The sequence below is a fragment of the Ruegeria sp. S263 genome, assembly GCF_056780525.1.
In genome coordinates this window covers 1,532,977-1,590,647 of record NZ_CM165558.1, presented here as the reverse complement: position 1 = coordinate 1,590,647, position 57,671 = coordinate 1,532,977, and the positions used below count along the sequence as shown (strand labels likewise).

General features: G+C 58.2%; 52 protein-coding genes (2 of these 52 only partly in view). 22 read left to right on the top strand and 30 right to left on the bottom strand.

The window, feature by feature from the left end; translation table 11 throughout:
- The 4 genes in view from ACT2B1_RS07945 to yajC are tightly spaced (at most 33 nt apart) and all read right to left on the bottom strand, a layout consistent with a single transcriptional unit that may run on beyond the window.
- Window positions 1-195: the 5' end (the start) of a sulfite exporter TauE/SafE family protein gene (locus tag ACT2B1_RS07945; RefSeq protein ID WP_171122136.1), read on the bottom strand. 552 nt of this gene lie to the left of the window's left edge; only the first 195 of its 747 coding nucleotides appear in the window; it begins with the start codon at window positions 193-195; the stop codon falls past the left edge of the window.
- A complete protein-coding gene (secF, locus tag ACT2B1_RS07940; RefSeq protein ID WP_171122135.1) occupies window positions 188-1,156 on the bottom strand; it encodes a protein translocase subunit SecF in 969 nt (322 codons plus the stop codon). The genes ACT2B1_RS07945 and secF overlap by 8 nt, the downstream gene beginning before the upstream one ends.
- Window positions 1,157-1,158: 2 nt before the next feature.
- Entirely contained in the window at window positions 1,159-2,820 is a 1,662-nt protein-coding gene (gene secD, locus ACT2B1_RS07935) for a protein translocase subunit SecD (protein WP_171122134.1), read from the bottom strand.
- Window positions 2,821-2,853: 33 nt separating this feature from the next.
- The gene (gene yajC, locus ACT2B1_RS07930; protein WP_155151194.1) at window positions 2,854-3,141 is read right to left on the bottom strand and encodes a preprotein translocase subunit YajC; all 288 of its coding nucleotides are present in this window, start codon (window positions 3,139-3,141) and stop codon (window positions 2,854-2,856) included.
- A 202-nt stretch (window positions 3,142-3,343) separates the two neighbouring features.
- Here yajC and ACT2B1_RS07925 point away from each other — a divergent pair, with 202 nt between their 5' ends.
- Window positions 3,344-5,005, top strand: a complete 1,662-nt coding sequence (locus ACT2B1_RS07925; RefSeq protein ID WP_171122133.1) for a mechanosensitive ion channel family protein — start codon at window positions 3,344-3,346, stop codon at window positions 5,003-5,005.
- A gap of 72 nt (window positions 5,006-5,077) precedes the next feature.
- Window positions 5,078-6,370, top strand: coding sequence for a serine--tRNA ligase (gene serS, locus ACT2B1_RS07920; RefSeq protein ID WP_171240571.1), 1,293 nt, complete (start codon window positions 5,078-5,080; stop codon window positions 6,368-6,370).
- Window positions 6,371-6,424: 54 nt separating this feature from the next.
- Here the strand turns inward: serS and ACT2B1_RS07915 are convergent, their stop codons facing one another.
- From ACT2B1_RS07915 to ACT2B1_RS07895, 5 genes are all read right to left on the bottom strand, one after another.
- Entirely contained in the window at window positions 6,425-7,003 is a 579-nt protein-coding gene (locus ACT2B1_RS07915) for a helix-hairpin-helix domain-containing protein (RefSeq protein WP_171240570.1), read from the bottom strand.
- 92 nt (window positions 7,004-7,095) lie between these two features.
- Entirely contained in the window at window positions 7,096-8,082 is a 987-nt protein-coding gene (locus ACT2B1_RS07910; RefSeq protein ID WP_171122130.1) for a fatty acid desaturase, read from the bottom strand.
- A gap of 165 nt (window positions 8,083-8,247) precedes the next feature.
- A complete protein-coding gene (gene der, locus ACT2B1_RS07905) occupies window positions 8,248-9,711 on the bottom strand; it encodes a ribosome biogenesis GTPase Der (RefSeq protein ID WP_481668906.1) in 1,464 nt (487 codons plus the stop codon).
- A 48-nt stretch (window positions 9,712-9,759) separates the two neighbouring features.
- Entirely contained in the window at window positions 9,760-11,082 is a 1,323-nt protein-coding gene (locus tag ACT2B1_RS07900) for a PQQ-like beta-propeller repeat protein (protein ID WP_481668905.1), read from the bottom strand.
- Between the two features lie 41 nt (window positions 11,083-11,123).
- Complete coding sequence (locus ACT2B1_RS07895) at window positions 11,124-11,795, bottom strand: hypothetical protein (protein WP_171240568.1); 672 nt, start codon at window positions 11,793-11,795, stop codon at window positions 11,124-11,126.
- A 225-nt stretch (window positions 11,796-12,020) separates the two neighbouring features.
- Between ACT2B1_RS07895 and ACT2B1_RS07890 the strand changes: the two genes are divergently transcribed.
- Both ACT2B1_RS07890 and ACT2B1_RS07885 read left to right on the top strand, forming a co-directional pair.
- A complete protein-coding gene (locus ACT2B1_RS07890; RefSeq protein ID WP_171240567.1) occupies window positions 12,021-13,253 on the top strand; it encodes an efflux RND transporter periplasmic adaptor subunit in 1,233 nt (410 codons plus the stop codon).
- On the top strand, window positions 13,250-17,038 hold the full coding sequence (locus tag ACT2B1_RS07885) for an efflux RND transporter permease subunit (protein WP_171240566.1): 3,789 nt from the start codon (window positions 13,250-13,252) through the stop codon (window positions 17,036-17,038). The genes ACT2B1_RS07890 and ACT2B1_RS07885 overlap by 4 nt, the downstream gene beginning before the upstream one ends.
- 57 nt (window positions 17,039-17,095) lie before the next feature.
- Here the strand turns inward: ACT2B1_RS07885 and ACT2B1_RS07880 are convergent, their stop codons facing one another.
- Entirely contained in the window at window positions 17,096-18,901 is a 1,806-nt protein-coding gene (locus tag ACT2B1_RS07880; RefSeq protein ID WP_481668904.1) for an ABCB family ABC transporter ATP-binding protein/permease, read from the bottom strand.
- A 78-nt stretch (window positions 18,902-18,979) separates the two neighbouring features.
- Window positions 18,980-20,368, bottom strand: a complete 1,389-nt coding sequence (locus ACT2B1_RS07875; protein ID WP_254449228.1) for a LysM peptidoglycan-binding domain-containing protein — start codon at window positions 20,366-20,368, stop codon at window positions 18,980-18,982.
- 123 nt (window positions 20,369-20,491) lie between these two features.
- Here ACT2B1_RS07875 and ACT2B1_RS07870 point away from each other — a divergent pair, with 123 nt between their 5' ends.
- Window positions 20,492-21,055, top strand: coding sequence for an LOG family protein (locus ACT2B1_RS07870; RefSeq protein ID WP_171122123.1), 564 nt, complete (start codon window positions 20,492-20,494; stop codon window positions 21,053-21,055).
- Between the two features lie 35 nt (window positions 21,056-21,090).
- Here the strand turns inward: ACT2B1_RS07870 and ACT2B1_RS07865 are convergent, their stop codons facing one another.
- The 3 genes from ACT2B1_RS07865 to ACT2B1_RS07855 form a co-directional block, all read right to left on the bottom strand.
- Window positions 21,091-21,543: a host attachment family protein gene (locus tag ACT2B1_RS07865; RefSeq protein WP_481668903.1), complete on the bottom strand. Its 453-nt coding sequence runs from the start codon at window positions 21,541-21,543 to the stop codon at window positions 21,091-21,093.
- 212 nt (window positions 21,544-21,755) lie between these two features.
- Window positions 21,756-22,637 (bottom strand): metallophosphoesterase, encoded by an 882-nt coding sequence (locus tag ACT2B1_RS07860; RefSeq protein WP_171240563.1) that lies wholly within the window; start codon window positions 22,635-22,637, stop codon window positions 21,756-21,758.
- 3 nt (window positions 22,638-22,640) lie between these two features.
- Window positions 22,641-23,240 (bottom strand): superoxide dismutase, encoded by a 600-nt coding sequence (locus ACT2B1_RS07855; RefSeq protein WP_171122120.1) that lies wholly within the window; start codon window positions 23,238-23,240, stop codon window positions 22,641-22,643.
- A gap of 99 nt (window positions 23,241-23,339) precedes the next feature.
- Between ACT2B1_RS07855 and ACT2B1_RS07850 the strand changes: the two genes are divergently transcribed.
- Window positions 23,340-24,107: an FkbM family methyltransferase gene (locus ACT2B1_RS07850; protein WP_481668902.1), complete on the top strand. Its 768-nt coding sequence runs from the start codon at window positions 23,340-23,342 to the stop codon at window positions 24,105-24,107.
- A 102-nt stretch (window positions 24,108-24,209) separates the two neighbouring features.
- Here ACT2B1_RS07850 and ACT2B1_RS07845 read toward each other — a convergent pair whose 3' ends face one another.
- The 4 genes from ACT2B1_RS07845 to ACT2B1_RS07830 all read right to left on the bottom strand — a co-directional run bounded on the left by ACT2B1_RS07845 (window position 24,210) and on the right by ACT2B1_RS07830 (window position 29,477).
- On the bottom strand, window positions 24,210-24,776 hold the full coding sequence (locus tag ACT2B1_RS07845; protein WP_481668901.1) for a sarcosine oxidase subunit gamma: 567 nt from the start codon (window positions 24,774-24,776) through the stop codon (window positions 24,210-24,212).
- Window positions 24,769-27,783, bottom strand: coding sequence for a sarcosine oxidase subunit alpha family protein (locus ACT2B1_RS07840; protein WP_481668900.1), 3,015 nt, complete (start codon window positions 27,781-27,783; stop codon window positions 24,769-24,771). Before ACT2B1_RS07840 ends, ACT2B1_RS07845 begins: the two co-directional genes overlap by 8 nt.
- A 43-nt stretch (window positions 27,784-27,826) precedes the next feature.
- Window positions 27,827-28,156: a sarcosine oxidase subunit delta gene (locus tag ACT2B1_RS07835; protein ID WP_171122116.1), complete on the bottom strand. Its 330-nt coding sequence runs from the start codon at window positions 28,154-28,156 to the stop codon at window positions 27,827-27,829.
- A 76-nt stretch (window positions 28,157-28,232) separates the two neighbouring features.
- Window positions 28,233-29,477 (bottom strand): sarcosine oxidase subunit beta family protein, encoded by a 1,245-nt coding sequence (locus tag ACT2B1_RS07830; RefSeq protein ID WP_171126488.1) that lies wholly within the window; start codon window positions 29,475-29,477, stop codon window positions 28,233-28,235.
- Between the two features lie 196 nt (window positions 29,478-29,673).
- Here ACT2B1_RS07830 and ccmI point away from each other — a divergent pair, with 196 nt between their 5' ends.
- From ccmI to ACT2B1_RS07815, 3 genes are read left to right on the top strand one after another with little or no spacing between them, the layout of a single operon-like run.
- Window positions 29,674-30,903 (top strand): c-type cytochrome biogenesis protein CcmI, encoded by a 1,230-nt coding sequence (gene ccmI / locus ACT2B1_RS07825; protein WP_481668899.1) that lies wholly within the window; start codon window positions 29,674-29,676, stop codon window positions 30,901-30,903.
- Window positions 30,900-31,364, top strand: coding sequence for a Holliday junction resolvase RuvX (gene ruvX, locus ACT2B1_RS07820; RefSeq protein ID WP_171122113.1), 465 nt, complete (start codon window positions 30,900-30,902; stop codon window positions 31,362-31,364). The genes ccmI and ruvX overlap by 4 nt, the downstream gene beginning before the upstream one ends.
- Window positions 31,365-31,379: 15 nt before the next feature.
- Window positions 31,380-31,613 carry a DUF1289 domain-containing protein gene (locus tag ACT2B1_RS07815; RefSeq protein ID WP_171126486.1) on the top strand — a complete coding sequence of 78 codons (234 nt, stop codon included), beginning with the start codon at window positions 31,380-31,382 and terminating at the stop codon, window positions 31,611-31,613.
- Between the two features lie 254 nt (window positions 31,614-31,867).
- Here the strand turns inward: ACT2B1_RS07815 and ACT2B1_RS07810 are convergent, their stop codons facing one another.
- From ACT2B1_RS07810 to ACT2B1_RS07790, 5 genes are all read right to left on the bottom strand, one after another.
- Window positions 31,868-32,596, bottom strand: coding sequence for a SpoIIAA family protein (locus tag ACT2B1_RS07810; protein ID WP_171122111.1), 729 nt, complete (start codon window positions 32,594-32,596; stop codon window positions 31,868-31,870).
- Window positions 32,597-32,630: 34 nt separating this feature from the next.
- Entirely contained in the window at window positions 32,631-33,413 is a 783-nt protein-coding gene (locus tag ACT2B1_RS07805) for a hypothetical protein (RefSeq protein WP_481668898.1), read from the bottom strand.
- Window positions 33,410-34,234 carry a sulfite exporter TauE/SafE family protein gene (locus ACT2B1_RS07800; protein ID WP_171122109.1) on the bottom strand — a complete coding sequence of 275 codons (825 nt, stop codon included), beginning with the start codon at window positions 34,232-34,234 and terminating at the stop codon, window positions 33,410-33,412. The genes ACT2B1_RS07805 and ACT2B1_RS07800 overlap by 4 nt, the downstream gene beginning before the upstream one ends.
- A gap of 31 nt (window positions 34,235-34,265) precedes the next feature.
- Complete coding sequence (gene dusA, locus ACT2B1_RS07795) at window positions 34,266-35,300, bottom strand: tRNA dihydrouridine(20/20a) synthase DusA (RefSeq protein ID WP_171240555.1); 1,035 nt, start codon at window positions 35,298-35,300, stop codon at window positions 34,266-34,268.
- Window positions 35,301-35,456: 156 nt separating this feature from the next.
- Entirely contained in the window at window positions 35,457-36,059 is a 603-nt protein-coding gene (locus ACT2B1_RS07790) for a TetR/AcrR family transcriptional regulator (protein WP_171240554.1), read from the bottom strand.
- Between the two features lie 141 nt (window positions 36,060-36,200).
- On the opposite strand from ACT2B1_RS07790, the gene ACT2B1_RS07785 reads away from it, so the two are divergent.
- The 7 genes from ACT2B1_RS07785 to ACT2B1_RS07755 all read left to right on the top strand — a co-directional run bounded on the left by ACT2B1_RS07785 (window position 36,201) and on the right by ACT2B1_RS07755 (window position 45,016).
- On the top strand, window positions 36,201-36,665 hold the full coding sequence (locus ACT2B1_RS07785) for a (2Fe-2S)-binding protein (RefSeq protein ID WP_171122106.1): 465 nt from the start codon (window positions 36,201-36,203) through the stop codon (window positions 36,663-36,665).
- Between the two features lie 3 nt (window positions 36,666-36,668).
- Window positions 36,669-38,855, top strand: coding sequence for a xanthine dehydrogenase family protein molybdopterin-binding subunit (locus ACT2B1_RS07780; protein WP_481668897.1), 2,187 nt, complete (start codon window positions 36,669-36,671; stop codon window positions 38,853-38,855).
- Window positions 38,856-38,965: 110 nt separating this feature from the next.
- Entirely contained in the window at window positions 38,966-40,285 is a 1,320-nt protein-coding gene (locus tag ACT2B1_RS07775) for a glutamine synthetase family protein (RefSeq protein ID WP_481669010.1), read from the top strand.
- Window positions 40,286-40,344: 59 nt separating this feature from the next.
- On the top strand, window positions 40,345-41,025 hold the full coding sequence (locus ACT2B1_RS07770) for a type 1 glutamine amidotransferase (RefSeq protein WP_171122104.1): 681 nt from the start codon (window positions 40,345-40,347) through the stop codon (window positions 41,023-41,025).
- Window positions 41,025-42,383 (top strand): glutamine synthetase family protein, encoded by a 1,359-nt coding sequence (locus tag ACT2B1_RS07765; protein WP_171122103.1) that lies wholly within the window; start codon window positions 41,025-41,027, stop codon window positions 42,381-42,383. The genes ACT2B1_RS07770 and ACT2B1_RS07765 overlap by 1 nt, the downstream gene beginning before the upstream one ends.
- Window positions 42,384-42,392: 9 nt before the next feature.
- Window positions 42,393-43,697 (top strand): NAD(P)/FAD-dependent oxidoreductase, encoded by a 1,305-nt coding sequence (locus ACT2B1_RS07760; protein WP_481668896.1) that lies wholly within the window; start codon window positions 42,393-42,395, stop codon window positions 43,695-43,697.
- 104 nt (window positions 43,698-43,801) lie between these two features.
- Complete coding sequence (locus tag ACT2B1_RS07755) at window positions 43,802-45,016, top strand: DegT/DnrJ/EryC1/StrS family aminotransferase (RefSeq protein ID WP_171122101.1); 1,215 nt, start codon at window positions 43,802-43,804, stop codon at window positions 45,014-45,016.
- 62 nt (window positions 45,017-45,078) lie between these two features.
- On the opposite strand, the gene phaR is transcribed toward ACT2B1_RS07755, so the two are convergent.
- The 3 genes from phaR to ACT2B1_RS07740 all read right to left on the bottom strand — a co-directional run bounded on the left by phaR (window position 45,079) and on the right by ACT2B1_RS07740 (window position 48,152).
- Window positions 45,079-45,633, bottom strand: a complete 555-nt coding sequence (phaR, locus tag ACT2B1_RS07750) for a polyhydroxyalkanoate synthesis repressor PhaR (RefSeq protein WP_171122100.1) — start codon at window positions 45,631-45,633, stop codon at window positions 45,079-45,081.
- Window positions 45,634-45,772: 139 nt separating this feature from the next.
- Window positions 45,773-46,219: a phasin family protein gene (locus tag ACT2B1_RS07745; RefSeq protein WP_171122099.1), complete on the bottom strand. Its 447-nt coding sequence runs from the start codon at window positions 46,217-46,219 to the stop codon at window positions 45,773-45,775.
- Between the two features lie 130 nt (window positions 46,220-46,349).
- Entirely contained in the window at window positions 46,350-48,152 is a 1,803-nt protein-coding gene (locus ACT2B1_RS07740) for a PHA/PHB synthase family protein (RefSeq protein WP_481668895.1), read from the bottom strand.
- A 110-nt stretch (window positions 48,153-48,262) separates the two neighbouring features.
- Here ACT2B1_RS07740 and phaZ point away from each other — a divergent pair, with 110 nt between their 5' ends.
- Complete coding sequence (gene phaZ, locus ACT2B1_RS07735) at window positions 48,263-49,534, top strand: polyhydroxyalkanoate depolymerase (RefSeq protein ID WP_171122097.1); 1,272 nt, start codon at window positions 48,263-48,265, stop codon at window positions 49,532-49,534.
- A 5-nt stretch (window positions 49,535-49,539) separates the two neighbouring features.
- Entirely contained in the window at window positions 49,540-50,124 is a 585-nt protein-coding gene (locus ACT2B1_RS07730) for a DUF6151 family protein (RefSeq protein WP_171240548.1), read from the top strand.
- Here the strand turns inward: ACT2B1_RS07730 and ACT2B1_RS07725 are convergent.
- The 4 genes from ACT2B1_RS07725 to ACT2B1_RS07710 form a co-directional block, all read right to left on the bottom strand.
- On the bottom strand, window positions 50,115-50,831 hold the full coding sequence (locus ACT2B1_RS07725; protein WP_171240547.1) for an alpha/beta fold hydrolase: 717 nt from the start codon (window positions 50,829-50,831) through the stop codon (window positions 50,115-50,117). The two genes, ACT2B1_RS07730 and ACT2B1_RS07725, sit on opposite strands and share 10 nt — an antisense overlap.
- 81 nt (window positions 50,832-50,912) lie before the next feature.
- Window positions 50,913-51,527: a hypothetical protein gene (locus tag ACT2B1_RS07720; RefSeq protein WP_481669009.1), complete on the bottom strand. Its 615-nt coding sequence runs from the start codon at window positions 51,525-51,527 to the stop codon at window positions 50,913-50,915.
- A 32-nt stretch (window positions 51,528-51,559) separates the two neighbouring features.
- Window positions 51,560-52,543, bottom strand: a complete 984-nt coding sequence (locus tag ACT2B1_RS07715) for an alpha/beta hydrolase (protein WP_481668894.1) — start codon at window positions 52,541-52,543, stop codon at window positions 51,560-51,562.
- Window positions 52,540-53,289, bottom strand: coding sequence for an alpha/beta hydrolase (locus ACT2B1_RS07710; RefSeq protein WP_171240545.1), 750 nt, complete (start codon window positions 53,287-53,289; stop codon window positions 52,540-52,542). The genes ACT2B1_RS07715 and ACT2B1_RS07710 overlap by 4 nt, the downstream gene beginning before the upstream one ends.
- A 253-nt stretch (window positions 53,290-53,542) precedes the next feature.
- Here ACT2B1_RS07710 and thrS point away from each other — a divergent pair, with 253 nt between their 5' ends.
- The 4 genes from thrS to ACT2B1_RS07690 form a co-directional block, all read left to right on the top strand.
- Window positions 53,543-55,501 carry a threonine--tRNA ligase gene (thrS, locus tag ACT2B1_RS07705; protein WP_481668893.1) on the top strand — a complete coding sequence of 653 codons (1,959 nt, stop codon included), beginning with the start codon at window positions 53,543-53,545 and terminating at the stop codon, window positions 55,499-55,501.
- A gap of 220 nt (window positions 55,502-55,721) precedes the next feature.
- Window positions 55,722-56,024, top strand: coding sequence for a BufA1 family periplasmic bufferin-type metallophore (locus ACT2B1_RS07700; protein WP_171122091.1), 303 nt, complete (start codon window positions 55,722-55,724; stop codon window positions 56,022-56,024).
- Between the two features lie 70 nt (window positions 56,025-56,094).
- Window positions 56,095-56,952: an MNIO family bufferin maturase gene (gene bufB / locus ACT2B1_RS07695; protein ID WP_481668892.1), complete on the top strand. Its 858-nt coding sequence runs from the start codon at window positions 56,095-56,097 to the stop codon at window positions 56,950-56,952.
- Window positions 56,949-57,671, top strand: the 5' portion of a protein-coding gene (locus tag ACT2B1_RS07690) for an HvfC/BufC N-terminal domain-containing protein (RefSeq protein ID WP_171122089.1). The gene runs 39 nt beyond the window's last position; the window shows 723 of its 762 coding nt (coding positions 1-723); it begins with the start codon at window positions 56,949-56,951; its stop codon lies off the right edge, out of view. The genes bufB and ACT2B1_RS07690 overlap by 4 nt, the downstream gene beginning before the upstream one ends.

Here is a 57,671-nt window from a genome sequence, read left to right as displayed (position 1 = left end):
ATTCGGCAGGGGTCCGAAGATATCCATAATGGTCAGGCCGATCAGCGCCCCAAACGGGCCAAGGTAGGGTGTTGCGATCGGTAAAAAGATCAGCGCGGTTCCAAAGCCGGAAAAGCCGCGAACTATACCGCCCAGAAAGGCCGCGAAAATAATGACGGCCAGCCCCGTCGGGGACTGGCCGAAAACATCAGGCATCTACGTTGGCAAACTGGTTGCCCGCCGTGTTCGACGGCTTGGACCAGTCGCGTTTGACCCCCAGCCACAGCAGGATGGTCGACGCCACGAAGACCGAGGAATACGTCCCCACGATCACACCCCAGATCATCGCAAAGACAAAGCCTCGGATGACGTCCCCGCCCAGTACGTACAGCGATATCAGCGCAAGCAGGGTTGTGACCGAGGTCATGACCGTCCGGCTGAGGGTTTCGTTGATCGAGATATTCAGAACCTCTTTCAGCTCTTTCTTTTTGTATTTGCGCAGATTTTCACGGACGCGGTCGAAGACAACCACGGTGTCGTTCAGCGAATAGCCTACGATGGTCAAAAGCGCCGCGATGATGGCCAGATCGAAGCGGATTTGTAGTTCCGAGAAGATACCGATTGTCAGGATCACATCGTGCACAAGTGCGGCGACTGCACCCAAAGCAAACTGCCATTCAAAGCGCAGCCAGATATAGACCAGCACGGCCCCGATCGCGAGGACAACGGCGATCACAGCAGTCTGAATCAACTCACCCGAAACTTTGGGGCCGACGGATTCGACGGATACGAAAACAATGTCCGGGGCCGCCCCTTTTAGCGCTGCTTCTACGGCCGTGACGGTTGCGGCCGAAACAGCCTCGGCATCGACTTGCGCCTGAATACGGATCATTGCGACGTTTTCGTCTTCACCGAAGGTCGGATCGAAAATCTCTGTGATAGTTACATCACCCAATTCCAGCGGCGCAATGGCATCGCGATAAGCGCCTACGTCGATTTCCTGCGCTGATTGGGTGCGGATCGTAGTGCCTCCTCGGAAGTCGATACCGAAGTTCAGCCCTTGCAACAGGAAAGACGTGAAGGCGATCACCATCATCAGCCCCGAGATGCCAAGCCAGATCTTCCAGCGACTGAAGAAATCGAACGAGGTGTTTTGCGGGACAAGTTTCAGTCTCATGATCAAACCTCGATCGTTTTCGGGCGGCGGCGTTCAAACCACATCACGATCATCAGGCGCGTCACGAAGATCGCGGTGAAGACCGAGGTGAGGATACCCAGACCCAGAGTGATGGCAAAGCCGCGCACCGGCCCGCTGCCCATGGCAAACAGGATCACGGCAGTGATGAAGGTGGTCACGTTTGCGTCCAGAATGGCTGACAGTGCCTTTTCATAGCCCAGTTCGATGGCGCGGGCGGGGCCTTTGGCGGATTTCAGTTCCTCGCGGATACGTTCAAAGATCAGCACGTTGGCGTCCACCGCCATACCGACCGTCAGTACGATACCCGCGATCCCCGGCAGGGTCAGCGTGGCCCCGATCATAGACAGAAGGCCAAACAGTAGTCCCACGTTCAGGATCAGCGCGATATTGGCAAAAACACCAAACAGACCATAGCTGAGCGCCATAAAGACCAGCACGGCGACGAATGCCACGATGGTTGCGACCTTACCGGCGTCGATGCTGTCTTGCCCCAGTTCCGGGCCGATGGTGCGTTCTTCCAGGAACTCCAACCCGGCTGGCAAAGCACCCGCACGCAACAGAACAGCCAAATTGGTGCTTTCTTCAACGGTGAAGTTACCGGTGATGATCCCCGATCCGCCCGGAATATGGCTTTGGATGACAGGGGCCGAGATGACCTCATCGTCCAGTACAATCGCAAAGGGCGCACCGATATTTTCCAGCGTATAGTCGCCGAATTTGCGGGCTCCGGACGTGTTGAACCGGAAGTTCACCGCAGGGCGACCGTTCTGGTCGAACGCAGGTTGCGCATCCACCAATTCTTCGCCCGTCACCACGGGCGCAGCGTCAAGCGTGTAATACACGCCATCTTCGTCGATGGACGGGACAACTTTCTCACCCACACCAGCAACCGCATCGGGGTTGGTGCCACGGCTGACAACCGGGTTAAACGTCAGTTGCGCGGTTGTGCCGATAATCTCTTTCAACTCACCCGCGCTGCCGATGCCCGGAACCTGAATCAAAATCCGGTCTGTGCCTTGACGCTGAATCGTCGGCTCTCGGGTGCCGACTTCGTCGATCCGGCGGCGAATGATCTCAAGCGACTGACGCACTGTGCGGTCGTCCGAGGCAAGCTGTTCAGCCTCGGACAATCGCACGATGATCGTGTCACCCTCGGCCCGCGCTTCGATATCCGTTGCGCCTACGCCGGTCAGCGTCTGCACCTGACGGGCCAGTCCGCGCACGACTTCCAGCGCGCGGGACATGCCTTCGGGCTGGCTGATGCGCACCCGAATCTCGTCCGGAGCCGAATCCTGCCGGCGAATAGTGCCAACTGTGCCCCGTTCATCACGCAATGCGTCGCGGATTTCCGGCCACATCGCATCCATGCGGGATTCGTAGACATCGCCAACCTGCACTTCGGCCAGCAGATGCGCGCCCCCACGAAGATCAAGGCCAAGATTGACCAGAGATGACGGCAACCAATTCGGCCATTGCCCCGCCTCGGCCTGCATCTCGGGGGTGTCGATGCCAAGCTCAATTGCGGCCTTGGCATCGTTGGATTGCTCGACGCGCGTGTAAAACGCATTCGGCAGGGCCATCAGCAGACCGATCACACAGACCGCCCAGATCAGAACCCGCTTCCAGGTATCAATTTGCAGCATTACCCTGCCTTTTCAACGAGATGTCGTGCGAAGTTACTTCGCTGGCTCGGTCTTGTTCAGAACCTGCGCAATGGTCGATTTGACCACACGGACCTTGACGCCTTCTGCGATCTCAACCTCGATCTCGTTGTCGCCTTCCTTGACCTTTGACACCTTGCCGATCAGGCCACCCTGGGTGACCACCTGATCGCCCCGGCGCACGGCTTCGACCATGGCCTGATGTTCCTTCATCTTCTTCTGCTGCGGACGGATCAGCAGGAAATACATGATCGCGAAGATCAGGATCAGCGGGAGAAACTGGGCGATTGCGCCACCTTCCATGGGATATTCCTTTTGGTTTGGTCTTGCGGAAGCGCTCCGCAAATTTGGCGAGAACCTATTCTTTGAACCGCCTGTTTGCAAGGAATGGTGGCGCAGGTTTTTTCAATGATTGGCTCATATTAATCACAGTGGCAGGCCGAAGTTGCGACTGCGTTCTAGGAACACCGGATTGGATAGATATAGTTGAGCCGTGGGAGGGCGAATGACGCAATTAATCCATACCCTTGGCCTGTTTCGCCAACTGCTGATTGCAGTCTTATTCTTCGCGTTGCTGGCACCCTTGGCATTTGCGCAGGAAACGGACACGCAAACCGAAATTGCCGAAGAACAATCTGATACGTTCAAAGCCCCCGTGATCGTGGATGGCGATACGCTGTTTTTTCTAAGGGGTTCAAGCGCCCTTCCCGCGCAAGAGCGAGCCGAAACCGTTCAGGACAACATCGTCAAAGCGGCCGAATCCTCCGACAGCCCGACCGTGACGATTGCCTACGAGGAAACGGATCTTGGCACCCGCATCCTTGTTGACGGTTTTGCGGTTTCAGTGGTCACCGTCGCCGATTCCGAACTGGAACAAATGGAGCTGGACGTTCTCAGCTTCCTCCATGGTGAAGCGATCGAAGATGCAATCGTGGCATACAGGGCCAATCGGACCGACCAGGCGCGAGTGTCCGGCGCAATCGAAGCCATCGCATGGACTGCCGGTTTTGCAGCATTCGTCGCCCTGATCCTTTGGATACATCGACGGATCAGACGCCGAACCGTAAAATTCGTGAAGCGTCATCTTAGAGATGTCGAGACCGCCACAGCTAAAAGCGTTCAGGCCGAAGCAATCGCAGCCTTAGTACGGTACGGGCTGAACTTCGTCCTGCTCGTGATTTTCTTCCTTGGGTTCTACTACTACCTGTCTTTCGTCCTGCTGGCCTTTGCCGAGACTCGGTATTTCGCCCAATTATTGTTGACGTACCTGACCGAGCCGGTTCTTCTGATCTTCAAGGGGATCATCAGCTATATCCCCAACCTGATCATGCTTGCGCTGATCTCGTGGGTGGCGATGTACATCATCAAGGGAATGCGCGTTTTCTTCGATGCCGTCGAGGCCGGCACATTCGACATGGGCGATTTCGAGCGTCACTGGGTCAACCCGACCTTCAACATCGCCCGCGTCGTCGTCATCCTGATCGCGCTTGTATTTGCCGTGCCTTACATCCCCGGTTCAGATTCTGCCGCCTTCCAAGGGTTGACTATTCTGGTCGGCGCGATGCTTTCGCTGGGTGCGAACTCGGTCGTATCAAACATGCTAGCCGGGCTGTTCGTGATCTATCGCCGGTCAACCTCAATCGGGGATCGGATTCAAATCGGCGATCACATCGGCGATGTCGTCCAGATCAAGCTGATGGAAACACATCTGAAGTCGATAAAGAACGAGCTGATCTCGATCCCCAACGCGCAGCTTATGAATTCGGATGTGGTGAACTTCTCCAAGAAAACCGACGGCAGCGGGTTGCTTTTGCACACCACCGTGGGAATCGGATACGAGGAACCGCCTGAAAAAGTTGAGGCCATGCTGATCGAAGCAGCAAGCCGCACCAAGGGGATCAAGGCCAAGCCGGAACCTTTTGTTTTATGGACGGCTTTGGCCGATTACGCGATCAACTATCAGATCAACGGATATTCGACGCGCGGCAGTATTATCCCAAAGATCCGCTCGGACCTGCATCGCAACATCGTCGCTGTGTTCAATGAGAACAACGTGCAGATCATGACGCCCTCTTACATGGCTGACCCGCCCGAACCGAAAATCCCGACCGAGGACTGGAACGGGCATCTGGCGCATGAAACCCACGAGGACACCGATAAGTCGTAACCGGTGCTACACCCCGCCTTTCAGATGGTGCATAAGCGGTTTCAGTGATTCACGCATTCAAGGACCTGAACCATGCACGACATCCGCGCCATTCGCGAAAACCCAGCCGCCTTCGACGCCGCACTTGCGCGCCGTGGGGACGCGCCGGTGTCGTCAGACCTGTTGCGGTTGGACGAAAGCCGCCGCGCCAAGATTTTGGCGGCTGAGACCGCGCAGGCCGAACAGAACAAGGCCAGCAAAGAAGTCGGCGCTGCCAAGGGTCGCGGTGATGAGGCCGAATTCGAGCGTTTGAGGGCTCTGGTCGCCGAAAAGAAGGCCGAAGTCGCCCGGATGCAGACCGAAGCTAAGGATCTGGACGCGCTGTTGACAGATCAATTGATCCGCATCGCCAACCTACCCGCCGAGGATGTGCCCGAAGGCGCAGATGAAAACGACAATGTCGAGGTGAACCGCTGGGGCACCCCGCGCGAACTGGACTTTGCCCCGAAAGAGCATTTTGAGGTTGAGGCCGTCCAAACCGGCATGGATTTCGAGACCGCTGCCAAACTGTCCGGCTCGCGCTTTGTATTGCTGTCGGGCGGCGTTGCACGCATCCACCGCGCGTTGGCGCAGTTCATGCTGGACACGCATATCAACGAAAACGAGTTGACCGAGGTCAACGGTCCCGTTCTGGTTCTGTCCGAGATGATGCAGGGCACTGGCCAGTTGCCGAAATTCGGCGAAGACAGCTATCAGACCCGTGAAGGTTGGTGGCTGATCCCGACCTCCGAAGTCTCGCTGACCAACATCGTGAACGACACGATGATCGAGGAAAGCTACCTGCCCCGCCGCTATACCGCGCATTCGCTGTGCTTCCGGTCCGAGGCAGGCAGCGCGGGCAAGGACACCCGCGGGATGTTGCGCCAGCACCAATTCGAGAAAGTTGAGATGGTCTCGGTCACGCACCCGGACAATTCCGACGATGAACAAAAGCGTATGTTGCGGTGCGCTGAAGGGATTCTTGAGAAACTGGGCGTCCCGTATCGCACTGTGATCCTGTGTACCGGCGATATGGGCTTCGGCGCACGCCGTACCTATGACATCGAAGCATGGCTGCCCGGTCAGGGCACGTATCGCGAGATCAGCTCGGTTTCGACCTGCGGCGATTTTCAGGCCCGCCGCATGAATGCGCGCTTCCGGCCCGAAGGTGGCGGCAAACCGGAATATGTCCACACGCTGAACGGCTCGGGCCTGGCGGTGGGGCGCTGCCTGATCGCGGTGCTGGAAAACGGCCAGAACTCCGATGGCACTGTCACCCTGCCCGAGGTGTTGGCCCCATATTTGGGCGGTAAGCTGACGCTGCAACTGGACGGCACTCTGGCATAAGAAAACCGACGCGCCACAGCCGCCGGTTTCTATTCGATCAAAGGCGAGGAAGGCTTACTTCTTCGCTTTTTTCTTGTCCTTCTTCTTATCGCTCTTTTTGGCGTCTTTCTTCTTGTCGCCCTTTTTCTTATCGTCTTTCTTCTTACCGTCCTTTTTGGACTTTTTATCCTTTTTCGCCTTGGCCTTTACCTTGTCCTTGGCTTTCGAGAACACAGCCTCCATTTCGGCGCGCTTCTTGGCAGCTTTCTCAGCCTTGGCTTTGGCCTTTGCCTTCTTCTTGGCTTTAGCCTCTGCCATCGCAGCCGCTGCTTTTTCTTCGGCTGCTTTACGGGCCGCTTCCTCGGCTCGCTTTTCTGCTGCGGCGGCGGCCACGGTTTTACGCGCGGCTGGCTTTCGGGCCGCAGGTTTTCGCGAAGGCGCACGGCGCGTCGCCGGCTTCGCAGCGGGTTTGGCTGCGATCGCCTGTTTCGCGGCGGCGATCAGCACTGGCGCACGTGCCGCACCTATTCGAGGGACTTTGACCAGAGCGTCGGGGGTTGCCTTGGCGATGGCTTCGGCAGTTTTGAAGCCATTGGCGGTCAGCAATTGGCCAAGCGCCTCACCTACACCATTTACGTCGGTCACTGCGGTCATTCTTTGTCCTTTCAGTTTCTCCCTGCACATACGTATATACGCTGGATATACGCATCCACAAGACAGGGTAACACGTAGATCCCGATCGGGCGTCAATTACTGTGGGCAAGCCCGGCAGACCGATCCTTTTTGGGAAACGGAACAAGGCGCTTTGCGTCCTCATCCCACAATTTCAGGTTCAGGGCCGCGACCGCCTCGGGGAATTTGATACGCCGCGGGGTGTATTCCGGTGGCAGGTTATAATGACATGCACGCAGTCGATACGACGGAATACGTGCGTTGAAGTGGTGAATATCGTGTAACGTGATGCAGGCCACGGCATTGTCAAACCACCAGCCGAAATCCAGCGCCGACGATCCTTGCAACGCTGCCAGCTTGGGGTCCAAATCCGGGCGGCGGTCCCAATAAGTGTCCTCGAAATTGTGTTGCAGGTAGACAAGGAACACACCCAACATCCCGCCCAAAAGGGAAAATACAAGCCAGACCAGAATACCGGTCATCCCTGCGATCAAATAAAGCAGCCCAAGGAACACAACAATTGACAGGTTGTGCAACAGGACACCCGTGACACCAAACCGGACTGTATTCTTGGGCCAGCGGTACCGGATGAAATAGGTAAACAGCGCGCCCACCGGGACAAGGATAAACGGGTTGCGGTAAAGGCGATAGAACAACCGCGCCTTCCAATCCGCCTCATTCCACTCGCGCACAGTCATCGTATGAATCTCGCCGGTCTCGCGATGTTCGAGGTTGCCGATGCCCGAATGATGAAGGTTATGGTTTTGCTTCATCACTTCAAACGGAGCAAATGTGAACGGAGACAGCCCATGCCCGGCCCATTCATTCTGTTGACGCGTTTCAAACAGGGAATGGTGCCCACAGTCATGTTGCAGAACGTAAAGACGCACAGCCGAGAACGCGAAGACGATTCCGGCGGGGACCATGATGTACCAGCGATCCACATAGATGATCGCCAAAGCCAGCGATGCAAAATACACCGCAAAAGTCCCGAAGTAACTTAGCGCGGCCAGACGATTATCTTGCACCGCATATTGCCTAGTGTATTCCCTCAAATCCATAACGTCCGCTCCCCACGATGGCCCGCTTCAATATGGGTTCGAAACTGTGTGCGGAAACTCCGCAAACAAGCAGCGCGTGCGAAAACAAATGCACGCACCTGAATGCTAGCGCGGGGAACTCGGGCTGTCACGCCCCTGAGCCAAAAATGCTGAAAATTGGCGCAGTTACGCGCGGCCCTTGAGATGCTTTGCCAGCGCGCCCGCGTTTTTCTTGCGGCGTCCCTTATAGGGGTTCTTGTCGCCCTGCCCACGCAACGTCAGGCGGATCGGAGTGCCCGGCATATCAAAATCCTCGCGCAGTCCGTTGACCAGATACCGGTTATAGCTTTCGGGCATCTTGTCAGGGTGCGAGCACATGACGACAAATCCAGGTGGGCGGGTTTTGGCCTGAGTCATATAACGCAGCTTGATGCGACGGCCTTGCGGTGCTGGAGGTGGATGTTGTTCCAGCATTACAGTCAGCCAGCGGTTTAGCGCAGCGGTCGGCACACGACGATTCCACACGTCATGGGCGCGCAGGATGGCGGCACGCAGACGTTCCAAACCCCTGCCCGTCTTGGCTGACACGGTAATCAACGGCGCGCCGCGCAGTTGCGGAAGAAGGCGTTCAAAGGATTCTTTGAGGTCGCGCAGCTTTTCTTGCTTGTCCTCTTCGATGTCCCATTTGTTCACGGCGACGACCACAGCACGCCCTTCGCGCTCTGCCAGATCCGCAATTCGCAGGTCTTGCTGTTCAAACGGAATAGCCGCATCCAGCAGGACCACCACGACCTCGGCAAACTTCACGGCACGCAGACCGTCCGAGACCGACAGTTTTTCCAGCTTTTCCTGCACCTTGGCCTTTTTGCGCATCCCGGCGGTGTCGAAAATGCGCATCGGGGTGCTGTTGCCATCTGGGTCGGCCCAGTCGATCCGAAGGCTGATCGCGTCGCGGGTGATCCCGGCCTCGGGGCCGGTCAGCAGGCGATCTTCACCCATGATCTTGTTGATCAGCGTGGATTTCCCGGCATTCGGACGGCCCACAACGGCGACCTGCAACGGCTTGTCAGCGGTGATGAGCGGCGTTTCGCCCTCGCCATCCTCATCCAATTCGATATCGGTTTCCGGCGCATCATCCTGCGCCTTTTCAGCCGCAGCGTCGGCCAGAGGCATCAATTGCGCATAAAGGTCTGTCATCCCCTCGCCATGCTCGCCGGACAAACGCACCGGTTCGCCAAGGCCAAGGTTATAGGCCTCAAGCACACCTGCATCCGCCGCACTGCCTTCTGCCTTGTTGGCCGCAAGGATAACGTGTTTGGAGCGCTTGCGCAGGATTTCGGCGAACATCTCATCCGTCGGCGTCAGCCCCACCCGCGCGTCGATCATGAACAGGCACACGTCGGCCATATCCACGGCGCCTTCTGTAAGGCGACGCATCCGGCCCTGCAGGCTATCGTCAGTCGCATCCTCAAGCCCAGCGGTGTCGATCACGGTGAACCGCAGATCGCCCAAGCGCCCTTCGCCTTCGCGCAGGTCACGCGTCACGCCGGGTTGGTCGTCGACCAAAGCAAGACGTTTACCCACAAGGCGGTTGAACAGGGTGGATTTGCCCACATTGGGGCGCCCCACAATGGCGAGGGTCAGCGACATGATACTCAACTTTCAAGACTCAGACGCGCCCTTTAGCGCATCTTTCGGTCAACGGAAAGCGTGTAGATCACCTTTGGTGGACACGACATAAAGCGTCTGCCCGGCAACAACCGGTGCCGTGGTCGCACCGCCGGGTACTTCGACGCGGTGCACAAGGGTGCCGTCAACCGGGCTGAAGAACCGAAGGTATCCATCATTGGATGCAATCACCAGACGCCCCCCAGCCATGATCGGCCCGTAATGCGCCACAATGGGGCCCCGGCGATTAGGCTTGTCCTTCACAAAGCCGGGCAAGTCCTGCGCCCAGACAACTTCACCCGTCGCAGCATCCAGACGAATAAGCTGACTGCGGTCACTGATTTGGAAAAGGCTGTTCCCGGCGGGCCAAACGGTATCGACCGCACCCTCATCCGCCGTCCATTTCCGCTCGCCCGAGCTTGCATCAAAGGCCACGGTCCGGCCCGAGTGGTTCCCAATAAAGATCGTATCACCAGACACCATCGGACCACCGGTCACGTCAATGATCTGAGCTGCGGCCCGACCCCGCCGTCCTCCGGCGACCGAGGCGTTCCACCGACGGATACCGCCCTTGCGGAAGGTTGCGGAAACATCACCAGACCCGAACGCGAAGACCGCGAATTCGGACGCGATCACAGGCGCAGGCGCGCCCAGCACATTGCCGACGCTTGGCGTGCCTTGAATCTGCCACGCGATGCGGCCGTCTTTGGTATCAATGGCCCAACCGGTTTCATCACCGGCCACAAGATACAACAGGCCACCATTCACCAGCGGAGCGCCGCTGCCAGTCGCATTCAGACGTTTTTGCCACCGGATTGCCCCTGATCTGGCATCCAGCGCGGTCAGCCGCCCAAATCCCGACGAGACATATAATACACCATCGGCATAAGCGATGCCGCCGCCAGTCGCGTCCGAGTCACCGTCCGAAGCAGGAATAAGATCCGTGCTCCAGACCCGCTGACCCTGGGGCGAAACGGCGGAAACCGTCGCCCCGGAATCGAGCGTGTAGATCAATCCACCGGCAACGACCGGTTCCGCCGTGATTCGCTGCTTGCGCGAGTCGCCTTTGCCGATCGATGCGGACCAGACCCGCTGTGGCGTGGCCCGAAGTTGAGCGTTCGTCGTGCGAAACGCTGCCGTTCCCGGGCTTTGCGGCCAACTTGCATTCGCCTTCTGAGTCGGCAGGCTGATTGGCTTAGACCCGCGCTTCTCGACGGTTTCCGTATCCGCCGCAGGACGGATGTCTTCGCGCGGACCGGGCAGGATGACTTCGGGTTCCTCACAAGCCGCGAGAACGGTCAGGGATACAGCCGCAACCGACAATCCAACTCGGGAAAGAAGATTTGTTACCATGGTTTTCCGAACTCGCCTGCCATTATTCGTTACGCTGCGGATCATCCCTGCCGGGCTACCAACGGTTCGGGTTCACCCCCAAGTGCCACGATCAACTGGGCTGCGCGCTGCTGAAGGTCAACGCCAATCTCGGCGTCCTGCCGTAGCGCCTGCAATCTTTCGATAGCGGCGTCGACATTGCCTTCGGATACGTCGATTAGGGCCAGTTGTTCTTCGGCCAGCAACCTAAGCGGAGCGCCGGGCGCAGCCAAAGCCTCAAACTGCTGACGCCGGTCTGCCGGGGGCAGGGTGTCGCTTTGCAGAAGCAACGCCTTGAAGGTTGCGATCGCGCGATAGATTTCCGGCAGATCGCCCTGAACCGCAATCGCATTCAGGCTGTTCACAGCCTCTTCCACCGAACCGGCCTCGAATTGGGACGCAGACAACAGCATATCTACTACCGCATCGCCACCCGGTGAAGCCGCCGCGACGCTTTCCAGGCTACCGGCCCGTTCAGCCGAGTCATTCTGAGCTAGCGCCGAAAGAATCGCATCGCCCAGTTCTTCGGCCTGCGACGTCGCGCGTGCTTTGCGGATTTCATTGAATGCGGCGCCGCCAACAATCAAGACAACCGCCAGCACACCAACCCATCCCCACCGGCGCAGCAGCAGAAACAGACGGTCACGGCGCACCTCTTCGGTCACCTCATCAATAAAACTGTCGACGTCGCTCATCCCTGCGCTCCGGGCTAATTCAATTACGTATGGCGCAATGTCATACCCCGGCGACCTTGCCAAGCCAAGGGTGCGATTTTGGGCATTTAAGGCGGGTTGAACACCGCTTGCGGAAAAAAACAAACCGAACTATTCAGTTCAGTGTGGAAAAGATACATAATGCGCCCCACATTTAAGATTAGGCGCCGTAGAAATCCGGGCGAAGAATTTGGGGAGAAATTCTGAATGCGTTTGATTTCAATCGTAAATGCTTTGCTGGTGGTCGTTGCACTATTCCTGCTTGTGTTTGAACGCGATACCCTATTTGCAATTGCTGGCCGGGCCGAAGCCGAGGCAAGCCCGTCATCTGCGGATGAATCCGAAGGCTCCGCATCCGAGAATCGGAATGCTATCGGCGTGGTGGCCGTTCGCTCGGTAGCGCGCGAGATTGACAGCGCCGTGTTGCTGCGCGGCCAAACAAAAGCCAACCGACAGGTCGAAGTTCTGGCCGAAACGACCTCGACGGTCATTTCGGAACCAAAGCGCAAAGGAACGTTCGTAGAATCGGGCGACCTGCTGTGTGAACTGGATCCCGGCACCCGCCCCGCCAGCCTTGCTGAGGCGATGGCAGGCAAGCTTGAGGCCGAGAGCCGCATCCCCGAAGCTGAAGCGCGTCTTGAAGAAGCACATGCCTTGGTCGCCGAAGCTCAGATCAACCTGACAGCTGCGCAGAAACTTTCGGAAACCGGGTTCGGCTCGGAAACGCGCAGGATATCCAGCCAGGCCGCAATGCGAAGCGCCGAAGCAGGCGTAAAGACAGCCGAAGCTGGTCTAGAGGCGACGCGCGCAGGGATTGAAGCGGCAACAGCCGAGGTCGCCGCCGCAGAACGCGAAATTGACCGCCAGACCATCGAGGCCCCGTTCAAGGGTCTGCTGGAAAGCGACACGGCTGAGTTGGGCAGCCTGATGCAGCCCGGATCGCTTTGCGCAACCGTCATTCAGCTTGATCCGATCAAACTGGTAGGTTTTGTCCCCGAGGCCGAAGTTAACCGCGTCATCGTAGGCTCCGAGGCCTCGGCGCAACTGGTCACAGGCCTGCAGGTTGCGGGCCGCGTGACATTCCTGAGCCGGTCCGCCGACGAAACAACCCGGACCTTCGAAGTTGAGATCACTGTTCCGAATCCCGAACTTGCCATTCGGGACGGGCAAACCGCAGACATCCGCATTTCTGCCGAAGGTGCCAAGGCGCATCTGCTGCCGCAATCTGCCCTTACGCTCAATAAAGAAGGTCAGGTTGGCGTTCGAAGCGTCGGGCAAGGCGACGTTGCCGATTTCTTCCCTGTCGAGCTATTGCGTGACACGTCGGAAGGCGTATGGGTCGGCGGCCTTCCTGAAACCGTGGACATAATCGTCGTCGGGCAGGAATTCGTGACAAGTGGCGTAAGCGTTAAGCCCACCTATCGGGACGCTGCAAAATGACCGGAATCGTCAGTTGGGCTGCTGGCCGGGCGCGAATGGTTCTGGCCTTTATCGCAATCTCGCTTGTTGTGGGCGGGTTTGCCTATGTCAATTTGCCCAAAGAGGGTGAGCCCGACATTGAAATCCCTGCCCTGTTTGTCTCGGTTCAATTCCCCGGCATTTCGGCTGAAGATTCCGAGAACCTGCTGGTCAAGCCGATGGAGACCGAGCTGGCCGATCTGGACGGCCTAAAGGAAATGACGTCTACGGCCTCGGAAGGTTATGCAGGGGTCGCGCTGGAATTCGATTTTGGCTGGGACAAAACCGCGATCATGGCCGACGTGCGCGACGCGATGAACAGCGCACAGGCTGAATTCCCCGAAGGCGCTGAGCAGTATTCACTGTTCGAGATCAACTTTTCGGAATTCCCGATCGTCATCGTCAACCTGACCGGGGCTGTGCCGGAACGCACAATGGCCCGCGTCGCCAAAGATTTGCAGGACGAGCTTGAATCGCTGGATTCGGTGCTTGAGGCAGGGATTGCAGGCAATCGTGACGAACTGCTTGAGGTTATCATCGACCCGCTCCGGCTCGAGGCGTACAACGTCACCGCAGCCGAGCTGATCAACGTCGTCCAAAACAACAACCAGCTTATCGCAGCGGGCGAAGTCGAGACTGAGCAAGGAACATTCTCGGTCAAGATCCCTTCGTCCTTCAAAACAGCACAAGACGTTTATGACCTGCCGGTCAAGGTCAATGGCGACCGGGTCGTCACGATGGGCGAGCTTGCGCAGATCAACTATACATTCGAAGATCGCGAAGGCACGGCACGTTTTAACGGCGAGCCCACAATTGCCCTGCAAGTGGTCAAGCGCAAAGGTTACAACCTGATCGACACGGTCGAGGCCGTCAAAACAACCATTGCCGCAGCGCAGGCCAAGTGGCCGCCCGAGATGCAGGCCGCCATCGAACTGGGCACGTCGAACGACCAAAGCCGCATCGTCGGTTCGATGGTCAGCCAGCTTGAGGGTTCGGTCCTGACAGCCATTGCGCTGGTGATGATCGTGGTTTTGGCGTCGCTGGGTACGCGCGCGGCGCTGCTGGTGGGCTTTGCCATTCCGACATCGTTCCTGCTGTGCTTTGCCTTCCTCGCCGTGATGGGCGTCAGTATTTCCAACATCGTGATGTTCGGCCTGATCCTGGCGGTGGGTATGCTAGTCGACGGGGCGATCGTTGTTGTGGAATACGCCGACAAGCGCATCAAGGAAGGTGTTGGCCCGATGCACGCCTATGTCGAGGCAGCGCAGCGGATGTTCTGGCCTATCGTGTCATCCACGGCGACTACGCTCTGCGCCTTTCTTCCCATGCTGTTCTGGCCCGGTGTTCCGGGTGAGTTCATGGGAATGCTGCCCGTCACGCTGATCTTTGTACTGTCTGCATCACTGATCGTGGCATTGATTTATCTTCCCGTAATGGGCGGTGTATCCGGGCGGCTGAGCCGTTTCTTCGACCATTCTTCTGAATGGTTGAAAGCCCGCACCCCGTGGTGGTTGCGCGTCGTGATGGTCCCCCCGTCGCTTTACATGATTTTCCTCGGGGCCATGCAGGTTCTGAACCCGGCCTATCTGCTGCCTGCGGGAGCGCCGGGTGGAATGCTCTTTGGTGCGCTTCTGTTTATCCTTGGCGCGTTTGCAGGGTCCGTGACCCTGAGCGCGGCCAAGATCGAGCGTACCCCGGATCAGCATGTGCACACGGTCCGCGAACACACACCTTTTGGCCACGTCATCAAGTTCCTCGTTGGCAATCCGATCATGCCGATCGTGTCTATCGTCGCCGTCGGATTTGCCGTTGTCACGGTCATGTCCATCTATGGCAGCAACAACCGCGGCGTAGAGTTTTTCGTCGAGAATGAGCCTGAGCAAGCAACGGCATATGTCAGGGCGCGCGGCAACATCTCTCTGGCGGAAAAAGACGAGATGGTGCTGGCGGCCGAAGAAATCATCAGCGCGCACCCTGCGGTCATCAATGTCTTTTCCTTCGCGGGCGAAGGTGGCCTAAGCCAGAATAATGGCGGCGCACAAGCGCCCGCTGACACAGTTGGTCGCGTTCAGTTTGAAATCATTCCATGGGAAGATCGGCCGAACGTGTCCGAACCCATCCTAGGTGGGCTGGTCGATCGGCAAACTGTTGCGCCAGACTATGACGGCGATTTCGTGCTGGATCAGCTAAACGCGGAACTTGCCGAGATTCCGGGCATCATTGTTGAGATTCTGCCGCTGTCCCAAGGTCCGGCCTCGGCCAAACCGGTGCATCTGCGCATCAAGGGCGATGGCTGGGAAGAGCTGACCGCGGCAACACTGGCCGCACGCGATGTGTTTGATAACACACCCGGCCTGATCAAGATCGAAGACACGCTTCCCCTGCCCGGCATTGATTGGCAGATTGACGTCGATGTGGCCAAGGCAGGTCGTTTTGGTGCCGATGTCGCCACGGTCGGTGCCATGGTTCAGTTGGTGACCCGTGGGCTTTTGCTGGGTGAAATGCGTCCGGAAAACGTGGATGAAGAAATTGAAATCCGCGTCCGCCTGCCCGACGAAGATCGCGTTCTTTCGACCCTCGATACCCTCAAGGTTCGAACGCCGGATGGCCTTGTACCCTTGTCGAACTTTGTCACCCGCAAGCCCGTTGCGAAACTGGCCCAGATCGACCGCGTGAATCAGCAGCGGTACTACGATGTCAAAGCCGACGTAGAACCCGGCCTGAGCAAGGTGACCATAGAAGCCTCTGATGGATCGCAAGAGCGTGTGGCCGTCGTCAGAGAGTTGACCGACGACGCAATTCCCGAAGGCACGACTGTCACCGGACCCAACGGATCCGAATACGAGGTCGTAAAGACAACTGGTGCTTTGGATGCCGAACAGATACGGTCGCAGATCACCTCGGGCGACGCGCGCATCGCGCCAATCAATCCCAATGAACGGATCGCCGTCCTGACAGAATGGCTTGAGACCGATCCGCTTGGCAGCGCAGTAAGCTGGGAATGGACCGGCGATCAGGAAGATCAGGAAGAATCCGGAGCGTTCCTCATGAACGCTTTTGCCGGTGCCTTGGGTCTGATGTTTGTCATACTGTTGGCGCAGTTCAACTCGTTCTACAATTCCGTTCTTGTCCTGTTGGCGGTTGTTCTTTCGACCACCGGGGTCCTGATCGGGATGCTGGTCATGCAACAGCCGTTTTCGATCATCATGACCGGAACGGGGATTGTGGCCCTCGCGGGAATTGTGGTGAACAACAATATTGTCCTGATTGACACCTATCAGGAATACAGCCGCTATATGCCGCGGATTGAGGCCATTGTGCGCACCGCCGAAGCCCGCATTCGCCCGGTTCTGCTGACCACCCTGACCACGATGGCAGGCCTGACACCGATGATGTTCGGCCTTTCGCTCGACTTCATCAACGGCGGCTATTCCATCAACAGCCCCACCGCCTTGTGGTGGAAACAGCTTGCAACGGCGGTGGTGTTCGGGCTTGGCATTGCGACCGTTCTTACCCTGATCGTGACGCCTTCTTTCCTGGCGCTGCGTGTGTGGGTTTCGACCTATACGATCTGGTTGGGCAAACTTCTGGCACGCGCAACGGCGGGTCGATCCAGTCAGGTCGCGCAGGATATGGCCATAGGAAAAGCGGCGCGTCAGGCGCAAGCCACCGAGGTAATCTGGACCGACGAACCATGGACGGCGGAACTCGAAACGGATCGCACACCGGATGCACCGCCGGGCTCTCCTCTCAAAGCAGCCGAATGAATCAGAAGGGGCCGGTCAAGAACCGGCCCCCTTTTCTTTACGCCCCGCACAAGAATACTACGCGGCTTCCAAGTCGTTTTGCTGCCGGTTCCACAATTGGGCATAGCGCCCGTTTTGCTCTAGCAACTCATCATGTGTGCCTTGTTCGATGATCTCACCACGTTCCAGAACGACGATACGATCCGCCTCGGCAATAGTGCTGAGCCGGTGGGCAATCGTAATGACGGTTCGCCCTTCACCCGCGCGCGCCAAGGCGTCCTTGATGTCCTTTTCAGTGTCTGTGTCCAGCGCCGATGTCGCCTCATCCAGCAAGAGGATCGGCGGGTTCTTGAGCAACGTCCGCGCGATCCCGACGCGTTGCTTTTCACCGCCTGACAGCTTCAAACCACGCTCACCAACCTTGGTGTCATAGCCTTCGGGTAAAGTAATGATGAAGTCATGGATCTGTGCCGCCTTGGCCGCCGCTTCCACGTCGTCTTGCGTGGCATTGTCACGTCCATAAGCAATATTATAGCCGATGGTGTCATTAAACAGCACGGTATCCTGCGGCACGACGCCTATGGCCGCGTGCAAACTGTTTTGGGACGCATCGCGCACATCCTGCCCATCAATCCTGAGCGTTCCGCCGGTTACGTCGTAGAACCGGAAAAGCAAGCGGCCAATGGTGGATTTGCCAGAACCCGTCGATCCGACAATCGCAACCGTTTGACCAGCCGGAACGGTCAGAGATACGCCTTTCAGGATTTCCCGATCCGCGTCGTAGCCAAAGCGGACATCCTCTAACGTCACCTCTCCACCTGAAACCACCAAATCCGGCGCGTCGGGTTTGTCCGTGACTTCGGCGGGTTGTTCCAGTAAGTCGAACATCTGGCCCATATCAACAAGGGCCTGACGGATTTCCCGGTAGACCGTACCCAGAAAGTTCAAAGGTACGGTAATCTGGATCATATAGGCGTTCACCATCACGAAATCACCAACGGTCAGGGTGCCATTTTGCACGCCGATTGCCGCCAGAACCATGACACCGATCAGGCCACAGGTGATCAAGAAAGACTGACCGAAATTCAGGAACGCCAGCGAATAAGCCGTCTTTAGCGCAGCGCCCGCATACGCCTTCATCGACACATCATAACGCTCCGCTTCGCGCGTTTCCGCATTGAAATACTTGACCGTTTCAAAGTTCAGAAGGCTGTCGATGGCGCGTTGATTGGCCTCGGTATCCTGATCGTTCATCTCGCGGCGCAGCTTCACGCGCCATTCGGTGACCGCAAAGGTAAACCAGATATACAGGGCGATCGTGACGGCCACGACCACAAGATACCAGACATCGAACAGCCACATCAGGATGATAGCCACCAGCAACAGCTCAAGAATCAGAGGACCAATCGAAAACAGCAGAAACCGCAATAGGAACTCAACGCCCTTTACACCCCGTTCGATAATACGGCTAAGGCCCCCGGTCCGGCGCGTGACGTGATATCGCATAGAAAGCTGGTGAATATGCCTGAACGTCTCAAGGGCCAAGGCGCGCAGCGCGCGCTGACCAACAGGTGCAAAGGCCGCGTCGCGAAGCTGTTGAAAGCCCACAGTCATCATCCGGGCCACGCCATAGGCAACGGTCAGACCAACGGCACCCAACGCCAGCGGTGGCACCCCCTCACCCGCCAGACCATCGACCGCGCCTTTATAGAGAATCGGCGTATAGACCGCGATGAGCTTTGCCAGCACCAGCATTCCCATTGCCAGTACAACACGCCGCTTTACCCAGGGTTCATCCTCGGGCCAAAGATAGGGCGCGACTTTGCGGATCGTGCGCAAACCGGATCGTTGCTCGTCGATCTCGGACATATCATCAGAATGCATAGGGGCTGCTCGTCTCATCACGTACCAATACTGCGGTCAGAGATAGACCCCCGACCCAAGAGGGCCAGAGGTACAGGTTTATTCCGGAATGGTGAAGACTTGCCCAGGATAGATCAGATCCGGATCGCGGATCGAGTCCCGGTTAGCGTCGAACAGGCGCACAAACAGTATGCCGTCACCGTACCGCTCGCGTGAAATGGCCCAAAGGGTGTCGCCTTCTTGAACGGTCACCGACCGGATGGTGGCCTGTGTCGATTGCTCTGCGGAACTGTCTGGCGCATCACTTGCGCGCAAAACTTCTAGCGGTTCGCGTTTGAACGGAGTCTCTAGGCGGCTGACGACGGTCCCGTCCGAGCCGACTTCATCCACCCGCAGGGTGTAGACACCGGGATCAACCCCCTCAAGCTCGCTGCGCCACTTTCCGTCATCCGCAGGCGGCAAATCCGCGACAAGGCGGTTGTTCAAATACAGTCGCACAACAGACCCGTCCGGTACGCGGCCTGTCAGTTCAACCTCGCCTTCGTCTGAATACCCGATCGTATCCAGCGCGACCTGTGCGGCCTCTCCTGCCTGAGACGCCGGAGGCTGCACCAGCTCCACACCATCTTCACCTGAACGTAAAACCGTAACCTGCTGGTTCTGAACAGCTTCAGGCGCAGCTTCAGCGGTTTGCGCGGTCTGCTCCGCCTGCGGCCCAGCGGTTTGTTCAGTCTGTGGCTCAGCGGTTTGCGCGGTCTGCTCTGTCTGCGGTTCGATGGAGGCTTCGGCTGTGTCGGTCGGCGCGGCTTCGTCGATTTCTGTGTTCGACTCTTGCGCAACGTCGGTCTGTGCCTCCCCACTCTCAGAGTTTTCCAGCGCCGGTGATTCGACTTGTGGTTCCGGCAATGCCGCGATGAGGTAGTCATCGGAGCGCAGTTGTTCTTCGCCCGCATCTGTTTCCAACGTCAGGCCACGCGCGGTGTTGGAAAACGGGATACTGACGAACTCTGCGAACTGTCCGCTGCCGTCCACCGTGAAACTGTGGACAGCCTCACCGTCCAGCAGAACGCGAATTACGGCACCCGGTTCGGCGTTTCCGGACAAGACCGCATTGCCGTCCGGCTCTACAAAAATCTGGTCCAGGGTTGGTGGCGTAGCTTCCGCCGCGACCTGCGGCTGCACTTCGCCATCCGTTGCTTCGGGTTCGGCTTGGTTCGCGGTCTGTTCAGTCGTTTGTGGCTGATCGACTGACGGCTCTGCCGGCTGCGACTCGGTCGACGTTACCTCGGCTTCTGTCGGGGTTTCCTCTTCGGCAGCTTCGTCCGGTGCTTGTGCCGCCACTTCAGTTTCTGTCGTGACTTCCTCTGGGGCAGCGTCAAAGACACCCGACCAATACGCACCACCTGCGCCGACAAGAACCAGAATACCGACAATCACAACCCAGGTGTTCGGGCCCGGGCTTTCGTTTTCCGACTTCGCGTCCATCATTTTCCTTTCACTCCGTCGCGCAAATGGTTTCAGAGCAACGCATTCTGCCAGACGGTTGAGCCAATCTATCAATCTCGCTATCAGGGGTCAAAACCCCAGATACAACCCCGGAGAAGCCCTCTTATGTCCCAGAAATCCGTCTGTGTGTATTGCGGGTCACGCAATGGTGTGAACTCAGCCTATTCCGACGCCGCCCGCACATTCGGCCAGCTTCTTGCGAATGAAGGCTGGAGGCTGGTGTACGGTGCCGGGGATGTAGGTTTGATGGGCGAGGTTGCGCGTGCCGCACAAGCCGCCGGAGGGGATACGTTCGGCGTCATCCCCGTTCACCTGCTACAGCGCGAAGTTGGCAAAACCGACCTGACGCGTTTCGTGGTCACCGAAACGATGCACGAACGCAAGAAAGTCATGATCATGAACGCGGACGCCGTCGTGGTTCTACCCGGTGGTCCGGGCTCGCTGGACGAACTGTTCGAGGCGCTGACATGGCGGCAGTTGGGCCTGCATGACAAGCCCATTCTGGTCATGAACGTGGATGGATACTGGAACGCCTTGCACGACTTGGTACAGCAGGTCATCGGTCAGGGTTTCGCAGACAGCTCTCTGGCCGATTTCATCACATGGGTCGATAGCCCACACGCGGCGATGTCTGCCTTGCGGCCACTCCTGTCCGAACCCGGTGCGTAAACGGGCGGCGTCACCGCCCGCTATGGGATTGGGTCTTAAACCGCCGATTTCAGACGGTTGGTCAAGACCTGTTCGACTTTGTGAAGTGGATGATTGGTAAGGGTCTTGTCGACTTCGGCGACGACCTTGCTCAGAACTTCGCTGTGAAGACGTCGACTCAGCAGGCCCAGCACGTGCGGGCTCGCAACCAGAACCAAACGCTTATACGCGCCCTTCAGCCCCTTGCGGTTCAGCAGGTTGGCCACATCCTGCACAAACAGGGACTTTGCATGGGTTTTCCACTTGGCCTCCTCGACTGCCGATTTTTGGTTCGGTCCGGTGTCAGGGCGGCGCCCTGCCCGATCAGTGGGACGGGCCACAGGCGCATCGTTTTCCTCAACCGAAACAACGACCAGATTGGGGTCGTCGGCGTCGGTGATATTCTCCATGAACAGCGCCTTTTCCCCGTCGGCAATGACAACCCAAGTTCCCTGTGAAAGTGCGACCATTGTGATCTCCTGCTATGGTTTTATGTGACCATCCCTCATCCGTCAGACACAGTTCTACAGTGACGCGCCCAAGGTTTTTTGCGCGTTTCCAGTCTGTTATCCATTTGATTGGCGGCTCTCTCCCTCCGCTCACCTTACGTAAGCACTGTTGCCGTCCATACAATCCCGTTCGCAGTCAAAAGCGAACCGAGCGGCAGGATTCCACCCATCGGTCAGGCGGACAGGTCTACGACCGTCATTTCAGGGGTCACGCCAAAACGGACTGGCAGGATCGAACATCCAATGCCTCCGGACACAACCAAATCGCGCTGACCTTCGCGAACATGACCATAGGCAAAACGGTTGCCAAACCGCGACGGTACCATGGGTGACCACCCGAACAGGCGCACTTGCCCGCCATGTGTGTGGCCCGACACTGTCAGCGCGACCCTGTCCGGGACGTTCGGGAAAATGTCAGGCTCATGGGCCATCAATACGACCGGAGCTTCATCGGTGACTTGGGTCAATGTCGCGGGTAGATTATCCAACCCCCGATATCGCCCCCGCCCTGTAACAATGGCGAGCTGATCCTCAACCCCGGCTAGCCAGCACCCTGCGCCGTCCAGTTTCACCGCGTCATTCGACAGAACCCGGATGCCATTCTCGCGCAAGGCCTCAGCATAGATATTCGGCCCACCCCCACGCCGTTGCGCAGCCAGATCATCCCACCAATCGTGGTTGCCCAAAACGGCAAAGACGCCGTGTTTTGCCTCAAGCCCGGCCAGCACAGGTGCCAGATCGGCAATCGGAACCGGTTGGGAAACCATCCTGTGCCCGGCCGTATAATCGCCCAACAGCAGAATCAGATCCGGTGCCAGCGCATTCGTGCGCTTAACAACCTGTTCGATGCGTTTCAGCCCGACATGGGGTTCCCCGACGTGTAAATCCGCCAAAACCGCAATCCGAAGCGGAGGCGCAGCCCAGTCATCACGCCGAACCCGCCAGCGCTTTACACGCAACCGAAGCGCGGGTTCGATGAAAAACCCATAGGCCGCAACAAAAAGACCTGCCAGCGTCACCGCCAGCAGGCCCTTGATAAACCCTCGACGGGTCAAGGATCACATCCGCGAAGCGACGTTTTCCCAATTCACCAGATTGTCGAGGAAGTTCGACAGGTAAGCCGGACGCTTGTTGCGGAAGTCGATGTAGTAGCTGTGCTCCCACACGTCGCAACCCAGCAGCGCGGTCTGACCAAAGCACAGCGGGTTCACACCGTTTTCGGTCTTGGTGACAGCCAGCGAGCCGTCCGCGTTCTTGACCAGCCATGCCCAGCCCGAGCCGAACTGACCGGCACCAGCGGCGCTGAATTGCGACTTGAATTCGTCAACCGAGCCGAAGCTTTCGGTCAGAGCCTTCTCCAGCTCGCCGGGCATTGCGTTGCTGCCGGGGCCCATCATCTCCCAGAACTGGTTGTGGTTCCACAATTGGCTGATGTTGTTGAAGATGCCGTTCTGGGCGACAGCGTTCGCGTCATAGGTGCCAACGATGATCTCTTCCAGCGTCTTGCCGTCCCACTCGGTCCCTGCGATCAGCTTGTTGCCGTTGTCGACATAGGCCTTGTGGTGCAGGTCGTGGTGATATTCCAATGTTTCCGCGGACATACCCTTGGCTGCCAGCGCGTCATGTGCATAAGGAAGATCAGGAAGTTCAAAAGCCATGTCGGCCCCCTGTTAAATGTAAGTTGCGGTTCCCAAGGTTAAATGCTTTGGCTACGCCGATAGGTCAAGGGCAGAGACAAGAAAACCCGGAGGTCCGCGATGCTGACGCAGGCGCGCAAGATGTTTTACCGCGCCCGCGGGTACTATGCGGGCAATCTGAACGGCGAGCGGTTCCGTCTGGACCCCTACCATTCGAAATTCTGGCGCAAGGCGTCCCAAGGCAATTGGGAGCCCGAGACCTTTGAGGTACTGGACAAATACCTGTCGCCCAACCGCGACTATCTGGATATCGGCGCATGGATTGGTCCCACTGTCCTCTATGCCGCACGCCGCGCCCGGCATGTCTGGTGTTTTGAACCCGACCCCGTCGCCTACCGTCATCTGGTCTGGAACCTGCATCTGAACGACATCCGAAACGTCTCGGCTTTCAGCATCGCCCTGTCGGATGGGTTCGGCGTGACGCGCATGGCGTCCGCCCATGGCGAGGCTGGCGATTCAACATCGTCCCTACTGCATGACGGCGGCCACGGAACAGATGCAATGACGATCGGCTGGGATCAATTCGCAACCGCCGTCGATCTGTCGGACGTTGCTTTGGTAAAAATGGATATCGAAGGTGCCGAATACCCGGTCCTGCCGTCTTTAACCCCGTGGTTACAGGCCACGAACCCCGCCCTGCTGCTGTCGACCCACGCGCCCTATCTCGACGCGGAAAACCGCGCACCCGCGATGAAACAACTGGCCGACACATTGGCCTTCTATGACCAGTGTCAGGATCCGTTCACCGGCGAAGCCGGGGCGTCGATCCTCACCGGAAACCGCGCCCTGAACCAGTTCCCCACTTTCCTGTTCAGCACAAAACCCTGACCAGAGATCCGCTCTTCATCTGGCTAAAAATATCCTGGGGGTGAGGCCGCAAGGCCGAGGGGGCAAAGCCCCCTCACCCAGCTCTCAAGACCGAAACCAGGTTCAGTAAACGCCCACCTCACTGCCCGGTTGGGCGGCAACTTTCAGCAGCTTGAAAACGTAATCTGCGGCCGAGCGAAAACAAACCACGCGGAAGGTTTCGGCGTCGTCCATCCAGAACGCCCCTGCCACCTGCGCAAGACGTGAACGGCGGATCTGACCGGGTTGGAAGGCCTCGGCTGACAACTCAACCGGGGCCAGTTTACCCAACACTTCGCGCGCATTTGCGCCCGAAATGCTGAACACCGCCCGCGCATCCGAGACATTCACCGCCAGCGAATGCTTGCTGCCCAGTGCTTTGGTCATCGCAGCCAGTTTTGTGTTCACCTGGGCATAAGGCACCAGCACCAGCAACTCATCCGGCGACATCCAGCAAACGCCAGTGTCCCCGTCGACGAACGCCTCGCGCTGGCCGGGTACTTTCTGTCCAGTGGCGTCCTTGACGGCCTTGACCAGCACCTTATCGGACAGATCGCCGCGCAGCGTTATCATCCCCTGGAGGCCGCATTCCGCGACCTTGGCGATGCCGTCATAGCTGGCGTGGTTCAATGCGCTGATGGGTTCAGACATTCTGCTTCTCCCCGTTTTTGTCGAAGAAGATCGGATCGACGATCTTGGCTTTATAGATTTTGCCGTCGGTTCCCGGAAACTCGACAATCTCGCCCATCCGGTCCGGGCCGAACTTGATCAGTCCCATCGCAATTCCTCGGTCCAGATTGGCCGAGTAATAGGTCGAGGTCACGCGTCCGATCATGTTGCGTTGACCGTTGGCATTGACGCCTTCGCCCACTGCGTAAGCACCGTCGGGAATGACAGAACCATCCACAGTCTCAAGCCCCACCAGTTTCCAACGCTCGGGATCGGCCATATGGGTCCGCGAATGGGCACGTTTTCCCAGATAGTCCTCTTTCTTTTTAGACAGCGCCCAGTGCAGCCCCAAATCTTGTGGAATAACGGTGCCGTCAGTTTCGTCCCCGATCATGATAAAGCCCTTCTCGGCGCGAAGGATGTGCAGACATTCGGTGCCATAAGGCATCACACCGAACTCTTTGCCTGCTTGCATCAACGCATCCCAGAACGCCTGCCCTTGGCTCGCAGGAACTGCGATCTCATAGGACAGCTCGCCCGAGAACGAGATGCGATAGGCACGGCAATCGAATTCGCCGATCTTCCCGTCACGCCACTCCATGAACGGCAGCGCCTCTTTGCTGAGGTCCATGCCGCCCAGCTTTTCCAACACCTTGCGGGCATTGGGGCCAACCACGGCGACCTGAGCGTATTGCTCGGTCACGTTGGCGACATAGACTTTCCAGTCCCACCATTCGGTCTGCAGCCATTCTTCCATGTGGCCATGGATACGCTCGGCCCCGCCGGTGGTGGTGTGGCACAGCCACGTGTCCTCGTCGATACGCGCGACAACACCGTCGTCGATTAAGAAGCCGTTCTCGGAACACATCAGGCCATAGCGGCATTTGCCGACCTTCAGCGTAGACATCATGTTGGTGTACATCATGTCCAGGAACTTGCCCGCGTCAGGACCTTTGACGATCAGCTTGCCCAGAGTCGAAGCATCCAGCAGGCCGAGGTTTTCACGGGTGTTCTTCACCTCGCGGTTCACGGCGTCATGCACAGATTCACCGGGACGGACATAGGCATAGGTCCGGCGCCAATGGCCGACCGGCTCCCAATCGGCACCGTTTTTGTCGTGCCAGTTGTGCATCGGGGTTTGGCGGATCGGCTGGAATACCTCACCGCGTCCCTCGCCACCGATCGACGCCAGAGAGATAGGCGTATAGGGTGGGCGGAACGTGGTGGTGCCGACCTTCGGAATTTCCGAATCCAGCGCATCAGCAAGGATCGCCAAGCCGTTGATGTTGCTCAACTTACCTTGGTCGGTCGCCATGCCCAGTGTGGTATAACGCTTGGTGTGTTCAACGCTTTCGTAACCTTCGCGCGCCGCCAGTTGAACGTCGGATACTTTGACGTCGTTCTGGAAATCCAGCCACGACTTCATCCGCAGCCCGATCTCGGCGTTGGCAGGCATCAGCCAGACGGCGGCCATCGGAGCTTCGGCCGTAGTCTCACCCACCGGTACCTTGGTGCGTTTCGCTGTGAAACCAGCCGCCTTGGCTGCTGCCTTGCCCGCCGCATCTGCGTCGGTCAGAACGTCGCCCAGCGCCAGCGGGCCGTTGGACGACCCCGCCGCCAGCACGAACCCTTCCCCATCGGCCCCTAGCGGGGGGCGCGACGGATCGGGGCGGAAATGCGCGTTAGCATCATCCCAGAACAGCTTGCCGCCGCAATGCGACCACATGTGCACGACCGGAGACCAGCCGCCCGACATGGCGACCGCGTCGCATTCAACCTCTTCGCGCGCGCCGCCGATGCCTTCCTGATTACAGATGGCAACTTTCTTGACACGCTTGCCGCCCTTGACCTTGGCAATCGCTTTGCCGGGGTCGACACGGATACCCAGTTCGCGCGCCTCATCCGCCAGCGGACCAGCCGTGTCGCGCGCATCGACCACGCGCAGCACGTCTACACCGGCCTTCTTCAAGGCGATGGCTGTGCGATAAGCGTCATCATTATTGGTGGCGACAATCACACGCTCACCCGGGGTCACGCCCCAGTTCACAACATAGTCGCGCATGGCCGAGGCCAACATGACACCCGGCACGTCGTTGCCCGCGAAGGACAGCGGACGCTCGATCGCGCCGGTGGCTGTCACGATCTGTTTCGCGCGGACGCGCCACAGGCGGTGGCGCGGACCTTGGGTGCCCGGCTTGTGGTCCGTCAGACGCTCATAGCCCAGCGCATACCCATGGTCGTAGACACCCGCACCCATGCAGCGGTTGCGCAGGATGACGTTGTCCATTGTTTCTAGTTCAGTAACCAATTGTTCCACGAACTTATCCACAGGCGCGCCATCAATGGTGCCGCCATCAACCGGAGCGCGGCCACCCCAATGGGCGGTCTGTTCAATCAGCAAGACCTTGGCTCCGGATTGAGCCGCGGCTTTGGCCGCCTGCAGACCGGCCACACCACCGCCGATCACTAGAACATCGGTGAAGTGATAGAAATGCTCATAGGTGTCCGCATCGCGGCTGTCCTTGTCGGGCGCTTTGCCCAATCCGGCAGACTGACGGATGAACGGCTCGTAGACGTGCTTCCAGAAGGGCTTGGGGTGGATGAACGTCTTGTAATAAAACCCGGCAGGCAAAAAGCGCGAAAGGTAGGTGTTGATCGACCCGATGTCGAACTCGAGGTTCGGCCAGTGGTTCTGCGACACGGATGTCAGACCGTTGAACAGCTCGGTCGTGGTGGCGCGCTGGTTCGGCTCGAACCGATTACCCTGCCCCAAACCGACCAGAGCGTTCGGTTCCTCGGCACCGCTGGCAACAACGCCGCGCGGACGGTGATATTTGAACGACCGGCCCATCATCATCTGATCATTTGCCAGCAGGGCCGAGGCAAGAGTATCGCCTTCATAGCCCTGCATCGAGGTGCCGTTGAAGGTGAATGTAACCTGTTTCGACCGGTCGATCAGCCGGCCTTGATTTGCGAGACGGGTGCTCATGTTGCGGACCTTTCGCAGGCGGAGTTATTGTTGGCTGGGCGGATCATTCGAACTCTCTCCAGGTCCAGCCGGGACGCTTGGCGGTGATGGCATCCTTGATCTCTTGCGGCGGTTCAGACACCTGCGCCGAATATGTGCCGAACACCTCAAGCGTGTTTGTGCAGCGCGCCGCGTGGAACCATTTGCCGCAGCCATTTGCATGGCGCCAGCGTTCCAAATGAACGCCCTTGGGGTTTTCACGCATGAACAGGTAGTCGTGGAAATCATCATCCGACGAGCCGGGGCCAAAGCGCTTTAGGTGCGCTTCGCCACCAGCCGCCAGTTCGGTTTCTTCGGCATCGACGCCGCAATAGGGGCAATTCAGGATCAGCATGTGTTCATCCTTTTGTCGGTCGGTCGGCACATGGGCCGACCTGTATTCTGTGTTGTGGTCACCTCGGACAATGCCCTTAGTGCGCCACCCCGGCGGCAACGCTTTCGTCGATAAAGCGGCCCTCTTTGAAACGATCCAGCGTGAAGGCTTCGGTCAGCGGCGAATGGCCCGTGGCCATCAGCTGAGCCATACCCCAGCCCGAGCCCGGAATGGCCTTGAAGCCGCCGGTGCCCCAGCCCGCGTTGATGAAGCAGCCTTGCAGAGGTGTCTTGGACAGGATTGGCGAGCGGTCGCCGGTCATGTCCACGATCCCGCCCCACTGGCGCAGCATCTTAAGGCGCGAGATCATCGGGAAAGTTTCGACCAACGCCCGCACGGTTTCCTCGATATGGTGGAACGAACCGCGCTGAGTGAAGTTATTATAGGCGTCGGTGCCGCCACCGATCACCATCTCACCCTTGTCGGATTGCGACATATAGCCGTGAACGGTGTTGGCCATCACGACCACATCCATGCAGGGTTTGATCGGCTCGGACACCAGCGCTTGCAGCGCCACGGCCTCAAGCGGCAGACGGAAACCGGCCATCTCAGCCAGTTGACCGGAATGTCCCGCGACCACGATGCCCAGCTTTTCACAGTCGATCGCACCCTTGGTGGTGTCGACGCCAATAACGCGACCGTTGTCCTGACGTACGCCAGTGACTTCGCATTGCTGGATGATGTCCATGCCCATGGCCGAACACGCGCGGGCATAGCCCCAGGCCACCGCATCGTGACGCGCGGTGCCACCGCGTTCCTGCCACAGACCGCCCAGAACCGGATAACGCGGGCCGTCCAGATTGATGATCGGGACCAACTGTTTGACGCGCTCAGGCCCAATCCACTCAGTTTTTACGCCTTGCAGAGCATTTGCGTGCGCCGTGCGTTGATAACCGCGAATTTCGTGCTGAGTCTGCGCCAGCATGATCACGCCGCGTGGGCTGAACATAACGTTATAGTTCAGGTCCTGACTCAGGTCCTCATACAAGCCGCGCGCCTTTTCATACAGCGCCGCCGAAGGATCTTGCAGATAGTTCGACCGGATAATGGTTGTGTTCCGGCCGGTATTGCCACCGCCCAGCCAGCCCTTTTCGATCACGGCTACATTCTGGATGCCGTAGTTCTTGCCCAGGTAATACGCGGTAGCCAGACCATGACCACCAGCGCCAACGATAATGACGTCGTATTTCTTCTTGGGCTCGGGCGAACGCCACGCGCGTTCCCATCCGGTGTGATAGCGCAACGCTTCGCGCGCCACAGCAAAGGCTGAATAGTGTTTCATAAGCGAATCCATCCGGTTCGGTGATTGGCCAAAGATATGCCGTGTAACTACAATAGTCCCCTGCCACGCAACGCCGTAATATCGCACTATTGCGACATAGCCCCAATTATTGCGACATGAAGTCGGTTCGCGGCCATTTGTCCCTTTTTTCTGGCGGTGCAGAGGTCTAAGTCAGAGCAGCCATCTTGGAGATACAATGACCTTCTGGGCCCTTATAATTCTGACAGCTTTGCTGATCACGTTGTTTCTTGGCTACTCGATGCTGCGTGGACAAAAAACGCGCGAGCCGGCCGCGGCATACGACCTGCGCGTTTATCGCGAACAGCTTGCCAGCGTTGATCGCGATCTTGCCAGAGGAGTAATCGCTCAGGCCGATGCCGAACGCGTCCGCACGGAAATTTCGCGACGCATTTTGGCAGCCGACGCACAGATGCAGAAACAAACGACGCAAAGCGGCGCACCCCGCTGGGCCACGGGTGTTGCGATTGTCGTGGTGGCAGCCGCGCTGGTTGGCGGCGGCGCGTGGATGTATCGACAGACAGGGGCCGCCGGTCTGCCAGACCAGCCCTTGGCGCAACGCATAGAAAGAGCCGAGGTTTTGCGCGCAGAACGTCCCCGCCAATCTGAGTTCGAAGCGGATTTGCCATCTGCACCCCGGCCACAGTTGGACGAAAGCTATGCCACCTTGTTGCAACAATTGCGCGACACCGTGGCGGAACGGCCCGATGACCTGCAGGGTCATGTTCTTTTGGCGCAGCACGAGTCGAATGCAGGTAACTTTTCTGCGGCCTACAAGGCGCAGGAGCGCGTCATTGAGCTGTCTGGTTCGACAGCGTCGGCAGACGCCTATTCACACCTGGCCGAAATGATGATTCTGGCCGCAAATGGATATGTCTCGCCCGAGGCGGAAGAGGCGCTGAGACAAGCCCTGTCCCGCGATCCCCGGCACGGCCCGGCGCAGTATTATTTGGGGCAAATGATGGCACAGCTAGGGCGTCCAGATATCGCTTACCGCATATGGGTGGACACCCTGCGGGATTCCCCAGCAGGGGCACCTTGGGCCGACGCCATTCGCGCGCAACTGGATGATCTCGCGTTTCGGGCAGGTGTCTTCAATCCTCCGGACATCCCTTCTGCTTCAACGCCTTCAGGCCCCAGTCAGGATGACATCGACGCCGCGGCAGAACTGTCCGCCGAAGAACGTCAGGAGATGATCCGCGGGATGATCAACCAATTGTCGGATCGACTGGCAACCGAGGGCGGCGCGCCCGAAGAATGGGCGCGATTGATCAATGCCCTCGGCGTAGTCGGAGATCGGGACCGCGCGGTAGCCATCTATGAAGAGTCTCTGTCCGTTTTCGCAGGTAACGAAGGCGCGCTGCAAACTCTTTCTGCTGCTGCTCAACGAGCCGGAATTTTGCAATGATCCACGACGCATTCGAAGACTTTGCTGCATCGCTGCCCCCCATGACCGCCCTGATGGGGCTTGATCTGGGGGAAAAGACCATCGGTGTCGCGGTGTCCGACCGAATGCGCGGTGTTGCCAGCCCGCTGGAAACCGTGCGGCGCAAGAAATTCACGCTGGATTCAGCCCGGCTTCTGGAACTCATCGCAGACCGCGAAATTGGTGGACTTTTGTTGGGGCTGCCCAAGAACATGGACGGTTCGGAAGGTCCGCGTTGCCAATCTACACGTGCATTTGCGCGAAACATGGCGCGTTTGACGGATATTCCCATCGGGTTCTGGGACGAACGCCTCAGCACAGTTGCAGCAGAAAAAGCACTGTTAGAGGCGGATACGACACGAAAACGTCGCGGACAGGTTATTGATCACGTCGCTGCTGGTTATATCTTGCAAGGAGCGCTGGACAGGCTGCGCTTTCTTTAGGATCGGAATACGCCAATGACGAACATGGTTTGGAAAAGGAATGAGGTCGAAAGCCCTTGTATCCAGATCTGCGTCGTGCACCCGACCGAGCGTATCTGTACCGGATGCTACCGCACCATCGACGAAATCTCGCGCTGGTCCAAAATGGACAGCTCGGAACGCGCCGAGATCATGGAGGCCCTGCCCTCCCGCAAGCCTCAACTTGCCAAACGCCGCGGCGGTCGCTCGGCCCGATTAAACAAATCCTGAAACTGCCCGCTTGGTCTGGCTGAGCCTGCGCTGCCGCGGGTCGGTCTGAACTTCGAGGGGGTAAAGTCCAGCGACGTATGTCGAGTGTGTGGCAACCCGAGGCAGCGCTCTTCAGCTTTGGTGTTTTCCCGCAGTGGTATCACGGCAAAACACCAGCAACATAGGCCGTTGTTGACTCATCAATCAACAAAAATAAGGACACAATACGTCTTACTGAACGTCAAAAGGCATCGCGGTTTGAACTGGTTGCCCCGTTACCCAGCCGACAGCCAGGATTTGGCGTTTTGATACTCTTCCGACGGGAAAAACTGCGTCCTTGCCCCCAGAATATGACTGGCGACTCTTTGCGCCAGATGCTGCCAGGCTTTGTCGCCAACAATAGCGGCCCGGTCGAGCATACCAACGTGCCCGCGCGCAAGACGGAAATGTGCCGCTAACGCGGTTAATCCCTGCCACCCGTCAAATTCCCGCAGGTCGATCAGCAAACGGAAACCGTCTTTGGCGCTGAGCAAACCGTCCAGGTTCGCCTCGGCCTTCTGATATTCCTCTGGATCCAGCTTGCCCAACAGACTGATCTGCACGCAGGGACCGCCCAAATCGGTCACGTGGATCGAGCCGAGCGACTCGCGCATCCAACGTCTGGCAGATTCGATCTCGGAAAGCTCGAACACCTGCATCGGGCACGGCATGATCGGGGCAGCAAACCGAACGCTCGTCTGCACCCAACCCTGATCGGCCACTACCGCAATACGGTCAAACCCGCGCCAATGGCTTAGTCCCAGCTTGGTGTCCGACCAGGCGGCTCCGATGTCGTATCCCTTGAATTCCGGCTGAACCACGGCCATCAGACGAACCGTGTCATGCTCGGCCAAGGCTGCTTCGATAGCTGGAATAAGCGTGTCATTGTAATCGCTGCTGGTGACTTCGCCCGACAATTCAACTTCGATCAAGGCACCATCTGAATTCGTATGGATCGTCATCATCGAAAAACCTCCTAACCTGAACAATGGCCGGAGGTTACGGGGATTCTATCCAAGCGGCTACACCATCGGTGAATTCGGGGCGAAAATAGGCGATCATCCGTCCATCCGGGCCTGCCGAAGCACTGTCAGGCCATGGCGCCACGCCGTGCAGACAGTGACGGTGCAGCAGATAAGCCTCGCCCGGCTTGGCAGGCAGTTCGATACGGGGGCACATCTCGAACACCTCGCGGCGGGCGGCCTGATAGATGTCAGTGATATCGACTTCGTGCATTGTTTCTTTTGGCGTGTCTTGCAACGCCTTGGCGAACGCGGGCCCCAGAATTCTATGGCTGCCTTCCCACAGAACCATGGGCGACGCGTTATCACTGACCTCGGTCAGGGGAATGCCAAGAATCCAGGCATGTGGCTCATCCACACGCCGCCGACGATCGGGGCCCGTTGGACGCAACCCATCCACATGGGCGGCATCGCGATTCAACCTGTACCGACCAGCCGCGTCGCTTTCACCGCGCCGTGGGCGCGGGTAGCCGGGATAAATGACCGAAACCTGTCCCTTGTGCAGTGGCAAGTCGCCGTAATGTTCACGGGTGAAATCCATGGCAGTCCCGGACAGATCCCCGGACTGATCGACCCTGCCCTTTTCGTCATTTTCCAGCGCATCCACACCGATGAACCACGTGCCTTCACAATCCAGCCACTCGGCATGGGCGGGGTCCGAAATCGCACCGCGCGCAGCGAGAAGGGCATGCGTCGCCCAATCCGCAAGGGCTGGATCAAAGGGGAATTTCACCCAACCCGATTGCCAAAAATCACTCACAGCCCCAGTGCTTTGCGCAGCATATTCAGGGCGACAAGTGTCAGGAACACAGCGAATACCCGTTTCAGAGGTTTCGGGTCCATCGCGTGCGCCAGTTTCACCCCCCAAGGAGCCGTGATCATCGTCATAGCGACTACAATCGCAAAGGCCACAAGATTGACCGCACCGATCGTCAGCGGGGGCCGATGCTCGGGCGCGATATCAAGAAACAGAAACCCAAGAACAGACGGAACCGCGATGATCACACCAAACCCGGCTGCCGTTGCCACGGCTCGGTGAATGGGCGTGTTGAACAGGCTCATCAGCGGAACGCCAAAACTGCCCCCACCGATCCCCATCAATACAGACAGAAACCCAACGCTGGGCGACAGAACGGCCCGGCGGACACCTTTGGGCATGGCATCGCCCAAACGCCACTCAGACTTACCCAACCCCAGATAGGCGCCAATGACCATCCCAAGAACACCGAACAAAGCCTGAAGCGCTTCGGTCCGCAGCGCGGACGCCACCATCACGCCAATAACGGCACCCACGGCGATCCCCGGCCCCCAGCCGCGCAGGATATCCCAGTCCACGGCACCTTTCTTGTTATGTGCCAGAACCGAGCGGATCGAGGTCACGATGATCGTCGCCAACGAGGTCGCCAGACACAATTGCATCAACTGCGGCCCACCATACCCGAGCGTTTGAAAAGCATAGAAAAAGGCCGGAACCAGAACGATGCCGCCCCCCACGCCAAGCAATCCGGCCAGCACACCGGCCAGCGCCCCGATCACAAGCAAAAGGCCCAACATCTGGGCCAGCAACATCGTCTCGGGCATTCTTCCCCCATACCGGCCTAATCGCCGTATCCTAGTTCACCACCGCCTCGGCCAAAGGCGCAACGCGCTCGAGCGCCTGCAACATAACCTCGGACCCAGCCCCCTCATGCACCGCGCCTTCGGACAAAGTTCGCCGCCAAGCCCGTGCGCCGGGACGCCCGGCGAACAGGCCCAGCATATGACGCGTGATTTGGTGCAAACGGCCACCTTCGGCAAGGTGCCGTTCAACATAGGGCACCATTTTTTGAACGACATCAACCGGATCAGCCACTTGGCCCGACCCAAAGATTAGATGATCTGCCCCGGCCAGAATCTCGGTAGGCTGGTGATACGCCGCCCGCCCGATCATAACCCCATCCAGCCCAGCATCCAGATGGGCCTGCGCTTGCTCCAGCGTGGCAATCCCACCGTTGATCGAGATGTGAAGCGCGTTGAAATCCGCCTTCATTCGGTGGACGAGATCATAGTCCAGCGGTGGAATATCCCTGTTTTCCTTAGGGCTAAGCCCCTGCAACCACGCCTTTCGCGCGTGGATCGTCACGCGTTTGCACCCTGCATCACGGATGGCGGTCAGAAATTCGGGCAGTACCTCTTCCGGGTTTTGTTCGTCGACCCCGATCCGACACTTGACGGTAACTTCGACATCAACCACTTCTTGCATCGCGGCCACGCATTCCGCAACGCGAGCCGGATCTTTCATCAGCACGGCACCGAACGTGCCGGACTGCACCCGATCCGAGGGGCAGCCGCAATTCAGGTTGATTTCATCATACCCGGCCTCAGCGCCCAAACGTGCGGCCTGTGCCAGTTCCTGAGGGTCAGACCCACCGAGTTGCAGCGCAACGGGATGCTCTTGTGGGTTGTAGTCCAATAAATGCAACGCCCCACCACGCACCAACGCGGGGGCGGTGACCATCTCTGTGTACAACAAGGTCTGGGAACTGAGCATCCGATGCAGGTAACGGCAATGCCGATCGGTCCAGTCCATCATCGGCGCAACCGACAGTCGCGCCGCGCGCCAAATCTCAGCTTGCGATGGCTTTTGGGTCTTTTTTACGTCCGACATCTTTCCCGACTTTCGTCACGAACCTGAACAAGACGATCCGTTTCCAAGATTGCCGTCTACCACTGTTTCGGGATCAAACGCCACACGGAATGACAACAGCCGGGTAAATGCTTAGCACACTCTCCGGCGGGGCCGCCGGTTGAGACATCGAAACTGTCAAACCCCGTAACGGCTAAGGATCATGTCAACGCTGCTGTTGATGGTGGCCTCCATCTCGTCCTTGTTCAGAACGTCACCGGAAAAAATAATCGGCCAAAACGCCTTGGCTTTGATGAGGCCGATAAACTCCTGCCCTGCGGCCTGAGGATCCTCGATCCGCAATTGCCCGTCATCTGCGGCGTCTTTCAGCATGGCGGCGAAAATCGCGGTCTTGTCCAGCTTGCCCTGTGCCGCGGCCGCCAAATCAGGGTTGCGCAAGGTTTCGCTGATCACCATCCGCGACATGGCCATGACCTCGGGCAACATCAGAATGCGCCCTTCGGCCCATGCCAGCTCAGTCAATTGCTCTCGGATATCGCGGCCTTTCTGATAGCGAACATCCTGCACTCCGGCGAACCTGTTGGATAGCTCTAACACGATGGAGCGAAACAGGTTTTCCTTGCTTTCGAAGTACTTGTACAACGTGCGCTTAGAGACTTCGGCCCGCAGGGAAATACGATCCATGCTGGCCGCCGCAAATCCCTTGTCCTGAAACTCGGAAACCGCTGCTTCGATGATCTGAGCATGTTTGGCCGCATTCGGCGCGCTGACGTCATTCATATTTCATAGCTATAGTCCCATTGACAGATCGAGGTCAAACTCTACGTAAACTGGTGGGTTTACAGAGTAGAATTTGTCGCATACGGTAAACCCGCCAGTTTACCGACTCGGGTAACCAGCCCAACATGGAGAATCCCCCTCATGTCATTGACCTTGAAATTGAACGGCCAGACCCACACGGTCGACGCCGAACCCGGCACGCCCCTTCTGTGGGTGATCCGGGATGAGCTTAAGCTGACCGGAACCAAATTCGGCTGCGGCGTTGCGTCGTGCGGCGCCTGCACCGTGCATCTGAATGGCGAGCCTGTGCGTTCTTGCCAGACATATATCGAAGACGTCGAAGATGCCGAGATCACCACGATTGAAGCCGTGGGCGACGACAAGATCGGCGCGGCCGTCCAGCAGGCCTGGGTCGAACTGGATGTGGTCCAGTGTGGCTATTGCCAGTCAGGTCAGGTGATGTCCGCAGTCGGGCTGCTGTCCGAGAACTCCAAGCCGTCGGTCGAAGAGATCGACGAATACATGTCCGGCAACGCCTGCCGTTGCGCCACCTATCAACGTATCCGCGCCGGAATCCAGCGCGCGTCCGAGATTCTGGAGGCCTGATCAATGACCATCAACACCTCACGCCGTGGATTTCTGAAAGGCGCCGCTGCGGCCGGTGCCGTGCTGCTGGTCGGCGCACGCCCCGATGGCGCGCTGGCGGCAGCCTCGTCCGAAACCACGCAGTTTAACCCGTTCGTAAAGATCGACGCCGATGGCACTGTAACCGCCATCGTCAAACACTTTGAAAAGGGTCAGGGCCCGGCCACCGGCCTGCCGACGCTGATCGCCGAGGAAATCGGCTTGACCATGGATCAGATCGAATACGAATTCGCGCCCTCTGATCCCAACGTCTATAACAACCTGCTGTTCGGTCCGTTCCAGGGCACAGGCGGATCGACCGCGATGGCGAATTCCTGGCTGCAATACCGTCAGGCCGGTGCCGCCGCGCGCGAGATGCTGATCAATGCCGCCGCCCAAAGTTGGGGCGTGGACGCATCGGGCATCGCCATCGAGGAAGGCATTGTAAAGGCCGGTGACAAATCCGCACCGATTGCAGAGTTCGTTGCTGCGGCGTCGCAGCTTGAGGCCCCTGCCGAGCCGCGCCTTAAAGATCCGTCCGAATTCCGCCTGATTGGCAACGAATCCGTGCGCCGTAAGGACTCGGCCATCAAGGGCAATGGTCAGGCCATGTATGCGATGGATGTGCATCTGCCCAACCAGATGGTCGCGATGATTAAGCGCCCCGAATCCAAGGGCGGTATCGCCAAAGGCTTTGACGACAACGCGTCAAAAGAGGTCAAAGGCTATATCAATGCCGCCATCTTGCCCAATCAAGCGGGTGTTGCGGTCTATGCCGAAGACACATGGGCTGCCATTCAAGCGCGCGACGCGCTTGAGGTCGAATGGGACATGTCAGGCGGTGAGACCCGCGACTCGGATCAGATCAAGGCCGAGATCATGGCCGCACTGGATTCTGAGCCCACGTACAACGTGAACAAGGCAGACGTGGCGGCGGTTTCGGCGGCCATCGACGGGGCGGATAAGGTGGTCGAAAAGACCTTCTACTTCCCGCTGCTGGCCCACGCCCCGATGGAGCCGTTGAACTGCACTATTGAACAAACCGCTGAGGGCGACATTGTCCTGCATGACGGTGCGCAGATGCCGACCGGTCCGCATATGGCCTACCAGCAAATCTTCCAATTGCCGCCTGAGAAAATCCACATCAAGACCATGCTGGCCGGGGGATCATTTGGCCGCCGTGCCACACCTGATGCGGATTATCAGGTCGAAGCGGCGCTGGCCTTTGTGGGCACCGACCGCTCGCGCCCGGTTAAACTGGTCTGGACACGCGAAGACGATATCCGCAGCGGATATTACCGCCCCGCTTTCGGTCACAAGGTCCGCGTGGGTTTGGATTCGGACGGCAACATCGTCGGATGGCAGCACCAGATCGCCGGGCAATCGGTGATCAAGGGCACTGCGTTCGAGGCGGCGCTGGTCCATGACGGTGTCGATCACAGCTCGGTCGAAGGTGTGGCCGATAGCCCGTATGCCATCCCCGGCATGGCGCTGGGCCTGACCGACACGCCCAAAGCAACCACTGTTCTGTGGTGGCGCTCGGTGGGGCACACCCATACGGCCTATACGATGGAGACCATGATGGACCTGGTCGCTGAGGCTGTGGGCCGTGACCCGATCGAGTTCCGTCTGGCCCACCTGTCCGACGACACCAACCCCGATCAGCGGCGCAAGGCGGCTGTTCTGAAACTGGCCGCTGAAAAAGCCGGTTGGGGCAACGCACCTGCTGGCCGATCGCAAGGGATCGCGGTGCATAAGTCCTTTGGGTCTTATGCGGCTGAGGTTGTTGAAATCTCGGGCGATGCGGAAAGTGGCATCAAGATCGAAAAGGTCACCTGCGCCGTCGATTGCGGCATTGCGGTGAACCCCGATGTGGTTAAGGCACAGATGGAAGGTGGCATCGGTTATGGCATCGGCCATGTCATGCGCGATCAGATCACGCTGACAAGCGGGGCAGTCGATCAATCCAACTTCCCGGATTACGAACCGCTGCGCATCGGCGACATCGCTGCCATCGACGTACACATCGTACCCTCGGCGGAGGCACCGACGGGTGTCGGTGAGCCCGGAACGCCTCCTTCGGCACCGGCGCTGGCCAATGCCATCCACGCGATGACGGGTACTCTTGTGGCCTCGCATCCGATGGCCGAAAACGACATCAACTTCGTTTGACGCCAAACCCCGCGCCTTCTCCTCTCGGCGCGGGGTTAATTTGATCAAATTTCGTGACAAGACGCTTTGCGTCGACTACACCTCGGGAAACCAGAGTGATGGAGACCCCGATGGACCTGAGCGCCTTGCACAGTTTTCGCGTTGCAGCCTGTGACCTTAACGGTCAACTGCGGGGCAAACGCGTGCCTCCCTCTTACGCCGACAAGCTGGAAAAGGGTTCGGTTCGGATGCCGTTTTCGGCGCTAATCGTGGACCTGTGGGGTGCGGATATTGACGGTAGCCCGCTGGTTTTTGAGTCCGGTGATGCCGATGGCGTGCTGCTGCCGACCGAGCGCGACCCCGTTCCGATGCCATGGCTGGATGTAGACACCGCACTGGTACCCATGTGTCTGTATGATGACCACGGCACACCCTTTGCTGGGGATCCCCGTCACGCGCTGACCGCGGTACTGGACCGATACGCCCAGCGCGGGTGGTCGGTGATCGCGGCGACCGAGTTGGAGTTCACGCTGCTGGATTCGTCCGGCGCGCAACCGCAGCCGCCGCTGAACCCATTGACAGGGCGTAGGCTGGTGGATGAGGCGGTGCTGTCCATGGCCGAGATGGACGCGTTCGATGCGTTTTTCACCGACCTCTATGATGGTTGCGCCGCGATGGGCATCCCCGCCCAGACCGCCATATCCGAAAGCGGTATTGGCCAGTTCGAAATCAACCTGAACCATCAGGACGCAATGCGCTGCGCTGATGATACGTTGCTTTTCAAGGTGTTGACACGCGGGCTAGCGCGCAAACACGGGTTCACCGCGACGTTCATGTCCAAACCCTATGCTGACGATGCAGGCAATGGGATGCACGTGCATTTCTCGGTCGTCAATCAGGCCGGCCAGAACGTCTTTGACAATGGCGGCCCCGAGGGGACAGATACGTTGCGCCACGCCATCGCGGGATGTCTGGCGGCGATGCCCGGCAGCACATTGATCTTTGCGCCGCACGGCAATTCTTATACCCGACTTGTGCCCGGCGCCCACGCGCCCACTGGTGCAAGCTGGGCCTATGAGAACCGCACCGCCGCCCTGCGCATTCCCGGCGGCGCACCCGCTGCCCGCCGAATTGAGCATCGCGTCGCGGGTGGCGATATCAACCCCTACCTGATGCTGGCCGCCGTTTTGGGGGCAGCAATGAACGGGATCGATGATGCAACCGAGCCGCCAGCGCCGATCACCGGCAACGCCTACGACATTGACGGCCTGCCGCAACTGGCCAGCGATTGGGAGGCCGCCGTCGCCGTCTTTGAATCCGATCCACATGTCGCGCGCATCTTCCCTGCCGATCTGATCCGCTTTCTGGCGATGACCAAACGGCAGGAAATCCGCCGCTTTGCCGAGCGCCCGCCCGAGGACCACTGGCTGAGTTATGTCGAAGCCGTCTGACCCCTCTTGCCCGGCCCGGCGCGGTCGGCTAGAATAAATTTGATCAAATTTGGTGACCCATGAAAATCGGCATCCTTGTAACCGGCCACCCCCCCGATGAGCTGCGTTCAGAATTCGGCACATATGACGGCATGTTCCGTACCCTGCTGGGTGGCAACGGCTTTACGTTTGAAACCTTCAACGTGGTGGACGGGCAGTTCCCCGACAGCACCGATGCAGCCAATGGCTGGGTCATCACCGGCTCGCGTCATGGCGCGTACGAGGACCATGCGTGGATACCGCCGCTGGAAGAATTGATCCGCGCGATCCGCGACAAGGGCCAGCCACTGATCGGGGTCTGCTTTGGCCACCAGATCATTGCGCAAGCCTTGGGCGGCAAGGTTGAAAAGTTCACAGGTGGCTGGGCGGTAGGACGCACCGACTATGACCTGGATGGGCAGACCGTTACGCTGAACGCGTGGCATCAGGATCAGGTGGTTGCCCTGCCCGACGGCGCTCGCGTGACCGGCAACAACGACTTCTGCCAGAACGCCATGGTCGCTTATGGTGATTCAATTTGGACCGTTCAGGCCCACCCGGAATACGGCGACGGGTTTATCAAGGGTTTGATGGACACGCGTGGTAAAGGTCTTGTGCCAGATGAGTTAATGCAGGCCGCGACCAACCGCCTGCCCGCCAACGACGACAACCCCAAGATCGGGAAATTCATGGCGGAGTTTTTGAAGAAAGAGAGGGCCTGATGGCCGACTGGAAAGATCAACTACCACAGGCAGCACAGTCCTATATCGAAGGTCAGCGTTTGGACGAGGTTGAATGCATCATCTCGGATTTGCCCGGTATTGCGCGGGGCAAAGCGGTGCCAGCCTCGAAATTCGCCAAGCAAACCTATTTCCACCTGCCCGACAGCATTTTCTACCAGACAATCACCGGCGACTGGGGTGAGGCCGCGGGCGAGGACGGCTTTATCGAGCGGGACATGATCCTGAAACCCGATTTCTCGACCGCATCGGCCGCGCCGTGGACTGGCGACTGGACGTTGCAAGTGATTCACGACGCCTATGACCGCGATGATAACCCGATCCCGTTCAGCCCGCGCAACGTGCTGAAACGCGTGGTGCAGATGTATCACGACAAGGGCTGGAAACCGGTCGTGGCGCCCGAGATGGAGTTCTTTCTGGTCGCCCCCAACGTGGACCCCGCGCAAGGCATCAAGCCAATGATGGGGCGTTCGGGCCGTCCGGCGGCGGCGCGTCAGGCATACTCGATGACTGCCGTGGACGAATTTGGCCCGGTGATCGACGACATCTATGATTTCGCCGAACACCAAGGGTTCGAGATTGACGGCATCACGCAGGAAGGCGGCGCTGGGCAGTTGGAAATCAACCTGCGCCACGGCAACCCGGTCAAGCTGGCGGATGAGGTATTTTACTTCAAACGCCTGATCCGCGAGGCCGCGCTGCGCCATAACTGCTTTGCCACGTTCATGGCGAAACCGATCGTGGATGAGCCGGGCTCGGCCATGCATATCCACCACTCGATCATCGACATGGAAACCGGGCAGAACATCTTTTCCGGCCCGCAAGGGGGTGAGACGGACGCGTTTTATCACTTCATCGCCGGGTTGCAGAACCACCTGCCCTCGGGGCTGGCAGTGATGGCGCCCTATGTGAATTCATACCGCCGTTACGTGAAAGACCATGCGGCTCCGATCAATCTGGAATGGGCGCGCGACAACCGTACCACCGGCATCCGCGTGCCGCTGTCCGGCCCCGAAGCGCGCCGGGTCGAAAACCGCATCGCCGGGATGGACTGCAACCCCTATCTGGGCATCGCCCTGTCTTTGGCCTGCGGCTATCTGGGACTGGTTCAACAGGAACGCCCACGCCGTCAGTTCTATGGCGACGCTTACGAAGGCGAAGGCGATATCCCGCAGGTCATGGGCAATGCGCTGGACCTGTTTGATGAGGCGACCGCCTTGCACAAGGTTCTGGGCCCCGAGTTTGCCCGCGTCTATGGCATCGTCAAACGCGCCGAGTATGAAGAATTCCTGCAGGTTATCTCTCCGTGGGAGCGTGAGCATCTGCTGCTGAATGTCTGAGGCATTGCGATGAACCTGCTCTATTCCAACGACCGCAAGGCCGAATACCCGGCCAGTTGGTACGCGGCCACGGCCAATCCGATCGACCGTTTTCCTGTTCTGGCGGGCGACGAAAAGGCGGATGTCTGCGTGGTCGGCGGCGGATACACGGGTTTGTCCGCTGCGCTGCATCTGGCCGAAGCCGGATTCCGCGTGACCCTGCTTGAGGCGCATCGCGTGGGCTTCGGCGCGTCGGGTCGCAATGGCGGTCAATTGGGCAGTGCACAGCGGATGGATCAGGAAGATCTTGAGCGACTGGTGGGCGATGACGACGCCGCCAAGCTGTGGGATCTGGCCGAAGACGCGAAGGCGCTGGTCAAATCCCTGATCGCCAAGCACCAGATCGACTGCGACCTGAAACCGGGCGTTGCCGTTCTGGGCCTCAGCACCGGCGAACAGCAGGAGCTGCACGACCACGCGGCGCATCTGTCCGACCGCTATGGCTATGACCAGATGGAGCTGCTGGACGAAGGCGCGGGTCATGGCCTATGCCCCTCGCCTGCCTATCGCGGAGGCTATCTGGATATGGGGGCCGCCCATCTGCACCCGCTGAACTATGCTTTGGGTCTGGCGCAAGCCGCAGCCAAAGCGGGCGTGCGGATTTATGAAAGCACCGAGGTGACGGGGATCGAGGAAACCGCTCCCGTTGTCGTTCACGCCGCACAGGGCAAGGTCACCGCGGATCACGTCATTCTGGCCTGCAACGGATACTTGGGCGGCCTGAGCGGCAAGGTCGCCGCGCGGGTCATGCCGATCAACAATTTCATCGCAGCGACTGAACCATTGGGCACTGACACCGCTCGTGTGCTGACGCGCGACGTCGCTGTGGCCGATACGAAATTCGTGGTGAACTACTTCCGCCTTAGCGCCGATAACCGGCTGCTGTTTGGCGGCGGCGAGAGCTATGGTTATCGCTTCCCGTCCGACATCGCCGCCAAGGTGCGCAAACCGATGGTCGAGATTTTTCCGCATCTGCGCGATGTGAAGATCGACTATGCCTGGGGTGGTACGCTGGCTATCACCATGCGGCGGATGCCCTATCTGACGCGGGTTGCGCCCAATATCCTGTCAGCTTCGGGTTACTCTGGTCACGGCGTTGGAACTGCGACCCATGCAGGGCAATTGATGGCGCTGGCCATTCAAGGGCAGGCCGAAGGGTTCGACACGATGGCCCGCGTCCCAACCCTACCCTTCCCAGGGGGCGCCGCCCTGCGCAGCCCCCTGCTGGTGCTGGCGATGACATGGTTTGCGCTGCGGGACCGGCTGGGCCTTTGATTTACGACAGATTGGTGAAATTTCGCCGTAAGGGCGAATGAAGACTTGGATTGACCGAGGATTAGCTTTATCTTTCCCAAAGATAGAATTCGGGAAAACCAAATATGACGCTTCCTCCAAACGTTCATGACGCCGAACCCATCCCCGTTGCCGCCCGCGAAGCCATCGACGCCTTGATGCAGTCGGGCGACCTGTTCCGCTATACCGCGCCGCAAGACGCGCCGGTTGCTTTGCTTGAGGCTGAATTCGCCGAGTTGCTAGGTACCAAATACGCGCTGGCGGTTTCGTCCTGCTCGGCTGCGCTGTTCCTGTCGCTCAAAGCCTTGGGCCTGCCGCGCGACGCACGTGTCCTGATCCCCGGCTTTACCTTTGCGGCTGTTCCGTCCTCGGTCGTTCACGCAGATTGCATTCCGGTACTGTGCGAAGTTGCCGACAATTACCGCATAGATATGGCAGACTTTGCCACCAAACTGGACGATGTTCAGGCCGTGATCATCAGCCATATGCGCGGACACACGTCCGACATGGACGCGATCATGGCGCTGTGTGACGCTCGCGACATTCCGGTAATCGAGGATGCAGCCCATTCGCTGGGCACCACGTGGCACGGGCGCAATATTGGCACGATCGGTAAGGTCGGCTGTTTCTCGTTCCAGTCCTACAAGATGATCAACGCGGGCGAAGGCGGCATTCTGATCACCGATGACGCGGATTTGGTGGCGCGCGCCGTCATCATGTCGGGCGCTTATGAGCATAACTGGAAAAAGCATAAAGGCCCGCACGGAGACAACTCGCCGGAGTTGGAGCAAGCCTTTGCGCGCTGGCAGAACAAGCTACCGCTTTATAATCTGCGGATGAGCAACCTCAGCGCCGCCGTGATCCGACCACAGATCCCTGAACTGGCGCGTCGCGTGCGCGACGGTCTGTCCAACCACGACTATGTCGCGGATCGCCTGAACACGTCGCCGAATATCGACGTGCCCGCCCCGCTGTCGCCCGAACGCCGGGCCCCGGACTCGATCCAGTTCAACTTGGTCGACCTCAGCGATGATGACATCCGCGCTTTTGCGGCGGCATCAGAGGCGCGCGGGGTCAAAGTCCAAGTTTTTGGTCTGAGCGAAGACAATGCCCGCGCCTTTTGGAACTGGCAATTCCTGCCTGAGCAGGTCGAATTGCCGCAAACCCGCGCAATGTTGATGAAGGCTTGCGACGTTCGCTTGCCTGTGCGCCTGACCCGCGAAGAATTGGACGTAATTGCCGATATTCTGCTGGCATCCGTCGGCGAGGTTACCGCACCAGCGATGGCCTTCGGCACCTGAACGACAGCCCATCACAAAAAAGCCCGCCAAAAGGCGGGCTTTATTCGTTTTGAAAGGCTGGATCAGTTCAGCTTGGACAATTTCTGCTGCAATTCGGCAAGCTGCTTTTTGATATCGTCCAAATCCTCTTTCGGCTCTGACTTACCCTCGTCTTCCTTGTCCGGACCGGACCAACCGCCGGACAAACCACCGGTCATCGCTTTAAGAAATGCCTGTTGCTGCGCCTGCATTGCCTCGAACCCCGGCATCTGAGACATGGGGTTCATTGCGCTCATGTTTTCCATCATTTTGCTTTGGCTTTCGCGCAGCATCTCGAACGAGCTTTGCAGGAACTGAGGCATCATACCCCCGCCCGGCAACATGTAACTGCGCACAAGATCATTCAGCACATTCACAGGCAGCACATTCTCGCCCCGGCTTTCATGTTCAGCAATGATTTGAAGCAGATATTGCCGTGTCAGATCATCCCCGGTTTTCAGGTCGATAATCTGCACTTCCCGCCCGTCACGAATAAACGCCGCGATATCCTCAAGCGTGACGTAATCGCTGGTCTCGGTGTTATACAGCCGACGACTGGCATATCGTTTGATTAGTAACGGTTTTTCCTGGTCTGCCACCGGATTCCCTCCCCAAGGATGATGCGTTGCAGCAGAGGTTATGCGACTGCAGCACAAAAAGAAAGGGCAGGTCTTTCGACCTGCCCTGCGCGATTGCACCGGTTGGGAGGAATGGGTGCGCCTCGCGGCATTCATTTTATTACTTGGCAGCAGTTGCTTTCTTGGCAGCGGCTGTCACGTCGTTGGTTGCTTTCTTGACAGCAGCAGTTGCGTCTTCCGCAGCTTCTTTGCCGGCAGCCATCAGCAGCTCAACAGTTTCGGTCTGAACTTTTTTCGCGATTTCAGCGAAGGCCGCCAGGTTTTCTGCAGCAACTTCAGCCGACGCGCTTGCGAAATCAGTCGCAGCTTTTGCGTATTCAGCAGGTTCTGCTTTTGCTTTCGACATCTCGGTCAGTTTGGCCAGAGTGTCTTTGGTCCATTTGTTCGAGATTTCAGCCGACTTTTCAGCGGCGTCCAGCGCAACACCCGACAGCTTTTCGTTCAGGCTTGCGGTCGACTTGAAGGCACCTTCCAGAGCGGTGGTGTCAACAGGGAACGCGCCCATCATGTCTTTCAGGGTCGCGGTAAAGTCTTGAGTCTTTGCCATTGTCCTAATCCTTTTGCCGAACCGGGCCCACCCCGGTTTTCATCAGCTTGAGGACAATATGGTTGCTGCACCGCAGCATTGCAAGAAATTTATTGCTGCGTCGCAGCAAAAAATAAAAACTCACACAAAATCAATTCGTTGAATTAACCAAAACATACGTTCCGGGCGCGGGCGCCAGTGGCGGATGATCCGAATCGCCCGGTGTACGGGCCTGAACCTGTTTGCCTGACCGCTTTTTTAGCCAGGCCTCCCAGCGGGGCCACCACGATCCCTGATGGTACTCGGCCTCTTTCATCCAAGTCTCGGCATCCGCTTTCAAATTGGTGTTGGTGTAATGGCCATATTTCTTTTTGCTGGGCGGGTTCACGATCCCCGCGATATGGCCGGATTCTGACACAATGAACGTCTTTGACTTCGATCCCATCTGCTGCACGCCGCGATAGCAATCCTTCCATGCTGCAATGTGGTCCGTTTCGCAGGTGATGGCCATCAACGGAACGTCGACATCACGGACATGCAGTTTATGCCCCAGCAACTCGAACCCGTCGTTGACGAAGTCGTTGCTCTGGCACAAGCCGCGCAGATACTCCACAGCCATGCGACCGGGCAAATTCGCACCATCTCCGTTCCAGAACAGCAGGTCGAATGCGGGTGGTGTCTCGCCCATCATATAGCTGCGGATCGCAGGACCATAGATCAGATCATTCGAGCGCAGGAACGACATCGTTCGTCCAACCAGCCAGGCTTTCAGAATTCCATCCTTGGAAATCTGATCTTCAATTCCGTCCACGAAGTCGTTTTGCAAGAAGGGCGTGAACTCTCCTTGATCGCCGAAATCCGTGAGGGCGGTAAAAAACGTGGCCGACTTGATCGACTTGTCCCCCCGCTGCTTGAGAAGGGACAGGGTCAGGCTAAGCGTGGTTCCCGCGATACAGTAACCTACAGCGTTCACCTGCTTGACCTTGCAGATCGACTTGACCTGTTCGATCGCGGTCAGGAACCCTTCTTCGACGTAATCCCCCATACCAATATCAGCGTGGGATTCATTTGCATTCACCCAGCTTACGACAAACAAGGTATATCCCTGCTCGGTCACCCATTTGATCAGACTGTTCTGCGCCTTGAGATCCAGAATGTAGAACTTGTTGATCCAGGGCGGGAACAGAACAAGCGGCGTTTCGCAAACTGTCTCGGTTGCAGGCTTGTATTGGATCAGTTCCATTAGCCGGTTGCGATACACAACCTCACCCGGCGTTGTGGCGATGTTGCCACCCACTTCAAAGGCGCTCTCATCCGCCAGCCTGACAACCATTTCACCATCATTGGCTTCAAGATCGGCAACCAGGTTTTCCAGCCCCTTGATCAGCGATTGCCCCTCGGTTTCGACCGCCTTCTCCAAAGCGTCCGGATTGGTTGCCAGAAAATTGGTCGGAGACATCATGTCGATGATCTGTTGCGAGAAGTACCGCAGGCGCTTTTTGTCCTTGTCGTCCATATCTTCAACCGACGCGACGGCCTGTGTGATGACCTCGGCATTGGTTTGATACTGCTGGCGGATAAAGCGGAAATAGGGATTTACTTCCCACATAGGATTGCTGAAGCGCTTGTCTTTAGGGGCGGTATCGCTGTCATCAACTTCGCCCGTCGTCATGGCCTTCTGCGCTTCAGCAAAGTTTAGAACGGATTTTCCCCAGAATTCGATCTGATGTTCCATCAGCTTGGCGGGATTTTGCCATGCCTCGGAAAAATACGCTGTTGCTGCTCGTGCAAAAAGCTCTTGATTCGGACCGTCCAGCGCGGGGTTGTGGCCCTTTTTTCCGGCCATCACTTCCACCAGACGCTTTGAAAGCTCTTCGACTTTGTTCATATTTTCTTTAAGCCGTTCAAGGTGTTCCTCGGTTAGCTCCGGACTCTGGTCTTGACTTGTTGTCATTTTAACAATTCCCCCCTAACCTCGCTGCTATGCAGAATAACGTCGCAAATGCCATGGGCAAAGCGGCGAATGGTCCGAACTTTCAGACTGATACCCGGGAGACCCATTTTATGCGCTACATGATGACCTACGACTTGATGGAAACCATGCGCAACACCAACCAGTGGATGGGTGCAACCGCCAGTGCGATGGCCTCTTACCCACTGTTTTCGATGGTTCCCAATCCAGTGTTCAGCATGATGGCGGCCTGGGGCGAGGTGACAGAACGCACCTTTCAGCGCATGATTGCCAAACCCGACTGGGGCATTCGCACCTATACCTGCGAGGACGGCCGGGACCATATTGTCGATATCGTCCCCGTGTTGGAGCGTCCGTTCGGCGACCTGATCCACGTCCGCGTGAACGGGCGCGAAGAACAAGCGCGCAAGGTTCTGGTGGTCGCTCCCATGTCCGGCCACTATGCAACGCTGCTGCGCTCGACAGTCAAAAGCCTGTTGGTCAATTGCGAAGTCTACGTCACCGACTGGCATAATGCGCGCGATATCCCCGTGTCCGAAGGAAAGTTCGATGTAGAGGACTATACCCTCTATCTTGTCGATTTCATGAAAGAACTGGGACCAGAGACGCATGTTGTTGCAGTTTGCCAACCCGCCCCGCTGACATTGGCCGCAACCGCGTATCTGGCCGAGGTAGAGCCCAAAGCGCAGCCCAGCACGCTGACGCTGATCGGCGGACCTGTTGACCCGGACGCAACACCCACTGACGTAACCGATTTTGGCCGCCGCGTGACAATGGGCCAGCTGGAAGAGACCATGATTCAACGCGTCGGCTTCAAGTACAAAGGCGTTGGTCGCATGGTTTATCCCGGCCTGCTGCAACTGGCGTCATTCATGTCCATGAACGCGGATCGCCATTCCAAGGCGTTTTCGGACCAGATTCAGCGCGTCATGCGCGGTGAGGCGTCGGATCATGACGCACATAACCGGTTCTATGACGAGTATCTGGCGGTGATGGACATGACCGCGGAATTCTATCTGTCGACGGTCGAACGTGTCTTTAAAAACCGCGAAATTGCGCGGAACGAGTTTGTCGTTGCAGGCCACAAGGTTGATATCGGGAAAATCACCGACGTCGCCGTGAAAACAGTCGAGGGGGCAAATGACGATATCTCTGCCCCCGGTCAATGTATCGCGGCGCTTGACCTGTGCACCGGGCTGCCAGATTCGAAAAAGGCAAGCCATGTTGAACCCGGCGCGGGACATTACGGTATCTTTGCTGGCCGCAGTTGGCGCGACAACATCCGCCCGCTGGTCATCGACTTCATGAACGCCAACACGCGTAAACCGCGCCGTCGGGCGGCGAACAAGAACAAAGTCGCCTGATCACCATGCCAAATTCCACGGCGAAAGATTTCGCTTTTTCCTGCAATTGTGGCGCGCTTCGCGGCGCGATCACCGCTGCGGGGGCGAAATCTGCAACGCATACTGTGTGTTTCTGCCATGACTGCCGCGCCGCTCAGCTGTATTTCGGACAACCCGACCCTGCCCCCGGCCCTGTCGAGGTGCTGCAGATGCTGCCAGAAGAAATCAGGATCGACGGCGGGGCCGAACACTTGGCGCTGATGCAACTCAGCCCCAAGGGTATGCTGCGCTGGTACGCAAGTTGCTGTAACGCGCCACTTGCAGTGACGACCCGAACGCCGAAATTCCCCTTTGCGGGGTTCATCGTGAAACGAATTGCAGACCCAAGCGGTTTGGGTCCCATCACGACCCGAGGGTTTGTTCCGCAACCCGACGGCAAACAATCCCATGAAAAGCTGGGGCCAGCTGTCAAAGGATTGATTTCGCGCGTGCTCAAGTCGCGGATTTCCGGAAGTTGGAAGAACTCCGTCTTCTTCGACCCCAATACCAGACAGCCCGTGGCAACGCCTGTAATCCTTAGCCAATCTGAACGGGCAGCGTTTTACAAATAGGGCAGCCGAACCGGGGTGTTCAGCCAGGATTCAAGTGCCGTGTTCACGGCTGCAGGTGCCTCGAGCGGGGGCAGATGCCCAGCTTCGTCAATGACTTTCAACTCGGCATTTGGGATCATTTCCGCCATGAACGCATGCCGACGCACGGGCGTAAGCTGATCGTGCGCCCCGCATAAAACCAGAGTTGGTACATTGATATGCCTCAGCGCGCCTTGCTGATCAGGACGCCGTTGCAGGGCGCGCATCTGGCGTTCGAAGACGTCCGCCCCCATTTCCCTTGCCATCGCCATGACTTCTTTCAAGACGGGAACGCGCCCCAGACCCGGTGCCAAAGTCTCGGAACCAATCAACCTGTTCATGACATCCTCAAGCCGCCCCGACCTTGCGCCTACGATAAGCTCTTCCCGGTCCGCAGCGATCTGAGGTGTATCGGCCTGCGCGTCTGTCGACATCAGGCACAAGCGGGACACGCGCTGAGGTGCACGCCGAACGATCTCCAACGCGACAACGCCGCCCATGCTGAACCCACCCAGGGCAAAACGATGCGGTAGTTGGTCCAGCAAGCCAGAGGCGATCTCTTCGACGCGGTCACCCGTCGTCACCGGGGCAACCGTCACCGCGCGCTGGTAAGACAGGTAGAGTATCTGAGCTCCGAACAACCGCGCGTCGCACATGAACCCGGGCAGAAAAACCAACGGTTCGATCACGCAGGGCCTCCTTAAATTCGACCACCTTGGCGTTACTTTTCCGCAGGATGTGAGGTTTTTCTAATGTCGGCAAGAAAAAACTCAGGGATAGTCTATTCCCCGGAACTTCGGAAAATCCGCATAACGCGCCTTCCGGGTGCTTAGCTTTTCAGTCGGCTTGGCACCTGCGCGCAACAAGGTGCCGCGCGGCACGATATAGCTGTCGATCCGGCGAAGGGGTATCGGCCTCCAGACCAGATTGAACGCGCACAGCTTGGGGAAAAACCAGATTTCGGAGTAATCCAGATGGTCATGCATCCACCACGCAAGATCGCGCCAGTCGCGTCCGGTTTCGTATTGATCCGCAAACCATGGAATCACGACCGAGGCCCCGGCGATCCTCTCATCCCCTTCCCCACGATCCCAGATATGGCATTCCAGAGGATTGTCATTTCGGGCACAGTTCAGACGGTTTTCATTTCCGAACCGGTTCAAGGAAGGTGAGCGATAACCAGACCGCACCCCGACCCGGCCAAAGGTTTCCTCCAGCGGATCCAGAAGGGTTGAGCACAGGGCACGACCCGTCTGGATCGCCAAATCGGGATTGTCGGGAATGTTCTGTATTTCGTGAAAGTTGCCAATCTCGGAATACAGAAAATCGCGCATAAAAAAATGACGAGACAGACGCACCCTGCCAAGGGTTTCAAGGCTCCACATGCTGGCTGGTTTACGCATCACCCCCCCCTGCGTTACCTGATCCCCAATGTTTCTAGCCAGTTCAAGATACCAGCTACAGTCGCATCCGTTTGCCCTGGTGACATCAGCCTCCCGGCGACAACATGCGAGGCGGGGTCATCTCCGGGGCCCATTGTCACCAATTCTGTTGTCGACGGCGCGCCCCACGCCGCCGCAACCTCGTGCGTGATATCTGGCCGTACAACCTGATCATCATCTGAATACCAAAACAACGCCGGGACCTTTGCGCCAGAGAAATCAAGCCTATTCACCACATCCACCAACACCGTCATTGGCACGACCGCTTCCCAAGGATAGGTTGTTGACCAATACAGGTTCTTCTCTGGGTCCGGGCCAGAGACGTCCCGTGTCTCTCCCATCAGAACAGGCAGCCAATCCCGCGCCCAAGGTAATCCGGGTATCCAGGCACCAGCCGTGTTCACTCCGAAATTGGGCGAGACAAAGACAATACCCGCCAGATCCCGGTTCAGGTCTTCGTCAACGGCAGCGGCTGCTGCCAGTGTCCCGCCTGTCGATGTCGAAATCACGACCACCTGATCGCCCACCGCACGCGCCGCAGCCAGCCCCTCGGCCAGATCCTGCATCCAGCCCGAGGCCGTTCCATCCGCCATTGCCTCGCTGCTACGCCCGTGCCCCTGCAGCCGCGTATAGACCAGATTTGCCCCCAGCGCGTCAGCGACCATATCGGGCACCGGGCGAATTTCCTCGGATGACGCGGAGAATCCGTGCAGATAGAGAACAGAAACCGGAGTTCTGCGCTCTTTGAAACCGTCCTGCCAGATCACGCGTTTCTCAACACCAGGGACGATATCGTCAAACGCCGACTCGACGCTTTCGAAATAGACTTGGACGCCCTCGCCAAATTTCCGAGGATCAAACTGAGGATGAAGGTCTACGTCTTCGCGTGGGCCAAACCAGTAAATTAGGCCCCCAATAGCGATAAGAGCCAAACACAGACGACCTATTAGCCGCATCATGACGCATTCATCACATCTATGACGGCCTGCTCGATCAGCCCAAGACACGGCCCGTCCGAAAACCGGTGATCCGCATCTTTGACAAGCAGCAACCTCATGTCGGGTCCAGACGCATGTTCTAGCAGTCTGACCGCAGTTGCCGTTGAAACCGCAGTATCCTCGGTGCCCTGCAAAAAGCGCACCGGAAATGGCAGCTCCAACGGGCTACGCAGGACAAGTCGGGCACGGCCATCTTCGATCATCCGTTTCGTAATGATGTAGGGCTCCATATAGTCCGACGGCAGCTCAACACGCCCCACCTCCTCCAGCGCCTGTTTCTGAGCATCCGTGAACGAGGCCCAGTATCCATCCTCGGTAAAATCCGGCGCGGCCGCGATCGTGACCAAGCCTGCAATCCGATCCGGCATCATCTTGGCCAGCAACAAGGCCTGCCATCCGCCCATCGAAGACCCAACGACAATCAAAGGCCCCTCAGTTAACTCGGCAACCGCAGCCGCTGTATCCTCATGCCAATCCCCGATGCACCCCTCTTCGAAAGCGCCCCCGCTTTCACCGTGCCCGGAATAGTCGAACCGCAAAAACGCCTGCCCGCGCTCCTTCGCCCAGGCCTCAAGATGCACCGCCTTGGTGCCTTCCATGTCAGACTTGAGACCGCCCAGAAAAACCACCGTCGGCCCCGCCCCCTCGCTTTTGTGATACGCCAACCGCCGCCCCTGCGCGGTGTCCAGAAATTCAGCCACAGCCATAAAACCCTCTTTGCTTTGCCCACATCATGCACGTCCCAACCCCAACCGCAATTCCCCGATCCGCCCTTCATCTGGCTAAAAATATCCCGGGGTGCCGCCATTGGTGCGCCATTGGTTCAAACGCCAATGGCGGCGGGGCAGCGCCCCTCGCTCCCGCCCTTGACACACGCCCCCCCACCTGCCAAAGCAGCCAAACGCAAATAACCCGCAACCGGGCGTTCAGTGGGCGCCAAACCGACGAGGAGAGCCAACCATGGCCCTGGATTCAAAATCCGTCTCTCTCACTTTTCCCGATGGCAATGCACGTTCCTATGACGCAGGCGTAACGCCCGCGCAGGTGGCTGCCGATATCTCGACCTCGCTGGCCAAAAAAGCGATCTCGGCCACGGTCGACGGCAAGCATTGGGATCTGCAATGGCCCATCGAAGCAGATGCCCAAATCGCCATCCATACCATGAAGGATGAAGATCAGGCCAATGAACTGATCCGCCACGATCTGGCGCATGTCATGGCCCGCGCCGTGCAGGAAATCTGGCCCGCCACCAAAGTCACCATCGGCCCCGTGATCGACAATGGCTGGTACTATGACTTTGACCGCGAGGAACCCTTCACGCCCGAAGATCTCGGCCTCATCGAGAAAAAGATGAAAGAGATCATCAACAAGCGCGACCCCGTCACCACCGAGGTCTGGGACCGCGACCGCGCGATCGAATTCTACAAAGCCAATAACGAGCCCTATAAGGTCGAGCTGATCGAAGCCATTCCGGGCGATGAACCGCTGCGGATGTACTGGCACGGCCACTGGCAAGACCTGTGCCGCGGTCCGCACCTGCAGCACACCGGCCAACTGCCCGGCGATGCGTTCAAGCTGATGTCCATCGCGGGCGCCTATTGGCGTGGTGACAGCGACCGCGCGATGTTGCAGCGGATCTATGGCGTGGCTTTCACCGGCAAGGAAAAGCTGAAAGCCCACCTGCATATGCTGGAAGAGGCTGCCAAGCGCGACCACCGCAAGCTGGGCCGCGAGATGAACCTGTTCCACATGCAGGAGGAGGCCCCCGGTCAGATCTTCTGGCATCCGAACGGTTGGAAAATCTACACCACCCTTCAGGACTACATGCGCCGAATGCAGGAGCGTGAGGGCTATGTCGAGGTCAACACCCCGCAAGTTGTCGACCGCAAATTGTGGGAGGCCTCGGGTCACTGGGACAAATATCAGGAAAACATGTTCATCGTCGAAGTGGACGAAGAGCATGCCCGCGAAAAGGCAATCAACGCGCTGAAGCCGATGAACTGCCCCTGCCACGTGCAGGTGTTCAATCAGGGCCTGAAGTCCTATCGCGACCTGCCTCTGCGTATGGCCGAGTTCGGATCTTGCGCGCGTTACGAACCCTCGGGGGCGCTGCACGGTATCATGCGGGTGCGGGGGTTCACGCAGGACGATGGCCATATCTTCTGCGCCGAGGATCAGATTGAATCCGAAACCGCCAAGTTCATCGCGTTCCTGTCCAAGGTCTATGCCGATCTAGGCTTCCACGACTGGACGATCAAACTGTCCACCCGCCCCGAAAAGCGGATCGGGTCCGATGAAAGCTGGGATCTGGTTGAAAAGGCCCTTGGGGATGCCTGTAAGGCCGCCGGGTACGACTATGAGGTTCTCGAAGGCGAAGGGGCGTTCTACGGACCTAAGCTGGAATTCACTCTGACCGATGCAATTGGCCGGACATGGCAGTGCGGAACTCTGCAGGTTGACCCCAATCTGCCCGAGCGTCTGGACGCCAGCTTTATTGGCGCAGATGGCGCGAAACACCGCCCCTTCATGCTACACCGGGCGACGCTGGGTTCGTTCGAGCGTTTCATCGGCATCCTGATCGAGGAACACGCTGGCAAACTGCCTTTCTGGCTGGCCCCGCGTCAGGTTGTCGTCGCCTCGATCACCTCCGAGGCCGATGACTATGTCTCCGAAGTGGTGGAAACGCTCAAAGCGGCAGGCGTGCGGGCCGAAGCGGACATTCGCAATGAAAAGATCAACTACAAAGTCCGCGAGCATTCTGTCGGTAAAGTGCCGGTGATTTTGGCCGTCGGTCACCGCGAAGTCGAAGACCGTACCGTCAGCGTGCGCCGTCTGGGTGAAAAACAAACTCAGGTTCAATCCCTCGAGACTGTAACAATTGAGCTGTCAAAGGCGGCAACTCCGCCCGATCGGCTGTAACATTCAGCATCAATTTGACTGCGATCCGGCCCCAAGACGGGGCCGGATTGAAATATTTTCCATTTTCGAATTCAAAAACAATGTGTTACCCTTCAAGAGGGCATGACCTTGCCTGACGGGGTTGTGAGACACGGGCTCGTGAATTTAACTGAGTCCTCAAAGCCACTACCTTTGTCATTGTCAAACACAGACATACGCAGTCATCAAAAGGATTTCCGAGATGTCGAACACCGCTAAATCCCTCGTTATCGCAAGTGCCGTTGCAGCAGCAGTATCTGGCATGGCCACCACCGCGACCGCGCAAGCCAAGGAAAAGTGCTATGGCGTATCGCTCGCAGGTGAAAACGATTGCGCCGCGGGCCCCGGCACCACCTGCGCCGGTACATCGACCGTAGATTATCAGGGCAACGCCTGGACCCTTGTCGATGCGGGCACCTGCGCCGATATCGAACTGCCAAAATCGGCAGACGGTTCGGACCGCAAAGGCTCGCTGGAGCCGCTGGAACGCGACCTGCCGGCATAAGCCTAAGCCTTGAAGAATTTGGGGGCGGGCCATAACGCCCGCCTCTTTCTCGTGACCGGGGAATATTCTCATGCTGGACAATGCAATCCGATCGAACAGACTGCCTTCGGCACCGGGCGTCGGCTACAAGCCCCAGCACTTTGCCGAGATCCTCGAGCACGCGAACCCGGTTGCCTGGCTTGAGATTCATGCCGAGAACTATATGGGAGACGGCGGCAGGCCGCTTGCGCAGCTTCGTCACCTTTCAGAACAATTCCCCATTTCAGTTCACGGCGTTGGCCTATCCATCGGAGGAGAGGCTCCGCTGGATTCCGATCATCTGTCCCGCCTGAAGCACCTTGTCGGCTGGCTCAACCCCGCAAGTTTCTCGGAACATCTGGCTTGGTCGACCCATGACAGCCATTTCCTGAACGACTTGCTGCCCTTGCCCTATACCGACGCAACCCTTGCCCGGATTTGCGAGCATATTGATCAGGTGCAAGACGTTGTTGGCCGTCAGATGCTGCTTGAAAACCCTTCCAGCTACCTCGCCTTCGAGGAAGGCACCTGGTCCGAGCCCGAGTTTTTGGCCGAGATCACCCGGCGCACCGGATGCGGTTTGTTGCTGGACATGAACAACGTATTTGTCTCGGCCACCAATCTGGATTTCTCTCCACAGGGCTACATAGATGCCTATCCGCTGGACAAGGTCGGAGAGATTCATTTGGGCGGCCATGACGAAGACGAAGATGACCACGGCCACCCTTTGCTGATCGACAGCCACGGGCGCGAAGTCGTTGACCCTGTTTGGGCGCTGTTGGACTTTGTGCTTGAAAAATCAGGCCCAAAGCCGGTTTTGATTGAATGGGACACAGACGTACCAGACTGGCCTGTCTTGAGGGCCGAGGCTGAACGGGCGCAGACGGCGTTGGACCGCATTCCGGCATGAGTGTATCTCAGACCGCATTCCATACTGCATTGCTGGATCCCTCCCAAGCGGTTCCCGACGGGTTGGTGGATTCATCCGATCAACCTGCTGGTCGTCGTTTCAGCGTTTATCGCAATAACGTGGCCGTTTCGTTGACCGAAGCGATGCATCAGGCCTTCCCGGTGATCACCAAGCTGCTCGGTACACAGAACATGGATGGGCTGTCCGGGATATTTCTGCGCAAGCACCCTCCGACGACCCCGCTGATGATGTTCTATGGCGAGGAGTTTCCCCAGTTTCTGACCGGGATGGAGCAGTTGGCGCATCTTGGATACCTCGCGGATGTTGCCCGTTTGGAATTGGCGCTGCGCCGCTCTTACCACGCCGCTGACAGCACGGCAGTCGACGCCGAGGCTCTGACCGTTTCTCCCGAAGAAGTCATGCAGGCGAAACTGGAATTCGCTCCGTCGATGCAAATTATCCGGTCCGAATGGCCGATATTCTCGATCTGGCGCTTTAACACGCAAGACGATGCACCAAAGCCTCAGGCCATCGGCGAAGATGTATTGGTCACCCGACCCGAATACGATCCCGCTCCGCACTTGCTGCCCGCAGGCGGCGCGGATTGGATCGCAGATATGATGACCGGTTTGACCATTGGTCAGGCGTTTGAAAACACATCTGCGATGACCCCCGAGTTTGATCTCGGGAACACTCTGGCGCTACTGCTGCAAGGTGGC

Excerpts from the sequence above, each read along its gene's own strand:
- secF (WP_171122135.1), bottom strand. The coding sequence starts at position 1,156 with ATGAGACTGAAACTTGTCCCGCAAAACACCTCGTTCGATTTCTTCAGT.
- secD (WP_171122134.1), bottom strand. The coding sequence starts at position 2,820 with ATGCTGCAAATTGATACCTGGAAGCGGGTTCTGATCTGGGCGGTCTGT.
- yajC (WP_155151194.1), bottom strand. The coding sequence starts at position 3,141 with ATGGAAGGTGGCGCAATCGCCCAGTTTCTCCCGCTGATCCTGATCTTC.
- ACT2B1_RS07925 (WP_171122133.1), top strand. The coding sequence starts at position 3,344 with ATGACGCAATTAATCCATACCCTTGGCCTGTTTCGCCAACTGCTGATT.
- serS (WP_171240571.1), top strand. The coding sequence starts at position 5,078 with ATGCACGACATCCGCGCCATTCGCGAAAACCCAGCCGCCTTCGACGCC.
- ACT2B1_RS07915 (WP_171240570.1), bottom strand. The coding sequence starts at position 7,003 with ATGACCGCAGTGACCGACGTAAATGGTGTAGGTGAGGCGCTTGGCCAA.
- ACT2B1_RS07910 (WP_171122130.1), bottom strand. The coding sequence starts at position 8,082 with ATGGATTTGAGGGAATACACTAGGCAATATGCGGTGCAAGATAATCGT.
- der (WP_481668906.1), bottom strand. The coding sequence starts at position 9,711 with ATGTCGCTGACCCTCGCCATTGTGGGGCGCCCCAATGTGGGCAAATCC.
- ACT2B1_RS07900 (WP_481668905.1), bottom strand. The coding sequence starts at position 11,082 with ATGGTAACAAATCTTCTTTCCCGAGTTGGATTGTCGGTTGCGGCTGTA.
- ACT2B1_RS07895 (WP_171240568.1), bottom strand. The coding sequence starts at position 11,795 with ATGAGCGACGTCGACAGTTTTATTGATGAGGTGACCGAAGAGGTGCGC.
- ACT2B1_RS07890 (WP_171240567.1), top strand. The coding sequence starts at position 12,021 with ATGCGTTTGATTTCAATCGTAAATGCTTTGCTGGTGGTCGTTGCACTA.
- ACT2B1_RS07885 (WP_171240566.1), top strand. The coding sequence starts at position 13,250 with ATGACCGGAATCGTCAGTTGGGCTGCTGGCCGGGCGCGAATGGTTCTG.
- ACT2B1_RS07880 (WP_481668904.1), bottom strand. The coding sequence starts at position 18,901 with ATGCATTCTGATGATATGTCCGAGATCGACGAGCAACGATCCGGTTTG.
- ACT2B1_RS07875 (WP_254449228.1), bottom strand. The coding sequence starts at position 20,368 with ATGATGGACGCGAAGTCGGAAAACGAAAGCCCGGGCCCGAACACCTGG.
- ACT2B1_RS07870 (WP_171122123.1), top strand. The coding sequence starts at position 20,492 with ATGTCCCAGAAATCCGTCTGTGTGTATTGCGGGTCACGCAATGGTGTG.
- ACT2B1_RS07865 (WP_481668903.1), bottom strand. The coding sequence starts at position 21,543 with ATGGTCGCACTTTCACAGGGAACTTGGGTTGTCATTGCCGACGGGGAA.
- ACT2B1_RS07855 (WP_171122120.1), bottom strand. The coding sequence starts at position 23,240 with ATGGCTTTTGAACTTCCTGATCTTCCTTATGCACATGACGCGCTGGCA.
- ACT2B1_RS07850 (WP_481668902.1), top strand. The coding sequence starts at position 23,340 with ATGCTGACGCAGGCGCGCAAGATGTTTTACCGCGCCCGCGGGTACTAT.
- ACT2B1_RS07845 (WP_481668901.1), bottom strand. The coding sequence starts at position 24,776 with ATGTCTGAACCCATCAGCGCATTGAACCACGCCAGCTATGACGGCATC.
- ACT2B1_RS07840 (WP_481668900.1), bottom strand. The coding sequence starts at position 27,783 with ATGAGCACCCGTCTCGCAAATCAAGGCCGGCTGATCGACCGGTCGAAA.
- ACT2B1_RS07835 (WP_171122116.1), bottom strand. The coding sequence starts at position 28,156 with ATGCTGATCCTGAATTGCCCCTATTGCGGCGTCGATGCCGAAGAAACC.
- ACT2B1_RS07830 (WP_171126488.1), bottom strand. The coding sequence starts at position 29,477 with ATGAAACACTATTCAGCCTTTGCTGTGGCGCGCGAAGCGTTGCGCTAT.
- ccmI (WP_481668899.1), top strand. The coding sequence starts at position 29,674 with ATGACCTTCTGGGCCCTTATAATTCTGACAGCTTTGCTGATCACGTTG.
- ruvX (WP_171122113.1), top strand. The coding sequence starts at position 30,900 with ATGATCCACGACGCATTCGAAGACTTTGCTGCATCGCTGCCCCCCATG.
- ACT2B1_RS07815 (WP_171126486.1), top strand. The coding sequence starts at position 31,380 with ATGACGAACATGGTTTGGAAAAGGAATGAGGTCGAAAGCCCTTGTATC.
- ACT2B1_RS07810 (WP_171122111.1), bottom strand. The coding sequence starts at position 32,596 with ATGATGACGATCCATACGAATTCAGATGGTGCCTTGATCGAAGTTGAA.
- ACT2B1_RS07800 (WP_171122109.1), bottom strand. The coding sequence starts at position 34,234 with ATGCCCGAGACGATGTTGCTGGCCCAGATGTTGGGCCTTTTGCTTGTG.
- dusA (WP_171240555.1), bottom strand. The coding sequence starts at position 35,300 with ATGTCGGACGTAAAAAAGACCCAAAAGCCATCGCAAGCTGAGATTTGG.
- ACT2B1_RS07790 (WP_171240554.1), bottom strand. The coding sequence starts at position 36,059 with ATGAATGACGTCAGCGCGCCGAATGCGGCCAAACATGCTCAGATCATC.
- ACT2B1_RS07785 (WP_171122106.1), top strand. The coding sequence starts at position 36,201 with ATGTCATTGACCTTGAAATTGAACGGCCAGACCCACACGGTCGACGCC.
- ACT2B1_RS07780 (WP_481668897.1), top strand. The coding sequence starts at position 36,669 with ATGACCATCAACACCTCACGCCGTGGATTTCTGAAAGGCGCCGCTGCG.
- ACT2B1_RS07775 (WP_481669010.1), top strand. The coding sequence starts at position 38,966 with ATGGACCTGAGCGCCTTGCACAGTTTTCGCGTTGCAGCCTGTGACCTT.
- ACT2B1_RS07770 (WP_171122104.1), top strand. The coding sequence starts at position 40,345 with ATGAAAATCGGCATCCTTGTAACCGGCCACCCCCCCGATGAGCTGCGT.
- ACT2B1_RS07765 (WP_171122103.1), top strand. The coding sequence starts at position 41,025 with ATGGCCGACTGGAAAGATCAACTACCACAGGCAGCACAGTCCTATATC.
- ACT2B1_RS07760 (WP_481668896.1), top strand. The coding sequence starts at position 42,393 with ATGAACCTGCTCTATTCCAACGACCGCAAGGCCGAATACCCGGCCAGT.
- ACT2B1_RS07755 (WP_171122101.1), top strand. The coding sequence starts at position 43,802 with ATGACGCTTCCTCCAAACGTTCATGACGCCGAACCCATCCCCGTTGCC.
- ACT2B1_RS07745 (WP_171122099.1), bottom strand. The coding sequence starts at position 46,219 with ATGGCAAAGACTCAAGACTTTACCGCGACCCTGAAAGACATGATGGGC.
- ACT2B1_RS07740 (WP_481668895.1), bottom strand. The coding sequence starts at position 48,152 with ATGACAACAAGTCAAGACCAGAGTCCGGAGCTAACCGAGGAACACCTT.
- phaZ (WP_171122097.1), top strand. The coding sequence starts at position 48,263 with ATGCGCTACATGATGACCTACGACTTGATGGAAACCATGCGCAACACC.
- ACT2B1_RS07730 (WP_171240548.1), top strand. The coding sequence starts at position 49,540 with ATGCCAAATTCCACGGCGAAAGATTTCGCTTTTTCCTGCAATTGTGGC.
- ACT2B1_RS07720 (WP_481669009.1), bottom strand. The coding sequence starts at position 51,527 with ATGTGGAGCCTTGAAACCCTTGGCAGGGTGCGTCTGTCTCGTCATTTT.
- ACT2B1_RS07715 (WP_481668894.1), bottom strand. The coding sequence starts at position 52,543 with ATGATGCGGCTAATAGGTCGTCTGTGTTTGGCTCTTATCGCTATTGGG.
- ACT2B1_RS07710 (WP_171240545.1), bottom strand. The coding sequence starts at position 53,289 with ATGGCTGTGGCTGAATTTCTGGACACCGCGCAGGGGCGGCGGTTGGCG.
- thrS (WP_481668893.1), top strand. The coding sequence starts at position 53,543 with ATGGCCCTGGATTCAAAATCCGTCTCTCTCACTTTTCCCGATGGCAAT.
- ACT2B1_RS07700 (WP_171122091.1), top strand. The coding sequence starts at position 55,722 with ATGTCGAACACCGCTAAATCCCTCGTTATCGCAAGTGCCGTTGCAGCA.
- bufB (WP_481668892.1), top strand. The coding sequence starts at position 56,095 with ATGCTGGACAATGCAATCCGATCGAACAGACTGCCTTCGGCACCGGGC.